This window comes from Achromobacter sp. 413638, assembly GCF_043119405.1.
In the GTDB taxonomy this organism is placed as follows: Bacteria; Pseudomonadota; Gammaproteobacteria; order Burkholderiales; family Burkholderiaceae_B; genus Achromobacter.
In genome coordinates, this window is the sequence record NZ_JBICCO010000041.1 from 1 (window position 1) to 52,280 (window position 52,280).

Here is a 52,280-nt window from a genome sequence, read left to right on the forward strand (position 1 = left end):
TTATACGGTGTGGCCCGGCCAAGTTGACGGGCCGCGGGGAAATAACCCCGCGCGGCAGCCCGAACCCGGCATCATCGACGGCCCGAAGCGCGTCCGGTCCCTGATTGCGGGATCCGGAATGTCCGCCGCAATGCAAAACGCTCCCGTCAGGGAGCGTCTTCAGCCAGCGGTTCAGTCCGCTTCGTCGATCCAGGCCATCTGGATGGCTTCAAGGATCTTCTCGCCGCTATGGGCGGGATCGTCATTGAACCCCGGCAAGGCCAGCACCCACTCGCGCAGCTGGGTGAAACGCAGCGTCTTGGGGTCCACGTCGGGATGCGCGTCGTAGAGCGCGGCGGCGATCTCGTAGGTGTCGGTCCACTTCATCAATGGCCCTCTTTGGCGTGGTTGATCGTGTACTTGGGGATCTCGACCGTCAGGTCGGCGTCGGCGACGCAGGCCTGGCACGACAGGCGAGAGGTCGGCGTCAGGCCCCAGGCCTTGTCCAGCAGGTCTTCCTCGTCATCCGTCGCGTCTTCCAGCGAGGAATAGCCCTCCTTGACCACCACATGACAGGTCGTGCAGGCGCAGGACAGTTCGCAGGCGTGCTCGATGTCGATGTGATTGTCCAACAGGATGCGGCAGATCGACACGCCCTTGGGCGCGTCTTCGATCACCGCGCCTTCGGGGCAGTATTCGGGGTGAGGCAGTACAGTCAGTTTCGGCATAGCTTGTTATCAGGCGATCTCGTCAAGTTTGCGGCCGGCCAGCGCCGCACGGATGCTGCGGTCCATGCGCCGCGCGGCGAATTCGTCGGTCGCGGCCGACAACGCCTCGACGGCGGCCTTGACCGCGTCCACGTCCAACAGTTCCTGCGCGCCGGCGGCGGCGCTCAGGCAATCGTCCACACGCTTGCGCTCGTCGGCGTCCAGCAGATCGCCATCGGCGGCCAGCGCGGCCTGCACCGACTCCACCAGTTGGCGCGCCTCGACCTGCTGCTCGCGCAGCATGCGCGCGCGCGCGTCGGAATCGGCCTGCGCCACGCTGTCGGCCAGCATCCGGGCGATCTCGTCGTCGCTCAGGCCATACGAAGGCTTGACCGAGACAGCCGCCTCGACCCCGCTGCTCTGCTCGCGCGCGGTCACGCTCAACAGGCCATCGGCATCCACCTGGAAAGTCACGCGGATGCGCGCCGCGCCCGCCACCATGGACGGAATGCCGCGCAGCTCGAAGCGGGCCAGCGAGCGGGAATCGCTCACCAGGTCGCGCTCGCCCTGCACCACGTGAATGCTCATGGCGGTCTGGCCGTCCTTGAACGTGGTGAATTCCTGGGCGCGCGCCACGGGTATCGTGCTGTTGCGCGGAATCACGCGCTCCACCAGGCCGCCCATGGTTTCGAGGCCCAGCGACAGCGGGATCACATCCAGCAGCAGCCAGTCTTCGCCCGGCGCCCGGTTGCCGGCCAGCAGGTTCGCCTGCAGCGCGGCGCCCAGCGCGACCACCTGATCGGGGTCCAGGTCGGTCAGTGGCGTCGTGCCGAACATCTCGCCCACGGCCGCGCGGATCACGGGCATGCGCGTGGCGCCGCCCACCATCACCACGCCACGCACGTCGGCGGGGCGCAACTCGGCGTCGCGCAAGGCGCGGCGCGCGCAATCCAGCGTGCGCAGCACCAAGGGCTGGGCCAGCGTTTCGAATTGCTGCCGGCTGAGCGCGAGGTCCAGCTCGCGGCCATCCGACAAGGTCAGGCGCAGACGCGCATCGTCGGCGTCGGACAGCGCTTCACGCGCCGCACGCGCCGCCACCAGCAGCGCGCGGCGGTCGGCCGGCGGCAGTTCGGCGGAACCCAGGCCGCTCGCGGCGTGGTCGGCGATCAGCGCATCGAAGTCATCGCCGCCCAGGGCCGTGTCGCCGCCGGTGGAGATCACTTCGAACACGCCTTGCGTCAGGCGCAGGATGGACACGTCGAACGTGCCGCCCCCCAGGTCGTAGACCGCATACACGCCTTCGGCGGCGTTATCCAGGCCATAGGCGATGGCCGCGGCAGTGGGTTCGTTCAGCAGGCGCAGCACGTTCAGGCCGGCCAGTTTGGCGGCGTCACGCGTCGCTTGGCGCTGCGCGTCGTCGAAATAGGCGGGCACCGTGATCACGGCGCCGACCAGGTCGTCGCCAAGGACATCCTCGGCGCGCTGGCGCAGCACGGCCAGGATCTGGGCGGACACTTCCACCGGACTCAGGTCGCCCTGCACCGTGCGGATGCGCACCATGCCGGGCGCATCCACGAATTCATACGGCGCGCGCGAGGCCCGCGCCTCTTCCAGCGTACGGCCCATGTAGCGCTTGACCGACACCACGGTGTTCAACGGGTCCAGCGCCTGCTCGGCCAGCGGCTCGCGACCGGTCGTGACCCGACCGCCGGGGAAATAGCGCACCGCCGAAGGCAGCAGCGCATGGCCTTGCTCGTCGCGCAGGACTTCGGCCACGCTGCTGCGCACGGCGGCGACCAGCGAATTGGTGGTGCCAAGGTCGATGCCCACCGCCAGCTTGCGCTGGTGCGGCGCGGGCGATTCGCCAGGCTCGGAAATCTGCAATAAAGCCATGATTGTGTTTTTCTGCTCAGTGGGCGCAGCCCGGCCGCAAGTTCGGTGGCGGCCGTCCGGCGCCCTGGACTATTCCGCCGGTTGCGCGTGGGCCAGCTCCTGCGCCAGCTTCTCCACGAACATCCATTCCCGCACTTTCTGCCCCGCTGCCGCGTAGTCCTTGTCCACGTCCAGCAGTTGCGCCAGGCGCGCGCGCATCTGTCCGCGCGCCTCCTGCAGCTCCGCTTGCAGCAATGCCAGCGCAGCGGCATCGCCGCGCGCATCGTCCAGCGCTTCGCGCCAGCTCATCTGCTGCATCAGGAACGCCGGATCCATGGACGTGTTGCTCTCGGTCTGCAGGTCCACGCCTGCCTGTTCGCACAGATAGCGCGCCCGCAGCATCGGATCCCGCAGTTGGCGATAGGCCTCGTTGGCCCGCGCCGCCCACTGCATCGCCACCCGGCGCTCGGCCGGACTGGCGGTGGCATAGCGGTCTGGGTGCACCTGCGCGGCCACGGTGCGCCACGCCGATTCCAGCATTTGCGTATCGAGGTCGAAGCGCGCCGGCAAGCCGAACAGGCTGAAGTGATCGTCTCCAGCCAAGACTTACACCGTGAACGACTCGCCGCAGCCGCAGGTCGCCTTCTCGTTGGGGTTGCGGAACTTGAAGCCTTCGTTCAGGCCTTCGCGTGCGTAGTCAAGCTCAGTGCCGTCCAGATAGGCAAGGCTCTTGGGATCGACGTAGACATTCACGCCGAAGCTCTCGAAGACCATGTCCTCGGGCGCTGCCTCGTCCACGTATTCCAGCTTGTACGCCATGCCGGAGCAGCCCGTGGTCCTAACGCCGAGCCGCAAGCCGATGCCCTTGCCGCGCTTTTGCAAGTAGCGGCCGATGTGGTTGGCTGCCTTCTGGGTCAAGGTAACGGACATATTATTCTTCCAGGGTGCCGACGCACCACCCGCCACGCATGAAACCGATATCGCTCCATCGCGATGCCACGGATCCGGCTCCGCCGGTCCGCCGGCATGCCCCCTTGAGGGGGAAGCGCGCAGCGCTTCGGGGGTGGGCCATATTCATTTTCAGTTCGTCGCCGCCTCGGCCGGAACCGAGTGCTTTTCCTTGTAGTTCTGCACCGCGGCCTTGATCGCGTCTTCGGCCAGGATGGAACAGTGGACCTTCACGGGCGGCAGCGCCAGCTCCTCGGCGATCTGCGTGTTGCGGATCGTCAGCGCTTCGTCCAGCGTCTTGCCCTTGACCCATTCGGTCACGAGCGAGCTGGAGGCGATGGCCGAGCCGCAGCCGTAGGTCTTGAAGCGCGCATCTTCGATCACGCCCGATTCGTTGACCTTGATCTGCAGCTTCATGACGTCACCACAGGCGGGAGCGCCGACCATGCCGGTGCCGACGGAGTCGTCCGACTTGTCGAACGAACCGACGTTGCGCGGGTTTTCGTAGTGGTCCAGGACTTTAGTGCTGTAAGACATATTGATTCTCCACGTATTTCAAGGCGCGGGCGCTTAGTGCGCAGCCCACTGCACGGTATTCAGGTCGATGCCTTCCTTGGCCATTTCCCAAAGCGGCGACATGTCGCGCAGCTTGCCCACGCGGCTCTTGAGCAGTTCGACCGCGTAGTCGATTTCCTGCTCGGTGGTGAAGCGGCCCAGCGTGAAACGGATCGAGCTGTGCGCCAGCTCGTCGTTGCGGCCCAGGGCGCGCAGCACGTAGGAAGGTTCCAGGCTGGCCGAGGTGCAGGCCGAGCCGCTGGAGACGGCCAGTTCCTTGATCGCCATGATCAGGGACTCGCCTTCGACATAGTTGAAGCTGACATTCAGGTTGTGCGGCACGCGCTGGTCCATGTCGCCATTCAGGTAGACCTCTTCGATCTGCGACAGGCCGGCCCACAGACGATCGCGCAACATGCGAATGCGCTCGTTTTCGGTGCCCATTTCCTCGCGCGCCAGGCGGAAGGCTTCGCCCATGCCGACGATCTGGTGCGTGGCCAGCGTGCCCGAGCGGAAACCACGCTCGTGACCGCCGCCGTGCATCTGCGCCTCGATGCGCACGCGCGGCTTGCGACGCACGTACAGCGCGCCGATGCCCTTGGGGCCGTAGGTCTTGTGAGCCGAGAACGACATCAGGTCGACCTTGAGCTTCTGCAGGTCGATTTCGACCTTGCCGGTCGCCTGCGCGGCGTCCACATGGAAGATGATGCCCTTTTCGCGGCAGATTTCGCCCAGCGTTTCCACGTCCTGGATCACGCCGATTTCGTTGTTCACCATCATGATCGAGACCAGCACGGTGTCAGGGCGCAGCGCGGCCTTGAACACGTCCAGGTCGATCAGGCCGTTTTCCTTGACGTCCAGGTAGGTCACCTCGAAGCCCTGGCGTTCCAGCTCGCGACAGGTGTCCAGCACGGCCTTGTGCTCGGTCTTGACGGTGATGATGTGCTTGCCGCGTTCGGCGTAGAAGTTGGCGGCGCCCTTGATGGCAAGGTTGTCGGACTCGGTCGCGCCGGAGGTCCAGACGATTTCGCGCGGATCGGCGTTCACCAGCTTGGCGACTTCCTCGCGGGCGCGCTCGACGGCGTCCTCGGACTCCCAGCCGAAGGCATGGCTGCGCGAGGCCGGGTTGCCGAAGTTCTCGTACAGCCAGGGAACCATCTTGTCGACGACGCGGGGATCGACCGGCGTGGTGGCCGAGTAGTCCAGATAGATCGGGCGGGTGGTCATTTCTACAAACTCCTGATGCTGCTTATGCGGTGGCGTTGGCGGCGACGGTCGTGGTCGGGGCGTTGGCGGCGTTCGCGCCACCCACCCGGTTCACACGCACGGCGCAGGCCTGTGCCTGATTATTGGCTTCCTGCAATTGGCGCACACGCTGCTGATCCACGAGATCCTGCAGGGACACCGAATCCAGGTAATCGACCATCTTGCGGTTCAACGTGGCCCAGAGTTCGTGCGTCATGCACTTGCCCGGCTTGCCGTCGTTGCCGCTGGTACAGTCGCGCTTGCCACCACAGCTGGTGGCATCCAGCGGCTCGTCCACGGCGAAGATGATGTCGGCAACGGTCACGTTGCGCGCCAGGCGGGCGAGCGAATAACCGCCGCCGGGGCCGCGCACGCTATCCACGAGTTCGTGGCGGCGCAGCTTTCCGAACAGCTGTTCCAGGTAGGAAAGCGAAATATTCTGGCGCTGGCTGATGGCCGCGAGAGTGACCGGACCGCTATGCTGCCGCATAGCCAGATCGATCATGGCAGTCACGGCGAAACGCCCTTTGGTAGTTAACCGCATGGTGGGTTCCCTGTGAATCGGCCATGGCCGCCAGAGAATCCAACGGCCAATACCCGAGTAATTGGCTCAAGTATAACAAATTCCCGACTAAATTGGTATGGCTCGTAACCAGAAAAAACCGCGCTGACGCGCGGTTGATTCACTGCCAATTCAGCCCAGGCCGGCTATCGCCGACCCGAACCAGGGGCTCAGGCCGCCTGGTATTGAGTGGCGCGCTTGCGGACCAGTTCGAGCACGCCCTGACAGGCGTCTTCCAGGTAGTCCAGCACCTTGCCGAAACCGTCGGCGCCGCCGTAGTAAGGATCAGGCACGGTGGCTTCTTCGAACTCATTGGCGAAGCGCATCAGCAGCATCAGCTTGTGCTGATAGGCCTTCGGGCACTGCTGCTGCATGGCGGACAGATTGTCCCAGTCCATGGCGAGGATGAGATCGAATTCACGGAAATCTTCCGCGGTGACCTGACGCGCCTCGCAGTGCGTGATCTCGTAGCCGCGCTTGCGCGCCGCGGCCTGCGCCCGGGCGTCAGGCGCCTCGCCGATGTGAAACGCGTGCGTGCCGGCGGAATCGATGCGAACCACGTCGCCCAAACCCGCGTCGTTCACCAAATGGCGAAACACGCCCTCTGCGCTCGGCGAGCGACAGATATTGCCCATGCAAACGAAAAGTACCTTGGTCATCATGCTGGCAAGTGTGCGGGAAAACCCGCGATAAGGCAAGCTTTTTTTGCATCCAAAAGGGGGGAGCAGGACAAAATGCCGTATCAAAAATTTACTTTTAAATCAATGAATTGGAATGAAAAATCCAGACCTTCCCCAAGCTTGTCCGGGAAAAATCTGCGCAAAATTTGAACGCCCGATTGCGCTGCGCCAGAACAACATTTTTCAGCTTTTCGTCAGCGACCCGAGAGGCAGATGGGCGGCCCGCCAAGCCGCCCTCGCCTCACACCGCGCCGTCCAGCAGGACGCGCTGCTTCAATGCCGTCAGGGCATCGCGGGCAGCGGCAGCCTGTTCGAACTCCAGATTCCGGGCGTGGTCCATCATCAGCTTTTCCAGGCGCTTGATCTCGCGCGCCAGCGCCTTTTCGTCGTTCAGGAATTCCGCGGGAACCGCCGCTTCCAGCGCATCGTGCTGGACCGGCGCCACGATGCCGTCGATCAGCTCGCGCACCGCCTTGCTGACGCCACGCGCCGTGATGCCGTGGTCCGCGTTGAACTGCAGCTGCTTGACACGCCGCCGCTCCGTTTCCTGCATGGCCCGCTGCATCGAATCCGTGATGCGGTCGGCATAAAGGATCGCGTGCCCGTTGAGGTTGCGCGCGGCGCGCCCGATGGTCTGGATCAGGCTGCGCTCCGAGCGCAGGAAGCCTTCCTTGTCGGCATCCAGGATCGCCACGAGCGAAACCTCGGGAATGTCCAGGCCCTCGCGCAGCAGGTTGATCCCGACCAGCACGTCGAACGTGCCCAACCGCAGGTCACGGATGATTTCCACGCGTTCGACGGTATCGATATCGGAATGCAGATAACGCACGCGGATGCCGTGCTCGCTCAGGAAGTCGGTCAGATCCTCGGCCATGCGCTTGGTGAGCGTGGTCACAAGCACGCGCTCCGACACCGCCACCCTGGCCTTGATCTGGCCCAGCAGGTCGTCGACCTGGGTGCGCGCCGGCAGCACCTGCACCTCCGGATCCACCAGACCCGTGGGACGCACCACCTGCTCCACCACGTTGTCCGTATGCTCGCGCTCATAGGCGGCCGGCGTGGCGGACACGAACACGCACTGGCGCATGCGCGCTTCAAATTCCTCCAGCTTCAGCGGCCTGTTATCCAGCGCCGAAGGCAGGCGGAATCCATATTGGACCAGCGTTTCCTTGCGCGACCGGTCGCCGCGATACATGGCGCTCAACTGCCCGATGGTGACGTGGCTTTCATCGATGAACATCAGCGCATCGCTGGGCAGATAGTCGATCAATGTGGGCGGCGGCTCGCCTGGCGCGGCGCCCGATAGATGCCGCGAATAGTTTTCGATGCCCTTGCAGAAGCCCAGCTCCTGCAGCATTTCCAGATCGAAGCGGGTGCGCTGCTCCAGCCGCTGCGCCTCGACCAGATGGCCGTCGTCGACATAGCGCTTGACGCGCTCACGCAGCTCTTCCTTGATCGTCTCGATGGCGCGCAGGACGGTATCGCGCGGCGTTACGTAGTGCGAACCCGGGTACACCGTGAAGCGGGGCAGCTTCTGGCGGATGCGGCCGGTCAGCGGGTCGAACAGCTCCAGGCTCTCGATCTCGTCGTCGAACAGTGTCAACCGCAGCGCCAGCTCCGCGCTTTCGGCCGGAAAGATGTCGATCGTCTCGCCACGCACGCGGAACACGCCGCGCGTGAACTCGGCGTCATTGCGGGTGTACTGCATGGCGACCAGCCGCGCCAGGATCTCGCGCCTGGAAATCCGGTCGCCCGAGCGCAGGATCAGCACCATGGCGTGGTAGTCGCCGGGATTGCCGATACCGTAGATGCAGGACACCGTGCCCACGATCACAGTGTCGCGGCGCTCCAGCAGGCTCTTGGTGGCCGACAGCCGCATCTGCTCGATGTGCTCGTTGATGGACGAGTCCTTCTCGATGAACAGATCGCGCGTCGGCACGTAGGCCTCGGGCTGGTAATAGTCATAGTACGAGACGAAGTACTCGACCGCGTTCTTCGGGAAGAATTCGCGCATTTCGGCGTACAACTGCGCAGCCAGCGTCTTGTTGGGCGCCAACACCAGGGCCGGACGGCCGAGACGGGCGATCACGTTGGCCATGGTGTAGGTCTTGCCCGACCCGGTGACACCCAGCAGCGTCTGGTACATCAGGCCGTCTTCCATGCCCTGGACCAGGCTGTCGATGGCCGTCGGCTGGTCGCCCGCCGGCGGATACGGCTGGTACAGCTGGAATGGACTGCCCGGATACTCGACAAAGCCCGGGGCAGCGCCTGGAACGGTGGCGTCCCCACCCCCGCCGCTTCCCTCGCCGGCGCGCGTGCCGGCCTGCCCGGCGGACTCGTCCGCCAGGCCAGTCGCATTCAGGCCCACATCCAGGCCGTCTCCCAGGCCGTCTCCCAGGCCCGCGCCCAGGCTTTCGTCCAGACTTTCAGCCTGCTTTTCGACCGTTTTCCGGCCCCGTCGCTCGCTCTTGGACATGCTAGACTGTTCCCGAGGTAAACCCCTCATTATCCACAGCACCAATTCCTGCGTCCACCCAGCCCAATAGACTCCCATGAGCACCCTTTTCGATTCCGTCGAACTCGCGCCGCGCGACCCCATCCTTGGCCTGAACGAACAATTCAACGCGGACACTCGTCCCGGTAAAGTCAATCTGGGCGTGGGCGTGTACTACGACGACCAGGGTCGCATCCCTCTGCTGGGCGCGGTGCGCAAGGCCGAAGCTGCCCGCATCGAGGCCGCCGCGGCCCGCGGCTACCTGCCGATCGAAGGCATCGCCGGCTACAACAAGGGCGCGCAGGCGCTGCTGCTGGGCAACGACTCCCCGCTGGCCGCCGCCGGCCGCGTGCTGACCACGCAGGCCCTGGGCGGCACCGGCGCGCTCAAGATCGGCGCCGACTTCCTGCACCAGCTGCTGCCGGGCTCCAAGGTCCTGATCAGCAACCCCAGCTGGGAAAACCACCGTGCCCTGTTCGAGCGCGCCGGCTTCGAAGTCGGCACCTACACGTACTATGACGCCGCCACCCGCGGCCTGAACTTCGAAGGCATGCTGGCCGACCTGAAGGCCGCGCCGGCCAAGACCGTCGTCGTGCTGCACGCCTGCTGCCACAACCCGACCGGCGTGGATCCCACGTTCGAGCAGTGGAAGCAGATCGCCGACGTCGTCAAGCAGAACCAGCTGGTCCCGTTCCTGGACATCGCCTACCAGGGCTTCGGCGACGGCCTGCAGGAAGACGCCGCGGTCGTGCGCATGTTCGCCGAGCAGGACCTGACGATGTTCATCAGCTCCTCGTTCTCCAAGTCCTTCTCGCTGTATGGCGAACGCGTCGGCGCCCTGACCGTGGTGGCCGGCAGCAAGGACGAGGCCGTGCGCGTGCTGAGCCAGCTCAAGCGCGTCATCCGCACCAACTACTCCAACCCGCCCACCCATGGCGGCACGGTGGTGTCGACGGTGCTGAACTCGCCCGAACTGTTCTCCCTGTGGGAAGAAGAGCTCGCCGGCATGCGCGACCGCATCCGACTGATGCGCAAGCAGCTGGTCGAGAAGATCCAGGAACACGGCGGCAAGCAGGACTTCAGCTTCGTGCTGGCCCAGCGCGGCATGTTCTCGTACTCGGGCCTGAGCGCTGCCCAGGTTGACCGCCTGCGCGAAGAGCACGGCGTTTACGCCGTCTCCAGCGGCCGCATCTGCGTCGCCGCGCTGAACAGCGGCAACATCGACAAGGTGGCCAAGGCCATCGCCGCGGTGCTCTGAGCCTGACGCCCGGCGCGGCGCCATGCCGCCACGGACAACCGGCGATGCAAGACGGGACCCATGCGGGTCCCGTTTTGTTTTGGCGCCTTGCGCTTGCATTTTTCCGTTATGTCCCCCAGAATGGCGCTGTATATATGTACAGTCCGCAAGCAACGGATCATCGCCATGGCCAGCAAACTCACGGAACGCCAGCAGCAAATCCTCGACCTCATCAGGCAAACCGTCGCGCGCACGGGCTTTCCGCCCACCCGCGCCGAAATTGCCCAGGCGCTGGGTTTCCGCTCCCCCAACGCGGCAGAGGATCACCTCAAGGCATTGGCCCGCAAGGGCGCCATTGAGCTCACCGCCGGCGCCTCGCGCGGCATTCGCCTGAAGGACGCCGCCACGGCGCCAGCGCAGGCCATGCTGCCCCATCCCGCCCTGGCCCAGCTGCTGCTGCCGCTGGTTGGCCGCGTTGCCGCTGGCAGCCCGATCCTGGCGGCCGAGCATGTAGAGCGCGAGGTCGGCGTCGACCCCGGCCTGTTCGCCCAGACACCCGATTACCTGCTGAAAGTGCGCGGCATGAGCATGCGCGACGCCGGCATTCTTGAAGGCGACCTGCTGGCGGTCAAACGCGCCACCGAAGCGCGCAACGGCCAGATCGTGGTCGCCCGCCTGGGCGACGACGTGACGGTCAAGCGCTTGCAGCGCCAGAATGGCCGCCTGGAACTGCTGCCCGAGAACCCGGATTTCGCCCCCATCGTCGTGGACGCCGAACAGGAGTTCGCGCTGGAGGGCATCGCTGTCGGGCTGATCCGCACTCAGGCCCTGCACTGAGCACGCGCCATTGCGGTCGACCTGGGCTTGACCACGCCCGGCTCCCGCAGCATCGATCGCTACACCGCGACAGGAAGCCCCGCCATGGCGGGGTTTTTGTTTGGCGATGCGTCAGGGCACGACACCAGGTTGGCCCGGCACCAACATGTCCCTCTTATCGGCGCCAGCTCGACCAAACGCTCCATGCCGACGCCATGGCATATCCATCGGAGCCGTCGTTGCCCCTAAAAGAAAAGCGCCGCGTAAGCGGCGCGTTTCTTTTCTGCTCAGGATATCAGTGCTTGAGCACCGGATCCGTGCTGCCCGGTTCCGCCGGCTTGGCCACCAGCGGTTCCTTGACGGCTTCTTCCTCGGCCAGCGGCTCCGGCAGGCGCTCCAGAGCCAGCTCCAGAACCTTGTCGATCCAGCGCACCGGCACGATTTCCAGATGATTCTTGACGTTGTCCGGAATCTCCGCCAAGTCCTTGACGTTTTCTTCCGGAATCAAGACCGTCTTGATGCCGCCGCGATGCGCGGCCAGCAGCTTTTCCTTCAGGCCGCCGATGGGCAGGACTTCGCCGCGCAGCGTGATCTCGCCGGTCATGGCGACGTCGGCGCGCACCGGGATGCGCGACAGGGCCGACACCATGGCCGTGGTGATCGCGATACCCGCGGACGGACCGTCCTTGGGCGTCGCGCCTTCCGGCACGTGCACGTGCATGTCGTGCTTCTCGAACACGCTGTCCGCGAAGCCCAGGCGCCGGGCGCGCGAGCGCACCACGGTGCGGGCGGCCTCGACCGATTCCTTCATGACGTCGCCGAGCGAGCCCGTGCGCTGGATCACGCCCTTGCCGGGCATGTCCGCCACTTCGATCGTCAGCAGGTCGCCACCGACTTCCGTCCAGGCCAGGCCGGTGACCTGGCCGATCTGGTTTTCCTTCTCGGCCATGCCAAACGTGTAGCGACGCACGCCCAGGTAGTCGGACAGATTTTCACCGGTGACGTTGACGACCTTGGCTTCCGCGGTCTTGCCCTCAGCCTTGGCCTTGTCGCTCTGTGTGAGCAGCTGCTTGATGACCTTGCGGCAGATCTTGCCCACTTCACGCTCGAGCGCGCGCACGCCGGCTTCCCGGGTGTAGTAGCGCACGATGTCGCGCAGCGCGGACTCATCGACCGTCAGCTCGTTGTCCTTGACGCCGTTGTTCTTCATCAGCTTGGGCAGCAGATGGTCGCGGGCGATGTGGATCTTTTCCTCTTCCGTGTAACCCGACAGGCGGATCACTTCCATGCGGTCCAGCAGCGCCGGCGGAATATTCAGCGTGTTGCTGGTCGCGACGAACATCACATCGGACAGGTCGAAATCGACCTCGATATAGTGGTCCTGGAACGTGTGGTTCTGTTCGGGATCCAGCACTTCCAGCAGCGCCGACGAAGGATCGCCACGGAAATCCATACCCAGCTTGTCGATCTCGTCCAGCAGGAACAGCGGGTTGCGCACGCCGACCTTGGTCATGTTCTGGACGATCTTGCCGGGCATCGAGCCGATATACGTGCGGCGATGGCCGCGGATCTCGGCTTCGTCGCGCACGCCGCCCAGGGCCATGCGCACGAACTTGCGGTTCGTGGCCTTGGCGATGGACTGGCCGAGCGAGGTCTTGCCCACGCCCGGAGGCCCGACCAGGCACAGGATCGGCGCCTTGACCTTGTCCACGCGCTGTTGCACCGCGAGGTATTCAAGGATGCGTTCCTTGACCTTCTCGAGGCCGTAGTGGTCGTTGTCCAGCACCGTCTCGGCGTTGCTGATCGAGTTGTTGATCTTGCTCTTCTTCTTCCAGGGAAGATTGATGAGCGTATCGATGTAGTTGCGCACCACCGTGGCTTCGGCGGACATGGGCGACATGAGCTTGAGCTTCTTGAGCTCGGCGTCGGCCTTCTTACGGGCCTCCTTGGGCATGTGCGCGGCGATGATCTTCTTTTCGAGTTCCTCGATGTCAGCGCCTTCCTCGCCTTCGCCCAGTTCCTTCTGGATGGCCTTGACCTGTTCGTTCAGGTAGTAGTCGCGCTGGCTCTTCTCCATCTGCTTCTTGACGCGGCCGCGGATACGCTTCTCGACCTGGAGAATGTCGATTTCGGTTTCCAGCTGCGTCAGCAGGCCTTCGAGGCGCTCGGAGGTGCCGACGATCTCGAGCATCTTCTGCTTCTGCTCGAGCTTGAGCGGCAGGTGCGCGGCGATCGTGTCGGCCAGGCGGCCGGCGTCGTCGATGCCGGCGAGCGAGGTCAGGATCTCGGGCGGAATCTTCTTGTTGAGTTTGACGTACTGCTCGAACTGCGCAACGATCGCGCGGCGCAGCGCCTCGGTCTCGGAACCCTGGATGGCATCCGGCTCGATCGGGGTGACCTGGCAGGTGAAGTGCGAATCCGCGTCTTCGATGGTGTTGATGCGGGCGCGCTGCGTGCCCTCGACCAGCACCTTCACGGTGCCGTCGGGCAGCTTCAGCATCTGCAGGATGCCGGCGACGCAGCCGATTTCGTAGACGTCTTCGGGAGTGGGATCATCCTTGCCGGCGGACTTTTGCGCCACCAGCATGATGCTCTTGCCCGCTTCCATCGCGACTTCCAGCGCGCGGATCGAGCGCGGACGGCCGACGAACAGCGGGATGACCATGTGCGGGAACACCACCACGTCGCGCAGCGGCAACAGCGGCAGGTCGATCGGGTCGGAAGGCAGGGTCTGGCTGGCAGACATAGATGGTTCCTCGGTATGACTCGGCGTATCGGGGACAGAGAAGGCCCGAAAACACGGGCGCCCTCGTCAGTTACGTCTGTTATGGGAACAATAGCCGAAAATTCAAGGTCCCGGCGTCCTGGTGGCCAACAAGGCCAAAAAAACCCGTTACATGAACGGGTTTTCTTGAAATGTCAGGCTGCGGCGTCGCGGACTTCCCCGCGCTCCGGCTTTTCCGAAGCGCCGGCCTCGTCAGCGTAGATCAGCAAGGGCTTGCCGTCGCCTTCGATGACATTCTCGTCCAGCACCACGCGCTTGACGTTGCCTTGGGAAGGCAGGTCATACATGGTGTCGAGCAACGCCTGCTCGATGATGGAGCGCAGGCCGCGCGCGCCGGTCTTGCGCTTGAGCGCCTTGCGGGCGATGGCCGTCAGGGCGGTGGGACGCACATCCAGCTCGGCGCCTTCCATCGCGAACAGCTTCTGGAACTGCTTGAGCAGCGCGTTCTTCGGTTCGGTCAGGATCTGGATGAGAGCAGCCTCGTCCAGCTCATCGAGCGTGGCGACCACTGGCAGGCGGCCGACCAGCTCGGGGATCAGGCCGAACTTGATCAGGTCTTCGGGCTCGACTTCGGAGAAGAGTTCGCCCACGCCGCGCTCGGACTTGGCCCGGACCGAGGCCGAGAAGCCGATGCCGGATTTTTCGGTGCGGTCGCGGATGACCTTTTCCAGGCCGTCGAAGGCGCCGCCGACGATGAACAGGATGTTGGTCGTGTCGACCTGGACGAAGTCCTGGTTCGGGTGCTTGCGCCCGCCTTGCGGCGGCACCGAGGCCACCGTGCCTTCGATCAGCTTCAGCAGGGCCTGCTGCACGCCCTCGCCCGATACGTCACGCGTGATGGACGGGTTGTCGGACTTGCGCGAGATCTTGTCGATTTCATCGATGTAGATGATGGCGCGCTGCGCCTTCTCGACCTCGTAGTTGCAGTTCTGCAGCAGCTTCTGGATGATGTTTTCGACGTCTTCGCCCACGTAGCCGGCTTCGGTCAGCGTGGTGGCGTCGGCCATGACGAAGGGCACGTTCAGCATGCGCGCCAGCGTCTGGGCCAGCAGGGTCTTGCCCGAGCCGGTCGGGCCGATCAGCATGATGTTGCTCTTGGAGAGCTCGACCTCGTCGCCCTTGATCTCGCCGTGGCGGATCCGCTTGTAGTGGTTGTAGACCGCCACCGCCAGCATGCGCTTGGGCAGCGACTGCCCGATCACGTACTGATCCAGGAAGGTCTTGATTTCAGCCGGAGTGGGCAGTTCGGAACGAATCGCCGCGCGCGCGGTTGCCTGGGCTTCCTCGCGGATGATGTCGTTGCACAGGTCGATGCACTCATCGCAGATGAATACCGACGGACCTGCGATCAGCTTGCGGACTTCGTGCTGGCTTTTATTGCAAAACGAGCAATGCAGCACCTTTGCGTCTGCCGATCCCTTTTTTTCAGGCATATGTATTTCGTATCTCAGGTAACGACGCGCCAGGCCCTAAGGACCCGGCGCAGCCTACGCATACTCGAACGTGATGGCAGCTGATTCGGACAAGCCGGAAAGTCAGCCTTCCGAACGGGAGGTCATCACCTTGTCGACCAGTCCATACGATACCGCATCTTCGGCGGACATGAAGTTGTCACGTTCCGTGTCCAAGGCGATGCGTTCGACGGGCTGGCCGGTGTTTTCGGCCAGGATGCGGTTCAGGCGTTCGCGCAGATCCAGGATTTCGCGGGCCTGGATCTGGATGTCGGAGGCCTGGCCCTGGGCGCCGCCCGAGGGCTGGTGAATCATGATGCGGGAGTTGGGAAGCGTGAAACGCTTGCCCTTCTTGCCCGCCGCCAGCAGGAACGCGCCCATGCTGGCCGCCAGGCCGGTGCACAGGGTGGACACGTCCGGCTTGACGAACTGCATCGTGTCATAGATGGCCATTCCCGCGTACACCGACCCGCCGGGCGAGTTGATGTACAGGGAAATGTCCTTGTCAGGATTCTCCGATTCCAGGAACAGCAACTGGGCGACCACCAGATTGGCGGTCGCGTCGTTGACCGGGCCCACCAGGAAGATGAGCCGCTCGCGGAGCAGACGCGAGTAGATGTCGTAGGCGCGTTCACCGCGCCCCGACTGCTCGATCACCATGGGAATGTAGCCCAGGCCGGTGGGGGTCACCGAAGACCCGCCATTCATTGCCGCATAGAAATCGGTGAATCTCTGCATAGTAATTACGCCATCCCCATCAACTGATCGAAAGGCACCTTCTCGTCGGTGACCTTGGCCTTTTCCAGAACGTGCGCGACGACATTGTCTTCCAGCACGATAGCCTCGATTTCAGCACGACGCTGGCGGTCAGCCAGGTAATAGCTGACAACCTGAGCGGGTTGTTCGTAGTTCTGGGCGAACTCTTCGATGCGGGCGCGGACCTGTTCCGGCTTGGCTTGCAGCTGGGCTTGCTTGACCAGCTCGGACACCAGCAGGCCCAGGCGCACGCGGCGCTCGGACTCGGTGGCGAAGGATTCGGCGGGGATCGGCACCGACTCGGCGTTGGGGATGCCGCGCTGCTTCAGTTCTTCGCGGGCGGCGGCCACGCGGCCTTGCACGTCGTTGTCGACCAGGGCCTTCGGCACGTCGAACTTGCCGGCTTCGACCAGGGCGTCCATCACGCTGGCCTTGGTGCGGCCTTGCGAGCGCGTCTTGACTTCGCGTTCGATGTTGCTGCGGATGTCGGCTTTGAGCTTTTCCACGTCGCCTTCGGCCTGGCCGAGGGACTTGGCGAATTCGCCGTTCAGCTCGGGCAGCACGCCTTCAGCCACTTCCTTGACGGTGATGGTGAACTCGGCGGTCTTGCCGGCGACTTCCTTGCCCTGGTAGTCATCGGGGAACTTGAGCGGGAAGACCTTGGTCTCGCCGGCCTTCAGGCCACGGGCGGCTTCCTCGAACTCGGGCAGCATGCGACCCTGGCCCAGCACGAAGGGGAAGCCTTCGGCCTTGCCGCCTTCGAACGGCACGCCGTCGATGGTGCCGGCGAAGTCCAGCGTGACGCGGTCGCCGTCTTGCGAGGCGCGGCCTTCACGGGCTTCGAACGTGGCGCGCTGCTTGCGCAGCACGTCCAGGGTCTGCTGCACTTCGGCGTCGGTCACGGCGGTTTCGTAGCGCGTGACGGCCAGGCCCGACAGGTCAGGCACGGCGACTTCGGGATAGACCTCGAACGTGGCGGTGAACGCCAGCGTGTCATCCGAGACGCCTTCGGTCTTGGGTTCCAGGTTCGGGGCGCCGGCGACGCGCAGCTTCGCGCCGTCCACGGCTTGTTCGAAAGCGCGGCCGACCTGGCTGTTGATCACGTCATAGCGGATGCCGGGGCCATGGCTGCGTTCGAGCATGGCGAGCGGAGCTTTGCCGGGACGGAAGCCGGGCACCTTGGCGGTGCGGGCCACGCGCTTGAGCTGCGCCTGGACTTCCTTTTCGACGTCGGCCACCGAAACGGCCAGATCAACACGGCGCTCCAGGCCGGAGAGGGTTTCAACCACAGGCTGCATTAAAAGACCTATTTTCCGAAAAATGAATGGTGACGGGCGGATAAACGCGGCATTTTACCGGAAACTTCCGGATCCCTGACGCGACGGGGCGCGGGCCCCGGATAAATCCGGATGCCCGCGCCCCGTTTTCCTCCCGGTGGAAACGGGATCGAACGCCTTACTTGGCCTTGGCGATGCGCTCTTCGATGTGCTGCGCGCGCTTGGCCGAGGACGGATGCGAACTCATCATATCGCTCTTGCCGCCGTCCAGTTCGGCCAGCTTCTGGAACGCCGTGACCAGGCCACGGGCATTGAGTTTCTTGGCCTGGATCAGGTCGAACGAGTAGTCGTCGGCAGCGCTTTCCTGCGATTGCGAGAACTGCGCGTTGATGAACTTCTCGGTCAGGTTGCCCAGCTGCGACTTGTTCAGCGCGGCGACCGTCGCGCCGCCGGCGGCGTCGGCGGCATCGCGGGCGGCCGAGACCGTGTAGGCGGTCTGCATGGCCTTCTTGCTGTGACCCAGCGCGACGTGGCCGATTTCGTGGCCCACCACGCCCAGCACTTCGTCGTCATTCATCATGTCCATCAGGCCGCTGTAGACGCGGATGCAGCCGTTGGCCATGGCCCAGGCATTGACGTCCTTGGTGATGTAGACCTTGTAGTTGGCGGGCTGGCCATTGACGCTGGCGCCAAGCGACTTGGCCAGCTTCTGCAGGCGGGCGTCGTACTTGCTGCCGGGCGCGGCGATCTTTTCCTGCGAATCGCTTTGCGCGCACGCCTTGTCCGACAGGGTCTTGATGTCCGCATCGCTCAGGGTGGCGGCCTGCACGACCTTGCTGCCGGCGCCGACCAGGCCGCCGATGTCGAGGGCATGCGAAACGGAGTACGGAGCGAGCGCGAGCGCCAGGGCTGCGGCGGTGTACCGGATCTTCATGGGAACAAACTCCTTTTTGACAAGCTCTATGCGAATTCGCCGGCAATTCTATCTATGGGAAAACCGGCGCAGACGTTTCGCCACAGAGTTTCGCAAATGCGAATTTCCCTTACATAAAAGCCATGCAAACCCCCATGGGGCATGCTAGGCACGGGATGACGCCACCCCGAATCCGCGGCAATGCGATGCCTGGAAATCGTTACGGAAACAGGTGTCCGCTGTTGCTTCGCATTGATAGAATTGCCGCCGCGCTTTTTCCCGCAAACAACAAACGGCTCGCAACCCACCCATGATGTCCACCAACACCCCTCCCCGCCTCGGCCTGCTGCCCGGCCTGATCTTCAGCTCGCGCTGGCTGCAATTGCCGCTGTATCTGGGGCTGATCGTCGCGCAAGGCGTCTATGTCATGCTGTTCCTGAAGGAACTTTGGCACCTGCTGACGCACGCCACCAGCTTCGGCGAGATGGAGATCATGCTGCTGGTGCTGGGCCTGATCGATGTGGTGATGATCTCCAACCTGCTGGTGATGGTGATCGTCGGCGGCTACGAGACCTTCGTGTCGCGCCTGCGCCTGCAAAACCACCCGGACCAGCCGGAGTGGCTCAGCCACGTGAACGCCAGCGTGCTGAAGGTCAAGCTGGCCATGGCCATCATCGGCATTTCCTCGATCCACCTGCTGCGCACCTTCATCGAGGCCGGCACGCTGGGCACGCCCAATGCACGTTTCACCGAGGCCGGCGTGATGTGGCAGACCATCATTCACGCACTCTTCATCGCCTCGGCCCTGGGCATCGCCCTGGTGGACAGGTTGTCGTCGCCTTCCCACGCGAAGCACCACTGAACAACGCCTCGGCCTGCCGCATGCAAATGCGGCGGGCGCCGGGTTGCCGACGGCGGGCGACACGCCGCGCATGCCGAAGCATGATTGCGGCGTGGAGCACGGCCGGGCCGGGCTTGCCGGAAAGCGGCGATGTTGCTACTTTTGCCACGCCCCCCATTCCCGACAGGAGCGCGTCCACCATGACCATCCTCGTTTATGCCGCCAACGCCCGCGCCCTTTGGGACACGATTCAGGCAGACATCCCGGCCATCGGCGCCAAGGGCACCTCCAGCAGCAATACCTGGCGCAAGGACGACAGCGGCCGCGCCACCAAGATCTATCGGGCCATGCCGACCGGTGAGCACGATGAGCGCGCCTATTTCGTCGGCACGGTGCGGACCGGCCAGTTGCTGTTGCTGGACCTGCTGCCGGGCAGCGAGACGCTCACCTGGCCGCTGTTCGGCGCCTTGCACGGCCATCTGTCAGGCATGCTGTTGGACACCTATTCCGATGCCGTCCTGTCGTTGAACCTGTACCCCAACCGGCCGATCGAAGGCTGAAAGCCGGCGCCCGCGAACCCCAGGCAAAAAAAATGCCAGTCAGCATCACTGACTGGCATTTTTCATGTGGAAGGCTTTGAAAGCCCGGGCCATGCAGGCATGCCGCCGCACGAACCCCAGGCGCGGCGGATCAGGCCGAAACCTTGATGTTCTTCGCGCTCGGACCCTTGGGGCCGGTGCCGACCTCAAAGCTGACGCGCTGGTTCTCCTGCAGCGTCTTGTAGCCTTCGCTGCGGATTTCGGAGTAGTGAGCGAAAAGATCCTTGCTGCCGTCGTCGGGAACGATGAAGCCATACCCTTTTTCGGCGTTGAACCACTTGACGATGCCGGTTGCCATATGCGGATGTCCTTGAATCCAGGGGAAGCGATTGCTCGCGGGGCGCCAGATCGTCAAGGATGGGAGAGGAAGCAACCGCAACAACAATGACGGCGACAAGTTAAACGCAGACCGCGTCGCTTGAAAATCTCGCTGGAATCAGTGTATTGGCGAATTTCGAAAAACGTCAATTGTGCAATTCCCGCCCCTGCCCGCCGCGCTCCTGGAGCCGGGAGAACGGGCCTGGTCATCAACGAGCCGCGTCACCATGCATTTTGTTGAAATGTATGGATATTTTCAAATTGGCGTTCGTTGACACATAAAGAAACCAGAATAAACGACACGCGATTCGTCAGCCCGAAAAACCGCCCCCATCCAGGAACGCCTGCTCGGCAGGCGTGGTCAGGCGGCCCAGCGCCGCGTTGCGGTGGGGGAAACGACCGAAACGCTTGATGATGTCGCGATGCAGGACCGCCCAGCGCAGCGTGTCGCCGCCCAGCGCCTCCATCAGCGCCACGCCGCGTTCCTGCGCCTCCAGGTCCTCGGCGTGCTCGAAAGGCAGATAGAAGAACTGGCGCAGTTGCGCATCGACCGCCAGGTCATGGCCAACGCCGATCGCGTACTCGGCGCAATAGCGCGCCAACGGATCAGTGGCGAACATGTGCGCCGTGCCACGATAGGCGTTGCGCGGAAACTGGTCCAGCAGGACCATCAGCGCCAGCGCCCCGGTGGAATCTCCCAGCCAGTCGTCCAGCTCGCGGGTCGCGGCGGCGATGTGGGCGCTCTCGAATCGCCGCCGGAATTCGGCGTCGAAGGCCGCGTTCTTGCTGAACCATTGCTGAGGGCCCGCGTCGCGCCAGAAGGCGACGACCTCGGCGGGCTGCGGAAGCGGCGTGGGCAGGGAAGATGAGGACATGCTGGACATCCAGGAAAGAAGAAATGCGGCAGCGCGGGCGCGCACTTGCAGCATACAACGCCGCCCGGCCGTTCCTGCCCGGGATGCGAGGACAACATCATCGCCGGACGCTCGATGCCGGCTTCCTTGCGGGCGTTCGGCGTGGCGCGGCAACAAAAAAGTTCCGGTGTCAAGTGTTTTGTGAAAACAGCCTGATGGCCGGAAGTCTATATGGGGCGCGGGTTTAGCTCTACTTCGGGCCGCTTTGCGGGGCTGCGGCGTTGTGGACTAGGAGCCACATAAGAGCGTCGCGGTAGAAAGCCGGAGCGTGCTGCATCGGGGACGATTGCCAGCAGACGGCGGCCGCGTCTCATCATCATAGCCCACAACGCCGCAGCCCTCCAGAACGAAGAACGCGCAGCCTTGGGCTGCGCGTTCGAGGGATGGATACCACGGGAACCGGCGTCATCAGCTTGGCTTCGACGGCGCGGCCTTGCCCGCGCCTCCCTTCCTGAATCCCCGATCCCCCGCCATGAAGGCTTCCAGCATGTGCGGAATCAGCACCGTGGCATCGACCGCTTCGCCGTAGGTCTGCGCGTGCAGCGCGGCGTAGCGGTCGAGGTCGGCTTTCAGGCTGGCCGGGCAAGCAAAGGTCAGCTTCGTGGATTCGGTTTTCGGCAGCGGCCCCAGCCGCAGCTTGCGCGTCGTCATCGTGAAGTCCCCCTGTTGAAGAAAAGCGGCTGGTACGGCCGCAGCACCAGATCGCGGTTGACGATGATGCGAACCGGCAGGCCCGGCCGTTCGGTCAGCGTCGGTTGGATGTTCATGTTGCGCCGTGTCATCTCTTGGCCGACCTGATTGATGCTGTCTTGGGCGCTGTCGCGGCCGGCGATGATGACGCGATCACCGTCCTGCCGGTTCTCCGGCGCGGCCAGCTCGGCACCGACACCCAGCAGCGTGGTCAGCGCCGCGCCGGCAAAGATGCGGCCCCAATGCCAATCCACGTCGTCTTCCAGCCCGGCATAACCGGCCGGGTCGGTGCCGGCCAGGTTGTCGAGCGTGAGCGAAGACGTGTCGGGCAGGATGATCCGGTTCCACACCACCTGCACGCGGCTCTGCCCGTAGCTGACCTGGCTGTTGTATTTGCCCAGGATGCGCGAACCCTGCGGGATCAGCAGGAACTTGCCGGTGGCCGTGTCATAGACCGGCTCCGTCACCGTGGCGATCACGTCGCCCGGCAAGTCCGACTTGATGCCCGTCACCAGCGCCCCGGCGACCACCGTTCCGGCCATGACCTGATACGGCGAAGCCGGCAGGGTCAGATTGCCGGAATTACGGGTTTCCGTGGTTCCGGCTTTCTGGAACGCCTCTTTCTGGTCTTGCCGGTTCTGTACGGCGGTCGGGTCGGCAGGCTGGGCCGCCGTCGAGGCCGGGCCAGCCGCCAGTGGGTCGAACGCCGCATTGGCGGCGAAGCCCTGCGAGGCAGCCACCTGCGTCTGCGCTACCGGCGCGGCCTTCTGCGAACCCGAGCGGAAGAACACCGACGATGCCGCAGCCGCTTCGGCTTCCTTGCGCAGCGCGTCGTTCGGGTCGTGGCCGGGGGCCGCGTAGGCGGCCGTCACCGGCTGCTGCGACTTCACGATGGCCGGGCCAAGATCGCCCGGTAGTGGCGGCCCCAGCTCGGGTGCGGCGGGCGGCAAGGCCGGCAGCTTCGAGTAATCGGTTGGCAGCGCGTCCAGCCCTTCGGACTTCGACACGCGATCGACGTTGTAAAGCTCGGTCTGCTCGCCGGCTCCGCGCCGCTGTGGCTGCAATGACCAGATCGTGGCGCCGAGCACGGCGACCGACAGGCTGCCGACGAGGATGGCCAGCGTGCGCCGGTTCAGGCGCGTGACCGGGCGCGGCTGGGCGCGCAGCGCCACCGCCTCGGGCGCGACCTTGCCCGCCTGCGGCGTGGCGAGGTCGGGGGTGTCGTCCTGGCTCATGGTCAGTTCCTCCGCGCAACGCCGTCCGTGCGCTCGATTCGCACCACGTCGCCCTTGTCGCCGCCCAGGCGCAGTTCGGCCGCGCCGAACAGCCGATCCACGATGTAGTACGGCGAGCGGAAGCGGTAGTTCACCAGTTGTCCATCGCCCTGCGCGCCGATGACGAACAGGGGCGGCAGCTCGCCTTGCGCGATGCCCGCCGGAAACTGGATATAGACCTTCTCGCCGTCATCGAAAGCGCGCAGCGGCTTCCACGGCGGATTGCTGCCGCTGATCGCGTAGCGGAAGCGCAGGTTCTCCAGCGCCAGCCCGGTATCGACCGGCGCTGCGGCGCTGGCCGCCTGCGCCTGGCGCTGCAAGGCCAGCATCCGGTCGCGCGGGTACTCCCAGGACGCCGACGCCATCCACGTCTTTTCCGTCGAGGTCAGCTCCAGCAGATAGGTGCGGCGGCTGGTCGTGATGACGAGATTGGTCTTGAGTCCCGAGCGGATCGGCTTGACCAGCACGTTCACGCGCAGGTCGGCGCCGCTGCCGCTGGACGTGTCGCCCACGATCCAGCGCACGGTATCGCCGGCGGCCACCGTCACCAGTTCCTCGCCCGGCTGGAGCGAAATCACGGTCACGCGGCCCACGGCCGCATAGACCTGATAGAGCGCGCCATCGGTGAAGGGCCACACCTGAATCGCGTTGACGTAGCCCTCGCGCGTGGGCGCGACGCGGGCCTCGGCGTTGGCGCGCGAGACACGCACCTTCTCGTCGGCCGGTTCCGGCGTAGGTTTGGCGTCTTCGGCCTCGGGCACCGGCATCAACTGCGCCGGCATCGGCAGCACCTCGGGCACGGCCACCACCTCCACCGGCGCGGGCGGTTCGGGCAGCGGCTGGGCCTGCACCGGCTCATCGAGCGAGATGGTCGGCGGCGGCTTGCCTTGCGTGGCGCAGCCCGTGAACAAGACAGTCGAAGCCAGCAGGATCACCGGCAAGGCGGATTTACGGAAAAGTGCATTCATGGTTTGGCTCCTTCGGAAGAATCCAGCTCGCGGCTCCACGACAAGCCGTTGACGTAGATGCCCAGGGGGTTCTTGCGCAGGCGTTCTTCGGTGCGCGGCGGCTGGAGCACGATGGACACCACGGCCGTCCACCGCTCCAGGCCCGCCGCGGCGCCGTTGACGTAGCGGCGCTCCGTCCAGCGCACGTTGAAAGACGTGTCGCTTGCGCGCACGACGCTGGTGATCTGCACCGTCACCGACTCGCGACCGATACGAGCGAACGGGTCACTGGTGCGGGCGTAGTCGTTGAGCACGGCCGCGCCCTTGTCGGTCGTGTAGTCGTAGGCATCGAGCCAGTTCTGCCGCACGACGATCGGGTCGATGGACAGTGAGCGCACCAGCGTCACGAAACGCGCGATGTGGTGCGCCGTCTGCGCATCGTTGGGCCGGTACGGCGTGGCCGCTTCGCCCACGGCGCGCACCTGGCCTGCGTTGTCCACCTCCACCACGTAGGGCGTCACGATGGATTGCGCCGAGCGCCACACTAGGCCGCCGGCCATCAGCAGCGCGAGCGTCAGGCAGCCGAAGGCCATGAGGCGCCAGTTCTTCGCCTGCACGCGCGGCGAGCCGATGCGCTCGTCCCACACCTGGCCGGCAGCTTGGTACGGAGTGGCAGGCTGCGGCGTGTCGGCGTAGCGCACCTGCGGTCGCTTGAATCGCATGGTCAGTTCTCCTTATGAATCGGAATCGCGCAGGCTTGGGCCTTGGCCCGAGCCGCCGCCATCGCCGCCGCGCAGCGTGTGCGCGGTGGTGGTCGCGGCATGGGTGAGTTGCTGGCGGCGATGCAGCCGCTTGGCCCAAGCGGGTTGCGCATTGGCTGCGCCGGAAGTGGCCTCGCCTGCGGCGGCCCGGCCGGATGCCCCGGCTCCACCGGCTGCCGTGCCATCGTCAGCAGCAGCGCCGCTCCAGCCGGAGCGGAAGGGAGCTGCCATGCGTTGCCCAGCAGCGGAAGCACGGGATGCGATGCCGCGCCCGGCGGACTGCGCGCCGGTCTTGGCGACATTGCCCAAGCCGGCCATCGCGCCCTTCGCGCCACCGCCTGCGGCGGCGGAACCGGCCTGGAACGCCGAGCGTGCGCTGCTGGCCGTCGAGGCGGCAGCACGCGCGCCGCTGCCGGCGAGCTTGGCGGCGGCAGGCGCCATGCGCGCCCCGGCCATGACCGCGCCGCCCACGCCCGTCGCGGCAGCGCCTACGGCAACGGCCGTGCCGGCTGCGCCTACAGCAGCGCCGGCCATAGCGCCGGCGCCGAGCTGCGGCGCACCGGACACCAGGCCCGTAGCGATGCCAGGGCCGAAGATGCCCAGCGCCAGCAAGGTGAGCGACGCAAGCATGATGACCAGCGCGTGGTCGATGGACGGGTCATCGGGATGAACCTGGAACTCGGCGAACAGGCCCGAGCCGATGCCGACGATCACGGCCAGCACCAGTACCTTGACGCCGGACGACACCACGTTGCCCAGCACCTTCTCGGCGAGGAACGCCGTCTTGTTCCACAAGGCAAACGGCACCAGCACGAAGCCCGCGAGCGTCGTCAGCTTGAACTCGATCAGCGTGATGAAAAGCTGGATTGCCAGCACGAAGAAGCACAAGACCACGACCAGCCAAGCGAGGAACATCACCGTGATGGCATCGAGGTTCACAAACACCTCGGGGAAACCGGCCATCTCGCCGACTTGCTCCAGAATCGGAGCGCCTGCGTCGATGCCGGTTTTCGCCAGTCGGCCCGGCTGCAAGAAGTTCTCCATCGTGATGGTCGAGCCGGTGGCCGTCAGGCCCAGCCCGGCGAAGGAGCGGAACACGATGCCGGCCAGCCAGTTGAAGTTGCCGATGATGTAAGCGAAGGCACCGACGTAGAGCACCTTGCGCAGCAGCTTGGCGATCACGTCCTCGCCCTGGCCGGTGGCGTGACTCATCGCCCAATACAGTCCGGCGATCGTCATGTCGATGACGATCAGCGTGGCGGTGAGGAAGGCCACTTCGCCCTGCAACAGCCCGAAACCCGAGTCGATGTAGGTGGAGAAGATGTTGAGGAAGCGGTCGATGATGGTCACGTCATTCATGGCGTGTCCTCCGGTACGGCGGTCAAGGGCGGCGCTTCGCCATCGGCCGGTTCATCGAAGCTCGGCGGGATCGGCGGCAGGTCGGCCAGCGTCTGGTATTCATCCGGCCCGGCCTGGCCGGAGAAGAAGCGCCGCCGGAAGGCTTCGGCGGCGGCACGGCAAGCGTCCTCGCCCGTGGCCTGCCGGTCGGCCGCGCATTGCGCGCGCAATGCCTTCAACCGCGCGGGATCGGCGGCCAGGGCATCGGCAAGGTGGTCGGCCGGCTGCTCGCCGCAAGCGGCAAGCAGCGCGACACACAGGACGAGGACGCATCGCATAGCGGCCTCCCGTCAGTTGCCGTAGAAGTTCACGGACTGCGGCGTGTACGGCGTGCCGTCGCCCAGGAAGCGCCGCCGCACCTCGCGGGCGCGCTCCGTGGCTGCCGCCTGCCGCGCCAGCTCCAGCGACGCCGCCCGGTCTTGCGTGATCTGGAGCCGCTGCGACTGGATCGACTGCTTGGCCTGCAAGGCCAGCAACTGGTTCATGGCCTGCATCGCCTGCAACGCACCTTCGGCCGACTGGCTCTTGCCCACAAGATCCGCCAGCACACTTTCGTCTTCGCCCAGGTTCTGCGACACCTGCGCCTGCATTTGCATGGTGGTCTGCAAGCCGTTGAGCGTGTTCCGCCAACGCTCCTGCGCGTCGCGGTACATCTGGTCGCCGCTGACGGTGGCGGCGTACTGCTCGGGATACAGGCGTGCGAACTCCCGATCCAGATTCGTCACGTCGTAGGCCAAGCCGCGCGCCTGGTCGATCAGCCGCTGCGTGGTTGCCAGATTGGCGCGCAACTGGCCGACCACGCTGGACGGCAGGCTGGCGAGGTTGCGTGCCTGGTTCATCAGCATCTGCGCTTCGTTCTGGAGCTGCTGAATCTGGTTGTTGATCTGCTGCAACGTGCGGATCGCGGTCAGCGTGTTCTGCACGAGGTTCGTGGGATCGACCACGACCCATTGCGCATGGGCGGTGGCGGTGCAAAGCATGGCCGCGATGGCGGCGGCGACAAGACGCTTCTTCATGACAGGCTCTCCTGTGGGTGGTCGGTGGTACGGAGGGAACCCGGCGCCAGGCCGGGGAACGAGGGCAGCAGGTCGGCCGCCCAATCGAGGCCGCGATGGCGCAGCCAGGCGCCCGCGAAGCCGGGTGCGCCGGCGTCCAGCAGCACGCGGTCTATGTCGCGCTGGTCTTGCGGCGTGGAAGCGCCCGCGAAGGCCAGCGTCGCCGGCCCCAGGTCGAGGTCGAACAGGCGGTTGCCGAGACGGGATTGGTAGTAGTAGTCGCGCTTGGGCTGCGCGGTGGCGACGATCTCGATCTGCCGGCTGTTGAGGCCGAAGCCCTCGTAGATCGTGCGAATCTGCGGCTCGGTGGCCTGCGGGTTCGGCAGGAAGATGCGGCTAGCGCAGCTTTCGATGATCGCCGGGGCGATGCTCGAATCCTTGATGTCGGCGAGCGACTGCGTGGCGAAGATGACGCTGACGTTCTTCTTGCGTAGCGTCTTGAGCCACTGGCGGATACGCGCGGCAAACACCGGGTCATCGAGGAACAGCCACGCTTCATCGAGGATCAGCAGCGTGGGCGCACCGTCAAAGCGTTCATCGAAACGCGCAAAGAGGTAATGCAGCACGGCCATGACGGCGGCCTTGCTGTGCATCAGTTCCTCCATCTCGAAGCACTGCACGTCGGCCATGCCCAGCCGGTCATGGTCGGCGTCCAGCAGCTTGCCGTGGATACCGCCGAGCACATAAGGCGACAGCGCCTGCCGCAGCGTGTTCGATTGCAGCAGCACGGAAAGCCCCGTCATCGTGCGCTGCTCCACCGGCGCACCGGCGAGGCTTCCCAGCGCCGACCAGATAGCCGCTTTCTCGTCGGGGCCTACCGCCACGCCTTCGTGCAGCAAGCGGCCTTCGATCCACTCGGCGGCCCAGGTGCGGTAGCCCTCACGGTCGATGCGTGCCAAGGGCTGGAAGGCGATTTCTCCGTCCGTGCCCAAGTCGTAGTGTTCGCCGCCCAGCCCAAGGATCGTGGCTCGCATGGAGCGGCCCATGTCGAAGGCGAAGATGCGTGAGCCGCGATAGCGGCGGAATTGCATCGCCAGCGTGGCGAGCAAGACCGACTTGCCCATGCCAGTCGGCCCCGCGACCAGCGTGTGGCCCACGTCGCCGATGTGCGTCACCAGCCGGAACGGCGTGGCGCCATCGGTGCGCGTGACGATCAGCGGCGGGCCGTCGAGGTGATCGTTCTTCTCCGGCCCGGCCCATACCGCCGACACCGGCATCATGTGAGCCAGGTTCAGTGTCGAGACGATGGGCTGGCGTACGTTGGCGTAGGCGTTGCCCGGAATGGACGACAGCCACGCATCCACGGCGTTGAGCGTTTCGGGGATGGTGACGAAGCCGCGTCCCTGGATGACACGCTCCACCATGCGCAGCTTTTCGTCGGCCACGGCCGGGTCGGCATCGAGCACCGTCACCGTGGCAGTGAGGTAGCCGAAGGCGACTTGATCGCTGCCCAACTCCTGCAGGGCGGCATCGGCGTCGGCCGCCTTGTTGCTGGCGTCGGTATCGACCAGCGGGCTTTCCTGCTGGAAGATCGTTTCGCGCAGCAGCGCGACGACGTTCTTGCGCTTGGCGAACCACTGGCGGCGCAGGCGGGCGAGTTCTTTTTCCGCCTCGGCCTTGTCCAGGCAGAGAAAGCGCGTACTCCAGCGATAGGCAAATCCGAGGCGGTTGAGGTCGTCCAGAATCCCCGGCCAGGTCGAGGTCGGGAAGCCCCGCACCGATACCACGCGCAGGTGCTGGTCGCCCAGCATGGGCGCCAGACCACCGACCAGCGCAGAGTCGGTCAGCAGCGCGTCGATATGGAACGGCACTTCGGGCACGCCGACGCGGTAGCGCTGCGTCGATATGGTGGCGTGCAGGTAGGTCAGCGTCTGGCTGTCATCGAGCCAAGCGATTTCCGGCATCACGCCATCGAGCAGGTCAAAGACGCGATCCGTCTCCGCGACGAAGGCTTGCAGCCGCTCGCGCCAGTCCACGCCTTCGGTGGGCCGGTTCTCGTACAGCATCCCCGCCGCGCGGGCACGCGATTCCTCGGGCGGCAGGTACACCAGCGTCAGGTGATAGCCGCTCTCGAAGTCGTTGCCCGATTCCTCGAAGGTGGCTCGGCGCTCCTCCTCCACGAGCCACGACAGCGGCTCGGGAAACTCCGAGTGCGGATAGTCGGCAGCGGGTCGGCGCTCGGCCTCAATGAACAGCGCCCAGCCCGAACCCATGCGACGCAGCGCGTTGTTCAAGCGCGCCGACGTGGCGATCAACTCGCCTTGCGTCGCACTGTCGAGGTCAGGCCCGCGAAACCGGGCCGTGCGCTGGAAACTACCGTCCTTGTTCAAGATGACGCCCGGCGCGACCAACCCGGCCCACGGTAGCCAGTCGGCGAGCAGTGCGGGCCGCTGGCGGTATTCGGCAAGGTTCAGCATGGCGGCGTCCCCTCACACGTCCAGCAGCGGGCGGTGCTTGATGTGCCGCGCGAACACGGTCATGAACTGCGGATCGACGCGCGCGCCCCATACCGCCAGCGAGTGGCCGACGATCCAGAGCACGACACCGGGAATCCACAGTTGCAGGCCCAGCCCCACTGCGGCAGCGAGCGTGCCGTTGGCGATCGCCACGGTGCGTGGCGCACCGCCCAGCAGGATCGGCTCGGTCAGCGAGCGATGCAGCGGCACTTCAAACCCGGCCGCAAAGGCATCCGGGGCACTCATACGACGGCCCCGCCGGAGAAGCTGAAGAACGACAGGAAGAAGCTCGAAGCCGCGAAGGCGATGGACAGGCCGAAGACGATCTGGATCAGCTTGCGGAATCCGCCGGACGTGTCGCCGAACGCGAGTGCGAGGCCCGTGGCGATGATGATGATGACCGCGACGATGCGCGCCACTGGCCCCTGGATGGATTCGAGGATGGATTGCAGCGGGCCTTCCCACGGCATCGAGGAACCGGCGGCCTGCGCGGTTCCGGCCATGAACAGCAGCAGCGCGGCCAGCAGCAGTCCTTGCCCCGCAGGGCGTGCCAGGCTGCGCAGCCGTGCCAAGCCGGTCAGGTGAGGAAGCGGATCTACGAAAATACGGAAAGCAGGAACGTGCATCTGCGTCATGGCAGTTCTCCAGGGTGGTTGAGGGACGGGGAAGAAAGGTCGGACTGCGATGGCAGCTCGGGAAATGGCGCATCCATCGCGTCCGCCAGTTGGTAGCCCACGCCGTCGAAGCCGACGACGCGGGCGATGCTCTCGATGCGGCGCTTGCGCCCACGCCCGGCGATGTAGATCACCACGTTGACCGCCTCAGCGATCAGCGCACGCGGCGGGTTCACGGCCACTTCGAGAATCAGTTGCTCCAAGCGCAGCAGCGCGCCGAGCGCGGAACCGGCGTGGATCGTGGCGATGCCGCCGGGGTGGCCCGTTCCCCACACCTTGATGAGATCCAGTGCTTCGGCGCCGCGCACCTCGCCGACGACGACGCGATCAGGCCGCAGGCGCATGGACGAGCGAACCAGCTCGGTCATCGACACCACGCCTGCGCGGGTGCGCAGGGGAACGTGGTCGCGGGCCGCGCATTGCAGTTCCACCGTGTCTTCGAGCACCAGCACGCGGTCGCCGGTGGCGGCGATTTCGGCGAGCAAAGCATTGGCGAGCGTGGTCTTGCCGCTGCTGGTGGCGCCGGCGATCAGCACGTTCTGCCGCTCGCGCACGGCCCGTACCAGAAAGCCCGCCTGCGCGCTGGTCATCATCCCGTCGATGACGTACCGCTCCAGCGGGATCACGCCGATGGCGCGCTTACGCAGCGCGAAGGCTGGCCCCGGCGCGGCGGGCGGCAAGATGCCCTCGAAGCGTTCGCCGGTCTCGGGCAGCTCGGCCGACAGCAGCGGCTGGCCGCGATGCACTTCCGCGCCGACGTGGGCCGCCACAAGACGGATGATTCGCTCGCCGTCCGCTTCGGACAGCTCCACGCCCATCGGCGCACGCCCCGATGAAAGCCGATCCACCCAAAGGGTGCGGTCGGGATTCAGCATGACTTCCACCACGTCCGGGTCTTCGAGCGCGGCGGCGATCAGCGGCCCCATCGCCGTGCGCAACATCTGGATGCGCCGGTCGAGCGACGTGGCGGTCATGGATTGCGGAACGGCGCTCATGACGCACGCTCCTGTGCTTGGGCGACTGCCGCCGCGTCCTCCATCCGCATCGGATCGGGGTGCAGTTCCTCCACCACGTCGCGCACCAGGCTGCGTCCGCGTAGCAGGTGGCGCCCAAGCTGCTCCACGAACTGCTCGAAGCGTGCTTTGCCCTGGGCGCGAGCCGCGTCTTGGTGCGCCTCGGGAACGGGCGTGCTCACGGTCAGGTAGTAGCGGATGAACAGCGCCAGCGTTTCGATGGCGATGTTCTGGTCGCGCTCCATGCGCTCCGCCTGCCGCGACAGGCGATCAAGCCGCTTGGCGATGGCCGCCTCGCGCTGGTCGGCGGCATCAGGCGACAACCACGATGCGAGCGCCGCCGCGACGATGGACGACTTGGACACGCCTTTCTTGGCGGCCAGCTCGTCCAGGCGCTTGGCGTGCTCCGGCTGGATGAACAGGTTGAGGCGGTAGTGGCTCATAGCTCGATTCCGTCGTTGGGGTCGAGGGAAGCCAGCCGCGCCGTGCGCTGCATGGCCGGGTCAAGCTGGCGAGGAAGGGGAAGCGGCAGGTCGTCGTCGTCATCGAGCAGCGCGAGGTCGGCAGCCGGCACGGCCAGCTCGGGGGCGTAGGCGACGGTTTCGGAGAGTTCGGGTTGACGGCGTGGGCCACCGTCATCGGCAGAGGCAGCGAAGCCCTCAGCGGTATCGGACGCAGGCGCGACGGGCATGGCGGGAATAGCCAGGCCGCTCCAATCATCCGAGCGCGACGGCGGCGCGTCCGCGTACTGCCCGTTCGCCAGTGCAGGCGGCGGCAGCACGCGGCGCTTGAAATTGGCGTCCGCGTAGTAGCGCAGCTTCTTCGCCTTGATCGGCGCCACGCTGGACACCATGACCACCGCCTCGTCGGGCGGAAGCTGCATGACTTCGCCCGGCGTCAGCAGCGGCCGGGCCGTCTCCTGGCGCGACACCATCAAGTGGCCCAGCCACGGCGCGAGCCGGTGGCCCGCGTAGTTGCGCTGCGCGCGCAGCTCGGTGGCCGTGCCCAGCGTCTCGGAAATGCGCTTCGCCGTGCGTTCGTCGTTCGTGGCGAACGTCACGCGCACATGGCAGTTATCCAGAATCGAATGGTTCTGGCCGTAGGCTTTGTCGATCTGGTTGAGCGACTGCGCGATGAGGAAGCTGCGGATGCCGTAGCCCGCCATGAAGGCCAGCGCCGTCTCGAAAAAATCGAGCCTGCCCAGCGCCGGGAACTCGTCGAGCATCAGCAGCAGCTTGTGGCGGCGCGCGATGCCGTCGGAGCCATCAAGCGATTCGGTTAGGCGCCGCCCGATCTGGTTGAGGATCAGGCGAATCAGCGGTTTCGTCCGCGAAATGTCCGAAGGCGGCACCACCAGATACAGCGACACCGGATGTTCGGCCGCGATCAGGTCGGCAATGCGCCAGTCGCAGCGCGAAGTGACTTCGGCCACCGTGGGATCGCGGTACAGGCCGAGGAACGACATGGCGGTGCTCAACACGCCGGAGCGCTCGTTATCCGACTTGTTGAGCACTTCGCGCGCCGCCGAGGCCACGACCGGATGCGGGCCATCGCCCAGGTGGGGCGTGGTCATCATCCGGTGCAAGGTCAGCTCGAAAGGGCTGGCCGGATCGGACAGGAAGTTGGCAACGCCGCGCAGCGTCTTGTCTTCGCCCGCGTAGAGCACATGCAGGATGGCCCCGACCAGCAGCGCGTGCGAAGTCTTTTCCCAATGGTTGCGCTTCTCCAGCGCGCCTTCGGGATCGACCAGAATGTCCGCGATGTTCTGAACGTCGCGCACTTCATGCGCGCCGCGCCGCACCTCCAGCAGTGGGTTGTAGGCTGCCGACTTCGCATCGGTCGGGTTGAACAGCAGGCAGTGCGAGAAACGCGAACGCCAGCCGGCGGTGATGCTCCAGTTCTCGCCCTTGATGTCATGGATGACGGCGGATGCCGGCCAACTCAAGAGTGTGGGAATGACTAGGCCCACGCCTTTACCCGAGCGCGTGGGCGCGAAGGTCAGGACGTGTTCCGGTCCTTCATGACGTAGGTACTGGTGATCGTGCTGACCGAGGAACACGCCGGCAGGCTGTGTGAGGCCGGCCTTGCGAATGTCGTGCGCATTCGCCCATCGCGCCGAGCCGTAGGTCGTGACCATGCGTGCCTGGCGCGAGCGCCAGACCGACATGGCGATGGCAACGACCACGGCGACCATGCCGCTGGCGCCGGCAATGGCACCGCCGGTGTCGAAGACCTCCGGCGCATAGGCGCCGAAGAAGAACCACCACTCAAACAGCTTCCACGGGTGGTAGATCGACGTGCCAAGAAAGTCGAACCAGGGCGAGCCAAGGCGTACTTGATAGCCAAGGGCCGCCGCTGTCCATTGTGTGGCACCCCACACACCGGCGATCACGATGCCGAATACCACGGCGATCTGACCGAACAGCACGTTCGTCCCTTGCATGACCTGGCCTCCGCTTTCTCCTGCGCTGGTTCCTCATGGAAAGCGCGGCACAGGGACGTGCCGCAAGCGTCAGGATCGGTGCCGGATCAGTGCTGGTCAAAGACCGTTTCAAGCAGAAAGGTCGAGCAAAAAGACAGAATGAATGCAGCGGCAGGCCAAAGAAAAATGCCGCAAGCGAAGGCGCATTGCGGCGTGTCGAACAGAAATATGAAGGCGAGGCGGCGAGCCGCCAACGGTCAGAACTTCGGCGATTCTTTCGGCGGCGTGTAGGGCGTCTCGCCGTCGCCATAGAATCGCTTGCGCGTGGCTTCGGCCACCCGGTTGCACAGCACGTCGCCTAGCTTGGGGCGATCCGTCTTGCATTGCTGGCGCAGTTCCTTCAACCGTTCGGGGTTGGACGCCAGTTCTTCCACCGTCGGGATATTCGCTTCCGACGTGTTGGCCTTCGGAGGCGTTTCGGACTGGCCGCAAGCAGTCAACGCGGCCGCCAGTAAGAACGGGATGATCTTTTTCATGGCTCAGGTTCCTCCAGGGAATCGGAATGACGGCCCGACTTGGGCCTTGGGGGTTCCGGTGACTCGATGGCCTGCACGCGCTCAATGAACCGCGCCAGCACATCGGACGGCTCGCCGGCGGGGTAAAGCAGGTAGGTTGTCAGCGGCGGCACGCGCAACGCCAGCGGTCGGGCCACTACGCCGGAGTCAGGGTTCGCGGCAATGCGCGCGGCACCCGTAAACCCAAGTGCGAAACCGGCCGATACCAAGGCCATCATCAAATCACACGTAGCGACCCGTTCTGCGACCAGCGGCTCCATGTCGGCCCGACGTAGCACCCGATCGACGAATTTGGCATGGCCTTCGCACACTTGTGGATCGCATAGAACCAGCGGATAGCGCAGCAGTTCCTCCAAAGGGATGCGCTTGTGTGCCAGCAGCGGATGTCGCGCTGGCACCGTCACGATGAGCGTGTCTCTCCAGACAGGCATGGTGGTGATGCCATCGCCCACTTCATCGGACTGCGCAAACCCCACGTCGTACAGATCGTCATGCAGCCCCTTGATCTGCTGTGACAGCGGCACCTCGAAGAATCGGAGTTCAACTTCCGGTTCTTCCTGTCGGCATAGCGCCAGTAAAGCCGGTAAGCGCGACGGTGTGATGCCGTCCGACAACGCCACGCGCAATTGTCCGTGGAAGCCGTGGGCCGCCGCTTTCACGCTATCGCGTGCTTGTTCCAAGACTGTGAACACGCGGCGCACGTGTTCCAAGAACAGCTTTCCAGCACGGGTCAGTCGCGTGCTGCGCGTGGTGCGGGCGAACAGCACAACGCCAAGTTCTTCTTCTAGCTCCTTGATCGCACGCGACAGTGGCGATTGTTCGATGTGCAGCTTTTCCGCCGCGCGGGCGAAGTGGAGTTCTTCGGCCACGGCCAGGAAACAGCGCAGATGCCGAAGTTCCATTTCACCCCTCCCGTATCCGGTAGGACGAATCGCCGCAGTGTTCCCGATCATGCGAGCAGACCAATTCCACAACCAACAACAGTTGATCTGTGCGCTCGGAGTACGCGCTAACGAAGCTCGTCATTTCGTCACGCCGCCTTCCGATAGTTGTGTATTGCCAATGGCCTTGTTGACCATCACGTAGCGGGTGCCCACGCGCCCTTCGCTCGCTGCCAATTCTCGGCGCGCCTGCAAATAGCTACGCTGGCTGTCGAGCACGGAGAGGAAATCGGCCATGCCGCCGTCGTAGCGTGCCTGGGCCAGTTCGTAGGCTTGGCCGGCGCTGTGCATTCGGGCTTGCAGTTCACGTTCCTGCTGCTGCTCTGCGGTGTATCCGCTGAGCGCGTCGTCGATCTCCTGCCAGGCTTTGAGCACGGTCCTCTGGTAGTTCACTGCCGCTTCTTGCTGCTCCAGCTCGCGCAACTGCACCACGCTCTTGCGGCGGCCACGGTCGAACAGCGGCAGGCTCAGAGTCGGTCCTATCGACCATGTGCGGCTGCCCCAGGCTGAGAATTCGCCGCTCAGATAGGACTCGTACCCGAACCGCGCACCCAGGCGGATGCTTGGGTACAGCTCGGCTTGCGCAACGCCGATGCTGGCCGTGGCCCGATGCAGGCGAGCCTCGGCGGCGCGAATGTCGGGCCGGCGCAGGGCAACTTCCGACGGCAGCCCCAGCGCCAAGTCCGGCAACGCCGTCCTGCCGTCGTCGGCGACGGCAGCCAGCTCGTTGCGCAAGGCACCGGGCCGCTCGCCCAGGAGCAGCGCGATCTGGTTGGCGCTGGCGCCTTCCTGCGCCAGCAGCCCCGGCAATTGCGCTTTCACCGCCGCCAATTCGGCGCGCTGGCGCTCCAGGTCCAGGTGATCGACGATGCCACCCTGCACGCGCGCTTCCAGCAGGCCCACGCGCTCCTCCAGCGCGGCGATGTCCTCGCGCGCCAGGCGGATCTGGCGCTGTGTGGTGCGCAGCTCGAAGTAGTTGCGCACCACATCGCTGATGAGGCTCAACCGGGCCAGATCCAGCAGCGCCGCCTGGCCGGACACTTCGGCGTCGGCTGCCTCGATCGAGCGGCGCACGCGGCCCCACAGGTCCAGCTCCCAGGAGGCGTCGAAGCCGATCTGGTAGAGCGTGAAAGGCTCACTCAGCACTTGTGCCAGCGTCGATCGGTCGCCGCCGATGGCGTCGATCATGCGTGTGCTGGCGCCATACTCACTCTGGCGCTGGCGGATCGCGCCGCCGTTGGCGTTGACCTGCGGCCCGCGTTGAGCCTCGACGGTGCTGCGCTGCGCACGCGCCTGGGCGAAGTGCAGCGCGGCCGTTTGCAAGTCCGGGCTTGCCTCGAAAGCCCGTTGCGCAAGGCGGTCCAGCGTCGGATCGCCGAACGCCCGCCACCAGTCCGCCGGCAACGCCTGCTCGTTGCCGACAGGGGTACGCAACGCATCGTCGGCGCTGCGCCAACTTGTCCAGTCATCCGGGGCCGACGGCGTGGGTTTGACGAAATCCGGCCCCACCGCGCAGCCAGCCATTGCGAGGGCGAGCAGGCACACCGCCAAGCGCGACGGTTGACCACGAAGAATGCGAAAGTCGGACATAGCCAATACCCCGGATCAGGAGAGGCGGTTGCGGAACAGCCAGGCCGCCAGCGGCAGCGTGACGATTGCCATCACCAGCATGGGAACGAAGTCGAAGGCGACCTCGCGCAACCCGGCGCCTTCGAGATAGACGCGGCGCACGAGGTCCATGCCAAAGCGCAGCGGATTGGCATAGGTGACGATCTGTAGGGGTTCAGGCATGTTGCTCACCGGCGTGAGCAAGCCCGACAGCAGCATCATCGGCATGATCAGCAGGAAGGTGTAGAGCATGGCCTGCTGCATGTTCAGCGACAGCGCGGAAATCGACAGGCCGAGTCCCACGGTGGCACAGGTGAAAACGACCAGCCCCAGGTAGAGCAGCCACGGGGAGCCGTTCATCGGTATCTGGAACCAGAAGCGGATGATCAGCAAAATGATGGTCGCTTGCGCCACGCCCACGAGCATCGGCGGCACGGCCTTGCCGACCAGAATCTGCATGGGCGTCAGCGGCGTCACCAGCAACTGGTCGAAGGTGCCCTGCTCGCGTTCGCGGGCGACCGACAGCGACGACAGCAGCAAAGTCTGGATCAGGCTCAACGCGGCAATCAGTGCCGGCATCAAGTTCCAGCGCGACTCCAGGTTGAGGTTGTACCAAGCACGTCGCTCCACGCTGACCGCAGGCGTGCCGGTGCGCGATCGGTTGTAAGCGGCGACGATGGCACTGACCTGGGCTGCCGCCGCCCCGGCGGTCGTGGAATTGCGGCCGTCAAGGATCATCTGCAACGGAGCTTGCTGACCACCAGCCAGCCGGGCGTCGAAGTCTGCGGGGAAGTGCAGCACCAGCAGCACATGGCCCCGATCGACGACTTGAGCGATCTGCTGCGGCGTATTCAGCGAGGCTTCGCGCTTGAACACGCCGGTGCCATCCACACGCGCCAGCAACTCGGTCGAGGCCGCGCCCCGGCTCTGGTCCAGCACCGCATAGGGTGCATAGCTGAGATCGTAGGTCGCGCCGTAGCCGTACAGCAGGGCTTGCATCAGAACGGGTACGAACAGAATTGCCCGGCTGGACCGCTCCTTGAACAGCGCCAGAAACTCCTTGCGGCAGAGGAAGCCGATCGACGCCAGTTGAGTGAGAAATGCGTGCATGGCGTCAGTCCAGCGTCTTGCGCAACGTGCGGCGCACGGCGCCGGTCAGCACGAGCGCGTAAAGGCTCAGAATCGCGCAGTCGCGCAGAATCATCGGCCAGTTGTCACCGGCCAGAAACAGCGTTTTGATCAGCCCGACGAAGTGCGTTGCCGGTAGTAGCTGGCTGACCGCCTGAACCACCACGGGCACGTTGCGCAAGTCGAAGATGAAACCCGACAGCATCAATGCCGGCATGAAGCTGACCAGCAGGGCTACCTGACTCGCCTGGAACTGGTTGCGCGTCTTGCCGGAGATGAACAGGCCCAGCAGCAGCGATACCGTCAGGTACAAGAGCGAGGCAAACACGATCACCCACAGCGACCCGCGCATCGGCACGTGGAACAGGAACTTGGCCGCGAGCAGGCACAGCGCCAGGTCAATGGCACCGACCAACAGGTAGGGCGCGAGCTTGGCCAGCACGATTTCCAGCGGCCGTACCGGCGTGACAAACAGCGATTCCAGCGTGCCGCGTTCCCACTCGCGCGCGATCAGCAGCGAAGTCAGGAAGGCGCCGATCAGCGTCATTACCAGCGCAATCAAGCCCGGCACCAGATACCAGGTGCTGGTTGAGGCTTCGTTGAACCACATGCGCTGCACCAGCTCCACGCCACCGGCACCGGATTTGCTGCCAGCGCGGTCGGCCTTCTGTTGCGCCCAGGTTGCGATGGCTCCACCGACATAGCCGTCAACGGCAGCGGCCGTGTTGGAATCGACACCGTTCAGCAGCAACTGCACCTGGGCTTGCCCCGCTGCTAGTCTGCGCGAGAAGTCCGCCGGAACCCGCACGATGGCGCGCACTTCCCCGTCGCGCATCCGGCGCTCGGCCTCCGTCATATTGGTCGTCCACACGGGCGCCAGATAGGGCGATCCCTCCAGGCCGGCAAGCACCTCGCGCGCGGACGGCGAACTGTCCTCCAGCACTACGGCCACCGGCGCGTTTTTCACGTCGAATGACAGGCCATAGCCGAACAGCAGGATCAGCACAGCCGGCAGCATCAGGCCGACCGCCAGCGTGCTCCTGTCGCGCAGCATCTGGCGCACTTCCTTGCGCAGCAGCGCGGAGAATCGCCTGATGAATCCCGAGGTATTCATGCAGCGGCTCCCACTATCGCGCGCTGGCTTTCGGTGCGACCGCGTTCAACGATGGCGATGAACGCACTGTTCATGTCAGTGCTGCCGTCGCCCCCGGCCTGTTCGCGGACCTCCTGCGGCGTGCCCAGTGCCAGCATCTTCCCGGCGTCCTGGATAGCGATGCGGTCGCAGTATTCCGCTTCCTCCATGAAGTGGGTGGTGACGATGACAGTGACGCCACTCTGCGCCAGCGCGGTGATCGTCCGCCAGAAGGCACGCCGTGCCAGCGGGTCGATGCCGCTGGTCGGTTCGTCGAGGAACAGGATTTCCGGCTGGTGCAGCAGGCCAGCGGCCATTGCCAGGCGTTGCTTGTAGCCGCCGGGGAGCAGGCCGCTGACCGCCATCGGTTCCAGCCCGAATTCCTCGATAGTGCCGTTAACGCGCTCGCGCAGCACCTGTCCGCGCAGCCCGTAGGCGCCACCGAAGAACTCCAAGTTCTCGCGCACGGTCAAGTTGCCGTACAGCGCGAATTTCTGCGCCACGTAGCCGATGCGCCCACGCGCCTGCGCGCGCGCCGTGCGCAGGTTGAGTCCAGCGACCTCCAGATGGCCGCTGGTGGCTGGCAGCAACCCGCACAACATGCGGAATGTCGTGGTCTTGCCCGCGCCATTGGGGCCGAGCAAACCGAATATCTCGCCGCGGCTCACCTCGAACGATGTGCTGGCAACGGCGGTGAAGTCGCCGAACTTGCGTACCAGATCGCGGACCACGATCACCGGCCCATCGGCATCGCCATTCATGACCTGCGCGTGCGACGCTGCTCGCAGTTCCGGCGCCTGGCCCTCGTCCTGCTGCTGCTTGCGCAGCATCATCATGAAAGCGTCTTCGAGTTCCGCCGGGCGTGGCTCGCAGCCGGCATCGCCAAGCAGCTTGTTCACCTCGTCGGTGGTGGCCTGCGGTTGGCGGATGAAGTCAACCGCGCCGCCCTGGGGAACCGCATCGACGATCAGTTCGGTGGCGTCGATCAATCGCGCCTGTAGATCGCGGGCAGGCATCCCCGCTGGAGGCGACGTGGTGAAGGTCAAGCCGCGAGCGCGCTCACTCAACGCGGCCGGCGTGCCTTCGTCCAGCAACCGGCCCGCGTTCATCACGAACACCTGCGCGCATCGCTCGGCCTCGTCCATGTACGCGGTGCTGACGATCACGCTCAGGTTCTCGTCATCGACCAATTGCTGCACGATCTTCCACAGGTCGCGCCGCGACAGCGGATCGACACCGACGCTGGGTTCGTCGAGCAGCAGCAGATCGGGTGAGCGCACCAGCGTGCAGGCCAGGCCCAGCTTCTGTTTCATGCCGCCGGACAGCTTGCCGGCCGGGCGTGCGGTGAAGCGCACGAGGTCGGTCATCTCCAGCATCCGGGCGAAGCGTCTGCTGCGCTCGGCAGGCGGCACCCCGTGCAGGTCGGCGTACAAGTCCAGGTTTTCCTGCACGCTCAGGTCTTCGTACAGCCCGAAGCGCTGTGGCATGTAGCCGATGCGGTCTTGCACCGCCTGCGGATTGGCCGCCACGTCGATGCCCAGCACCTCAAGGCGCCCGGCGTCGGGCTTAAGCAGCCCGGCCATCATGCGCAGCAAGGTTGTCTTGCCTGCGCCGTCCGGCCCGACGAGGGCGGTCAGCTCGCCCGCGCGTATCGTCATCGACACATCGTTCACCGCAAGCAACGGGCCGCCGCCCGGCGCCTCGAAGGTCTTGCGCAGGCCCTCGGCAATGACCGTTGTGTCGCTGTCGTTCATTGCGCGGTGCCGGTCGTCAGGTGAACGGTTGCCGGCTGTCCAAGGCGCAGCACGTCCTGCGGGTCATCGACCAGCACCCGTACCTCGTAAACCAGGCTGGTGCGCAGTTCCTCGGTCTGGACCGACTTGGGCGTGAACTCGGCAACCGATGAGATGTAGCCGACCTTGCCAGTGATGGACTGGCCGGGGCGGCCATCAGTGACGACGCGGGCCTCCATGCCGGGCCTGACCCGGCCCAGGTCGGGTTCGCCGACATAGACGCGAACCCACTTCGGCTGCGTCAACGCCAAGGCGAAAACCGGCCGCTGGGGCGTGGCCATGTCGCCCGGCTCAAGAAGCCGCGAACGCACGATCGCGTCGGCGGGCGCCTTGAGTTCGCCCTGGGCGATCTGGTGCTGCAACAAGGCCAGTTGCGCCTGCGCCGCCTTGAGCTGTGCCTCCGCCCCCGCCACGTCTTCCGCACGCGGTCCAAGTTCGGTCAAGCGCAATGCTTCGCGTTGCTCCGCGACCTTCGCCTGCGCGACCTGTAGATGGCTTCGGGCGCGGTCCAGATCCTGCGCGCTCACGGCGCGCCCTTGGGTATTGGCCGCAATGCCTTGCAGGCGCTTGAGGTCTTGTTCGGCTTGCGAGGCGTCAGCCTGTGCTGCGGTCACACGGCTGCGGGCTTGCGCGACCTCCTGCGGCCGTGAGCCGTTGCGCAGGCGCAGGAGCGTCTGCTGCTGGACGCCGATCTGTGCTTGCGCTTGCTCGGCCTGCAACGCCAGCGTGCGGGTATCCAGCACACCCAGCACAGTTCCCGACGTTACGCGGTCGCCTTCCTCGGCGTGCAGTTCCGCCACCCGGCCGCTGCCGTCGAACGCCAGCGAAATCTGCCGAATGTCCACGTTGCCGTACAGCACCAGCGCGCCGTCGCCATCACGGTGGCTGAAATGCCACCAGGCCCAGGCTACGAGAACCACTGCCGCGATGGCTGCAAGGAGGATGAGAGGCTTCTTCATGGACGGTGTTCCGTGGGCTTAGTGGCAACTCGGGCTGTGAGCATACTCTAAGATTAAATGCAATTTAATGTTTAGGCGCAAGCACATCCGCAGGCGCCCGCCATCCGTGGTCAGAATCGCCTGCCGATGGTCAACGTGCCGTAGACCGGGGTTTCCTTCTGGCCGTGGAATTCGCGCGTGCGGAAGTAGCGCGCGAATGCGAATCGCCAGTGGCCGCGGTAGATCGCAGCGCCATAGCCGAGGTCGGCCACGAACGGGCGCTTATCGACGCTGTGGCTGGACTTGAAGGTGTTGCCGTCGAGTGTGATGTCGTGCAGTACCCAGCGGGCGTCTGCGGCCACGAACAAGTGCCAGTTCCAGGGTTGGCCGGCGGCCACCTTCACCGGCGCGGTGTTCTCGCCAGCCGGCCGCAGCGGCGCGGTGCCGAAATCATCCGGGAGGCGCAGGCCGAAGCGCAACTCGCCGCCGGCATTGGCATAGGTCGCAAAATTTCCCAGGCTCATGCCCCAGTGGCGCGTGTAGTCCCAACCCCAGCCACTTGTGCCTACGTGCCGCGCTACGCGCTTGCGGCGCTCATGGATCAACTGCACGACTGGCTCATCACGCAACTGGTGATCCCAGCCGTTGAAGCGATCCACGCCGATGACACCATGCCACCAGTTCTGCACCTGCTCGGCCCGCGAAGCAGGCCCGACGACGCCAACGCGGATTTGCGAAGTACGCAGAGAATCGCCGCGACGGGCGTTGTAGCCAAAACTCAGCATCAACGCGCCGGCGAATGGACGATCATCCTCGATGAGGTGAGAAGGCACCTTGTCGGTCGGGGTATACATCATCTGCCCGATCCCGATCGTCATGTTCTGCTCGTCGAACCCGTCCGGCTGTAGCCAGGCCAAGCGTTGGTTCAGCCGGCGGGCGAGGAATGGCAGACACGGATCATGGGAGTAATCGACCAGGTTGGGCGATACCCAACTGACCAAAAAGCCGTTCGAGTAGCCTTGATCCTGGCCCAGCCTTCCGAACAGATCGTTGTCAATGCGCAGGTTGATCGTCCCGGACGACAACAGAGGTGTCTTCCCGTCAGGGCACGACTGCGCCTGTGCCACCCTACTGGGCACTACGCACAGCAATCCGAGCAACGCGGCGACAGCGGCCATGCGTGAGGCGAGGTGCCGACGGCCAGCACGCGCCGGAGCGCCAGGGCGACCCAAGGCCAAGTCGGCAATGGCGCTGCCGTCGGGTGGAACCAGCCGTTTCGTAAACATGGTGTCTCTCGAAAGGGGGCGTGTAAGGGCGCGCTGGCCTGCGCCCGCTTGGTATGAGCGCGAGCATACACTAAAGTTAAATTGAATTTAAAGTTCAGTTCAAGCACAATCAGCCCGCCCACCCCGGTCACAGAACTAGCTATGACCAAACCGCGCCGCAGCCCCCGTACCGATGGCGAGCTGACCCGTACCCGCATCATGGAAGCCGCAGGATCGTTGTTCGCGGCCACCGGGTACGCTGAAACCACCAGCAAAGCCATCGCTGCGAAAGCCGGCGTGGACCTCGCTTCGATCAACTATCACTTTGGCAGTCGCCGCGGCCTCTATCAGGCCGTTCTTGTCGAAGGTCACCGGCGGATCATCAGCTTCGACGATCTGCAACAAGTCGTCGAAGGCGCGCTGCCCGCGCGTGAGAAGCTGAAATGGTGCATCGACAGACTGACCGAAGCCACGATAGGAAACGACGGCTGGCACGCACGGCTCTTTGCACGCGAGTTGCTAGCGCCGTCGTCGAATCTTCAGGTTCTATACCAAGAGGATCTGGAACCGAAGTTCACCTTCATCAGGCGCGTCATCGGCGAGGTCACTGGCATTCCTGAAAGCGACCCAGCATTGCTTCGCTGCATGATCAGCATTGCGGCTCCCTGCTTGATGCTGCTGGTCGCAGGCAACGGCGGACTACCAGGCCCCCCGCAGCAGGTGCTACGGATGCCAAGGCAAGAACTGACGTCACACCTGCACAAGTTCGCTCTTGCAGGGCTGGAGGCGATTGGCCGGGAATATGCTGAGAGTACGCCGAAGGGGCGCAAATCACCCTCGAAGCGACGCAGGGCTAGCGAGACGTGAGTGTGGGCGGCGCGTGCTTCGTCTACCGCAGGGATGCGACTGTCAGCTCAAGGATTGCCCTCGTTGTCGCCCGATCTCCCATGAAACACTGCCGCCGCGCACAGTCGCTGCAATCTGCTGCCCCAGCCGTTGCTCGATCACTGGCTTCCACGGCACCAGGCTGAACCCCTTGCCGTCATCGAGCATCGCGTAGCGCCCGCTGGCGAGCATGACGTTGCGCCGGTAGATGCCGGCCACGCGCTGCCCGTCGCCTACGGGGCGATGCTCCAACCCGGTTTCCGTGGCAATGTCCTTTGCGGCCTGGGCCAGTTCCCGATTGCGCAGAGTCGCCAGCAGATTGCGCGCCAGGATCACGCGCGGGCCGCGCTTCTCGGCCAATCCCTGTTCGGCGAGGAAGTCGGCGCGCTGTTGCAGCGCCTGTCGGGCTTCGCCGCCGAAGCCCAGCTCGCCCAGGCCCTTGCCGCCGCCGATCAACTGCTGATCCAGCCAGGTCGCGCCGATCACGCGGGCCTGCCGCTCGATGGGCAGGTGCGATTTCAGCTCCACAGCCACGCCGCCGAGGCGCTGTGCGTCGTACAGGCGACCGCGCTCGGCCAGGTTGTCCGGCACTTTCCATAGCCCCTCAGCCACGCGCTCCACGATGCCGGCCCGACGCAGGGCTTCGAGCCGGCGGACGTGGGCCGCGACGACTTCCTGCGGATCTCGGCCGGGAACGGCCTGACCTTGCGCGATGGCGAGGTGGTGATCGGTGCGGTACAGGCCATCGCTCGCCAGCGCAGCGATGTTGCGGTCGGCCGCGCGCACGTCGGCCGATCCCTTCACCTCCACCACGGCGCCGGTCTGGTAGTTCGCCAGCTCGTCGCGGACGTTGAGCGCGACGTAGTGGGCCTTGCCGTCCACCCCGTCGATGACCAGATAGCCCCGATCACGCAGCTCGTCGGCCAGCCCCTTCGCGGCCACGCGGCCGATGACGGTACGGCCATCGTCGCTCGGCTCGAACACCGCCAGCTCGCGCAGCTCGCCGCGCATGGCCCGCTGCATCGTGCGGATGATGTCGCCGCGCTCGCCCAGGGCGCGCAAGGTCTTCTCTGCATCTGTATGAATGGCCCAGGTTCCGGGCTGCATTTCGTCGGCCAGGCCCATGCGCTGCAAGCGTTGCAGTCGGCCGACCAATAGCAGGCGTTGGCGTTGCAGCTTCGGTTCGTTGAAGCGTTCGATCTGCACTCGGCCGTCCTCGCCGGCCTCGCGTTGCAGGGTGCGATCCAAGCTCGTCCACCGCTCTTGCTCTACCTCGCGCTGCAAGGTCTGCTGTATCTCCAACTCGGTGCGCGGCCCCAGCCATTCGGTCGCCAGCTCGGCGGCGCGATGGCGAAAGCCGTGCGCGATGTAGTCGCCGGCGATGATGAGGTCTTTGCCGGTGTCGTCACGCCCGCGCACGATCAGGTGAGTGTGCGGGTTATCGGTGTTCCAGTGATCCACCGCCACCCAATCCAGGCGCGTGCCCAGGTCGGCCTCCATGCGGCCCATCAGGTGCCGGGTGTAGGTGCGCAGGTCTTCCAGCTCCTCGCCATCCTCGGGCGAGAGGATGAAGCGAAAATGGTGCCGATCGTCGGCGCAGCGTTCCTTGAACGCATCGAGGTCGGCTTCGTCGGTCTGCGTCCCGTAGGCTTGGCCCGGCTCGCCATCGCGGCCCACGCCATCGCGCTCGATGTAGCGCAGGTGCTTGGCGAGCGACTGCGGGCTGGCCTGGCGCTGGTTGACCAGCAGCGTCTTGATGGTCACGCGCCGCGACATGGGCGTCAGCTTCGCGCCCGCGAAGCGCGCCGCCGTGTGGCCGCGTCCCAGGCGCGAGCCGGGGCGCTGGCCAGCGCGTGCGCCGCTGCCGCTGGCTGCGGGACGGCGCACCGAGGACTTGCCGCTGCTGGCCTTGCCCGCCTGCTTGAGCACCTTGGAGATGAAGCCCTGGCCCCGGTTCTTCGGGGCGCTGGGGCGGATGCGGAAATCGTCATCGCGGCGGTCGGTCATGGCTGTGCTCCCTGCAAGCGCCAGCGTGTCCGGTCGTGCGAAGCACGCGGACATGCCTGGATTGGCGCGGGCTTCGCGCCCCACGCGGCACGGCGGCGAAGCCGCTGCGTGCCGCGCCACCCCCATGTGCAGACAGGCTTTCGACGCGGCCCGGTGCCGCGTCCTTTTGTCTTGCCTTCCGCCTTTGCCCCTCGCTGACGCTCCGGGCAGCGGCGGCCCGGCGGCGCTGCTGCGCGAGCAGCCAGCGCGCCGGCGAACGCGGCGACGGCCGCAGGCCGGCAGCGTTCGAGGCAAGACGCCTGCACATGGGAAGGCGGCGCGAAGCGCGGCGCGGATGCGCTCGCACTGCACGCGCGATGACACGCGGAACACCACGGGATCGACACGCCTGATAGCACGATGATGCGCAGCGAATCGGCGGCGATCATGGGCGCTTCTCCAGCCAGACCGGGTGCGCGACGCCGATCACGGCGGATGCGGCAACCGGCCCGAAATACCGGCTGTCGAACGACGACGGGTTGGTCACGCTCAACAGGAAAAGCTCGCCGGGTTCAAGGCGGCGGCACTGCTGCCAGGATGGCAGCGGGCGGCCCCAGCGGTCGGCGAGCAGCGCGGCGGCCAAAGGCACGCCGTCGATGCGGACGATGCCGCCAGCGATGCACACCTCCTGCGGCGCGACGGCACCCACGCGCTTGAGCAACGGCACGCGCGCCGGCAGGTAGCCGCGCTGCGCGGCCAGCGCGGCGGCGTCTGGCGGCAGCGTGGTCAGCACGATGGAGCCGACGCGCGGCGCATCGGGTGGTGCGATGCGATACCAGCCCACCGGAACGCTGTCGGACGGGTTGTAGATCAGGCGCGGCATCGGATGCACGAAGGACGCCCAGGCGAGCGCAGCGAGGCCGCAGGCGGCGAAGCCCGCGAGCACGATGCGAGCGCGCAGGCGCGAGCGAGGACGCGGTGCCTTTCCAGTGGTGTTGGCGCCAGTGGAAACGGCGGTCATGGCAGCACCCTCCCGGCTAACCAGGCGGCGTGCCGCTCGGCGGTGTACTCGGGCAGCGGCAGGCGCGCGGCGAGCCGGTTGGCGAGCGTGCGCCAGTACGCAGGCGAGACGGCGATGGGCGCGATGCCCAGCGCCTCGATGGCGTCGATGCGTTCCAGCACGGCGCGCACTTGCCCGTCGCCCTCGGCGTGCAGCAGCAGGCGCGCGCCCGGCTGTACGCCGGGGATGCGCTGCGCCGCGTCCAGCGGCGTGCAGGCTTGCATCACCATGAGCTGCCAGCGCACGGTGCCGTAGTCGTTGGCCTGCCAGCGGATGCGGCAGAACACCGCGCCCGGCAGGAACACCGCGCTGCGCCGCCAGCGGTCGAGCTGGTGCGTGCACGCGGGTTCGCCGAAGCGCAGGTAGAGCTTGAAACGGGCCTCGATGTAGGCCAGCGCCACGCGCGTCAGCGGCGCGCTGGCTGGCTGGCCGGAAGGTGCGATGAATGATGGCTGTGGCGCAGCCGTGGCCGTGGCCGCGACAGCGGCAGGCGCGGCGGCTAGTGCAGTGGATGCAGTCATGGTGTGTTCTCCCTGCGGTTCTCGGGAAACTCCCGTTCCAGCAGGCCGCGCAGCAGGTCGGCCACGGTCACGCCTTGCGTGAAGGCAGAGACCTTGATGCGCGCCCGCATGGCGGGCGTGATGTCGAGGGTGAGGCGGGCCGTGTAGAGGTCGCCCTTGCCCAGCGCGTCGGCGTCGCCCTGGCGAATCCACGCCTCGGCGTGCGGATTCGCAGGTGGACGCGCGCCGATGCCGACGCGCTTTGCTGCGCGCTTGCTGTTCGGTGGTGGCTTCGCGGTCATGTCGTCCACCGCAGCAGTTCGTCCACGAGCGCGGTGATTTCGCGCGCGGCGGCGCTGTCCGGCGCCGTCTCGCGTGCAAGCCGGCCAGCGGCCACGCTGTCGGCGAACACGATGCGCTGATGCACTTCCGCGCGCAGCGCAGGAAGCGGCTGATCGGCGAGCGCCTGGCGCGCTTCGCGCCCGATCACGGTGGTACTGACACGCCGGTTGATGACGAAGGCCGCGCGCAGCGCAGGCCGAAAGACTTGCGCCTCGCGGATCAGCGCCACCATCTCGGCGCTGGCCCACAGGTCGTAGGGGCTGGGCTGCACCGGGATCAGCACGCGCTCGGCCGCCAGCAGCGCGGAGCGCGCCAAGGCGGCGATGCGCGGCGGGCCGTCGATGACAACGTGATCGGCGCGGCGTGCCAGCTCCGGGGCTTCCTGATGCAGCGTTTCGCGTGCGAGGCCCACGGCGCTGAAAAGCCGTGGCAAGCCTTGCTGGCTTCTGCGCTGTGTCCAGTCGAGCGATGACCCCTGCGGGTCGGCGTCCAGCAGCACGACGTGCTGGCCGCGCATTGCCAGTTCGCCGGCAATGTGGGTGGCGAGCGTGGTCTTGCCCACGCCGCCTTTCTGGTTGAGCAGCGCGACGATCATGGCCTGGCCCTTCGTGTTGGAAAGCCTGGCTGTTCCTGCTGCGTTGGTGGCCGCGTGGCGGTTGTCCACCGCAGCGGCGTTTCCCTACTACAAGTTAGAGAAATTAAGTTAGGGAAGTTAGAGGGCGCGCAAACCCAGTGCTGGCGCGGGTTTGCGGCCGATTGGCACGCCTGATAGCACGATAGTCCCACGCCTGATAGCACGATACCCCGCACGCCTGATAGCACGACACTATTCACAGGCTCTCCCGGAGTTATCCCCGTGCCGTATGCGGCACGGGCCGGAAGGTCAGCAGCTCGGCGCCGCTGTCCGGCATCCGCTCGATGCCCAGGACGTAGCCGGGCAGCGACTGCCGCGCGACGAGCGCGCGCAAGTCGCAGGCGAAGTCGTAGGGCTTGGCGGTGCTGCCGGATTTCTGGTGCAGGTAGCGGAAGTCGAATTGCCAGCCGTATGCCTGCTTGCCGCCGTGCTTGCGCACCAGGCGGTACAGCCACCGCTCGATGCCGCCGGTCAGCCGGAAATACGCCGGGTCGATGGTCAGCACCAGGGCCGCATTCAGCACGCCCGTATAGAACCAGTCCGGCAAGATCAGCTCGATGCCCAACGGCGTGCCGCTGGCATCGGCCAGTTCCTTCCATTCGTTGATCCACGAGAAGCGGTGCAAACGCCGCCCGGTTGTCTCGCGGATGGACGTGGCCACCGTGGTCGATTGCAGGCGATCCAAGGCCGCTTTGAGGCGCTGGTAGTCGCGCAGCGACTTGCCGCGCCCGACGAAGCGCAGGATCTCGTAGGGCGTCGCGCGGATCAGCCGTGATGGCCGCAGGCCCGCATCCTTCGCCTCCACGATCTGCGAGGCCGCCCAAATCAGCACGTCGGCATCCCAAATCGTGGCGATGCCATGCTCCTGCGTGCCTTCCACGCGGATCGTGACGTTGCCCGCCCGGAAGTCGATGGGCTTGACCCGCTTGGACTTGGCGAGCGAGAAGAACGGATAGGCCATCAAGTCCTGGCTGTCGCGCGGTGCCATGTCGCCCGGCAAGGCGCGGAACAGGTCGAGCTGTTCGCGTTCTTGCGGGGGCCGCTGCCGGAATGGCAGCGCGGAGATGGACATGGCTGTGGCCTGGCGCGCGCCAGCGATCAGCGCGCACGGCTGTCCGCCGAGTGGTGCTCGGCGTACTCGGGATCGGAAGTCGTCTCGAAGCTGCGGTCGGCCGCCCAGGCGTCGAGGTCGGCCACGGCGTACATGACGCGCCGGCCGAACTTGCGAAAGCGCGGGCCGCCGCCGATCACGCGCTGCTTTTCCAGCGTGCGCGGCGACAAGCGCAGGTACTCGGCGGCTTCGTCGTTGGTGAGGTAACGCTGCGGCTGCGCGGCAGCGGTCGAGACAGTGGCGGCAGGCCGCAAGGGAGCTGGTCGCATGGGATGAACCTCCATCAAGCCCGGCCACACCACGCAGCCGGATGAAGGCACTTTCAAGAAAGCGAGGCTTCTTGCTAAGGGACGAATTGCAGGGGCTGCGAAACGTCCCCCCTACTGCAACGGCAGTGGCGGAAGCTGTGCCAGGCGGCGATAGCCGCCGCGCATCAGCGCATCGCCACGGCGCACCAGCCGACGCACGCGGGCGCGCAAGGCGCCGTCCTTGTGCCAGTCGCCCGCGACGGTATCGGCGCCGAACAGCCCTTCGGCCACTTCGCGCAAGGACGCGCCCGCCAGGGTCGCGTCGAGCGCCTGCAAGGTGTGCAGCTCCAGCAGTGCGGCAGGCGTGGGCCGCGAACGGGCCGCCGCCGCAGGCGCGGCAACCGTGGCGGCAGCCAGGGCGTCGAGTTCCGCCGCGAGCGTGCGATAGCGCGTGCAGGGCGTGGCGCAGGCACGAGTGGCGTAGAGGTAGGCCACACCGTCCTCCAGGCCCGGCGCGAGCGCGAGCCGCAGGCAGCAGCCGGGCCAATGCGCCACCAGCACCAGGCGCTTGCCATCGTGGATCAGTTGCTTGCGGCCAGGAACGCGCCAGAACTCGAAGGCATGGGCTTCGGGTGGCGGGTCGGCGTCGGGATAGAGCTGCACCACGGCATCGTGGTCAGGGAACCAGGCCGGATGCGCTTCGCGCGCATCCAGGGCTGGGTTTTCCAACAGGCGCAGGCTCCAAGCCTGCGCCGCGTCCGGTCGGCGGCGACGGCGCAGCCAGTCGCGGCGGTAGTCGGGATTCCTGCGCAGGTATTCCCAGGCCAGCGCGGGGCCATCGAGGTGCAGGACGTAGAGATAGGCGGCTGTCGGATACCAGTGGTCGGCGCTGCGATCAGTCATGGCGAAAGCTCCCTGTGCTTGGGATGCGTCGCCACGATTTCCGCGATGCGGGAGCTATCGAAATGCCATCAGGTCATCATCAAAAACGGTTAAGCTGTAACTGTCGGTGTCAAGACCGTTTGGCTCCGGCGTGTTGGGGAAATCGTCTGAATGCGACGGCTGCGCCACCCGGAAATGGTGCGCGGCACCGGATACCGTGCCGCAGCCCGCGCCAAAGATCAGGACTGTTTGCATCAGACTGGCATCGCTTCGGTGCATCAATGCCGATTCAGACCTACCCGGTCTTGACCAAGACTGAAATAGTCACAGTGCGCCCCGGCTGGCCGGGCCGCGCTGGCGTTCATCAGTCCGTGATCGCGTCGTTCTCCTGCGCCAGCCGGACGTACTCCGACAGCGGGCGCACCGCCTGGAAATACCGATCCCGCTGCAACGGCAGCTTGCGCGGCCCGACGATGCCGGCCAGGTCGGACAGCCTGACCGTCCCCAGCGAGGGCATGCCGATGCCGAGGTCGATCAGGCCATAGGCCGTATCGCCATCGGCGGGGTCGAGCGACACCAGCAGCCAGGTCACATGCGCGTCAGGGGTGAACAGGCGCACCACCGGCAGCGGGTCGAGGCGCTGACCAGCGGCGAGCGCCGCGCCGTGGGCCAGCAGCCGGGCGCGTTCATCAGCGGTGACAAGCGGCAAGGTCATGGGCAGAACCCCCACGGAACCGTGCATGCGTGTGGAAGCACGGATGCACAAGCCATCGCATCCGTAGAAGAACGCAAGCGCGGAAGCGCAATTGCAGGAAGCCGGAAAGACACGGATGCGATTCCCCGGTTCTGTGGAAATCCGTAAATGCGGATTTCCGTAAAAGCACGGAACAGCGATTTTTTGGCAATGAGTTAAAGATAACGTGGTTTTAATTGTCCTGCGATTTGACGCTTCTGTCCATGCAGAAGCGCTCCGTCCAACCTGGCCGCCCGGCCGGTGCCACCACCTTCGATGCCGAACTGGCGCAAGCCTTCGGCGCGGCGGTGCGCGCGCTACGGACGGAACGAGGGATCGCGCAGGAATCGCTGGCACACCTGGCCGGCATCGAGCGTTCGCACATGGGCAAGGTCGAGCGCGGCGAACACATGCCCACGCTGGCGCTTATCTTCAAGATCGCCAGCGCGCTCGAATGCAGCACGGCGGTGCTGATGAGCGAGGCTGAAAGCCAGCTCGCAGCAGCAGCGGCCCAGCCGTAGGCGCCGGCCCGGCCGATCCGGCGCAGGCCGGTTCGGCGGCGCTCAAGGGGTGCCAAGCGCAGCGCGGCGGGGATAGCCCGCAGGGCTTTCCCCTGGAGGCAAGCAAAGCGCGCAGCGCCGCAGGCGCGAAGGCGTGAGGGATTGAAGCCGAATGGCCGTGACGACAACGACGGCACGGGGCGCAGCCCGAAAGCCCGGCGGCGCATCGCGCCGACACGCCATGCCCTGACCGACGGCACCAACGCAGCTTCCGCGTATGGAAACGCAACCTGCTATGGATTGCTGCTTGCCGCTGCCAGGTTTGGGGCGAAGAAACAGCGCAGCGGGGGGGGGGGGGGGGGGGGGGGGGGGGGGGGGGG

General features: G+C 65.6%; 54 protein-coding genes and 1 pseudogene. 7 read left to right on the forward strand and 48 right to left on the reverse strand.

Annotated elements, in window-relative coordinates; all coding sequences use genetic code 11:
- Nucleotides 1-171: 171 nt before the first annotated feature.
- The 10 genes from iscX to uvrB form a co-directional block, all read right to left on the reverse strand.
- Nucleotides 172-366, reverse strand: a complete 195-nt coding sequence (gene iscX, locus ACEU5R_RS17390) for a Fe-S cluster assembly protein IscX (RefSeq protein WP_212312617.1) — start codon at nucleotides 364-366, stop codon at nucleotides 172-174.
- The gene (gene fdx / locus ACEU5R_RS17395; protein ID WP_103275058.1) at nucleotides 366-707 is read right to left on the reverse strand and encodes an ISC system 2Fe-2S type ferredoxin; all 342 of its coding nucleotides are present in this window, start codon (nucleotides 705-707) and stop codon (nucleotides 366-368) included. The genes iscX and fdx overlap by 1 nt, the downstream gene beginning before the upstream one ends.
- A gap of 9 nt (nucleotides 708-716) precedes the next feature.
- Nucleotides 717-2,579, reverse strand: coding sequence for a Fe-S protein assembly chaperone HscA (gene hscA / locus ACEU5R_RS17400; RefSeq protein WP_103275059.1), 1,863 nt, complete (start codon nucleotides 2,577-2,579; stop codon nucleotides 717-719).
- Between the two features lie 69 nt (nucleotides 2,580-2,648).
- The gene (gene hscB, locus ACEU5R_RS17405; protein WP_392411043.1) at nucleotides 2,649-3,161 is read right to left on the reverse strand and encodes a Fe-S protein assembly co-chaperone HscB; all 513 of its coding nucleotides are present in this window, start codon (nucleotides 3,159-3,161) and stop codon (nucleotides 2,649-2,651) included.
- Between the two features lie 3 nt (nucleotides 3,162-3,164).
- Nucleotides 3,165-3,488, reverse strand: coding sequence for an iron-sulfur cluster assembly protein IscA (gene iscA / locus ACEU5R_RS17410; RefSeq protein ID WP_103275061.1), 324 nt, complete (start codon nucleotides 3,486-3,488; stop codon nucleotides 3,165-3,167).
- 150 nt (nucleotides 3,489-3,638) lie between these two features.
- Nucleotides 3,639-4,043, reverse strand: coding sequence for a Fe-S cluster assembly scaffold IscU (gene iscU, locus ACEU5R_RS17415; protein ID WP_103275062.1), 405 nt, complete (start codon nucleotides 4,041-4,043; stop codon nucleotides 3,639-3,641).
- 33 nt (nucleotides 4,044-4,076) lie between these two features.
- The gene (locus ACEU5R_RS17420) at nucleotides 4,077-5,288 is read right to left on the reverse strand and encodes an IscS subfamily cysteine desulfurase (protein WP_103275063.1); all 1,212 of its coding nucleotides are present in this window, start codon (nucleotides 5,286-5,288) and stop codon (nucleotides 4,077-4,079) included.
- A gap of 22 nt (nucleotides 5,289-5,310) precedes the next feature.
- Nucleotides 5,311-5,850 carry a Fe-S cluster assembly transcriptional regulator IscR gene (gene iscR / locus ACEU5R_RS17425; RefSeq protein WP_103275064.1) on the reverse strand — a complete coding sequence of 180 codons (540 nt, stop codon included), beginning with the start codon at nucleotides 5,848-5,850 and terminating at the stop codon, nucleotides 5,311-5,313.
- A 188-nt stretch (nucleotides 5,851-6,038) separates the two neighbouring features.
- Nucleotides 6,039-6,530: a low molecular weight protein-tyrosine-phosphatase gene (locus tag ACEU5R_RS17430; protein ID WP_103275065.1), complete on the reverse strand. Its 492-nt coding sequence runs from the start codon at nucleotides 6,528-6,530 to the stop codon at nucleotides 6,039-6,041.
- Between the two features lie 259 nt (nucleotides 6,531-6,789).
- A complete protein-coding gene (gene uvrB, locus ACEU5R_RS17435; protein WP_392411045.1) occupies nucleotides 6,790-9,024 on the reverse strand; it encodes an excinuclease ABC subunit UvrB in 2,235 nt (744 codons plus the stop codon).
- Nucleotides 9,025-9,100: 76 nt separating this feature from the next.
- Between uvrB and ACEU5R_RS17440 the strand changes: the two genes are divergently transcribed.
- Together ACEU5R_RS17440 and lexA are read left to right on the forward strand one after the other, a co-directional pair.
- Entirely contained in the window at nucleotides 9,101-10,300 is a 1,200-nt protein-coding gene (locus ACEU5R_RS17440) for an amino acid aminotransferase (RefSeq protein WP_392411046.1), read from the forward strand.
- A 165-nt stretch (nucleotides 10,301-10,465) separates the two neighbouring features.
- The gene (lexA, locus tag ACEU5R_RS17445) at nucleotides 10,466-11,116 is read left to right on the forward strand and encodes a transcriptional repressor LexA (protein WP_103275067.1); all 651 of its coding nucleotides are present in this window, start codon (nucleotides 10,466-10,468) and stop codon (nucleotides 11,114-11,116) included.
- 274 nt (nucleotides 11,117-11,390) lie between these two features.
- On the opposite strand, the gene lon is transcribed toward lexA, so the two are convergent.
- From lon to ACEU5R_RS17470, 5 genes are all read right to left on the reverse strand, one after another.
- Nucleotides 11,391-13,841: an endopeptidase La gene (lon, locus tag ACEU5R_RS17450; RefSeq protein ID WP_103275068.1), complete on the reverse strand. Its 2,451-nt coding sequence runs from the start codon at nucleotides 13,839-13,841 to the stop codon at nucleotides 11,391-11,393.
- A gap of 173 nt (nucleotides 13,842-14,014) precedes the next feature.
- Nucleotides 14,015-15,313 carry an ATP-dependent Clp protease ATP-binding subunit ClpX gene (gene clpX / locus ACEU5R_RS17455; protein ID WP_103275069.1) on the reverse strand — a complete coding sequence of 433 codons (1,299 nt, stop codon included), beginning with the start codon at nucleotides 15,311-15,313 and terminating at the stop codon, nucleotides 14,015-14,017.
- Nucleotides 15,314-15,415: 102 nt separating this feature from the next.
- The gene (clpP, locus tag ACEU5R_RS17460; protein ID WP_103275070.1) at nucleotides 15,416-16,069 is read right to left on the reverse strand and encodes an ATP-dependent Clp endopeptidase proteolytic subunit ClpP; all 654 of its coding nucleotides are present in this window, start codon (nucleotides 16,067-16,069) and stop codon (nucleotides 15,416-15,418) included.
- 5 nt (nucleotides 16,070-16,074) lie between these two features.
- Nucleotides 16,075-17,385 carry a trigger factor gene (tig, locus tag ACEU5R_RS17465; RefSeq protein ID WP_392411047.1) on the reverse strand — a complete coding sequence of 437 codons (1,311 nt, stop codon included), beginning with the start codon at nucleotides 17,383-17,385 and terminating at the stop codon, nucleotides 16,075-16,077.
- A gap of 157 nt (nucleotides 17,386-17,542) precedes the next feature.
- Nucleotides 17,543-18,298: a M48 family metallopeptidase gene (locus ACEU5R_RS17470; protein WP_103275072.1), complete on the reverse strand. Its 756-nt coding sequence runs from the start codon at nucleotides 18,296-18,298 to the stop codon at nucleotides 17,543-17,545.
- A 292-nt stretch (nucleotides 18,299-18,590) separates the two neighbouring features.
- On the opposite strand from ACEU5R_RS17470, the gene ACEU5R_RS17475 reads away from it, so the two are divergent.
- Both ACEU5R_RS17475 and ACEU5R_RS17480 read left to right on the forward strand, forming a co-directional pair.
- On the forward strand, nucleotides 18,591-19,139 hold the full coding sequence (locus ACEU5R_RS17475; protein WP_392411055.1) for a TIGR00645 family protein: 549 nt from the start codon (nucleotides 18,591-18,593) through the stop codon (nucleotides 19,137-19,139).
- 179 nt (nucleotides 19,140-19,318) lie between these two features.
- Nucleotides 19,319-19,678: a hypothetical protein gene (locus ACEU5R_RS17480; RefSeq protein ID WP_103275073.1), complete on the forward strand. Its 360-nt coding sequence runs from the start codon at nucleotides 19,319-19,321 to the stop codon at nucleotides 19,676-19,678.
- A gap of 130 nt (nucleotides 19,679-19,808) precedes the next feature.
- Here ACEU5R_RS17480 and ACEU5R_RS17485 read toward each other — a convergent pair whose 3' ends face one another.
- From ACEU5R_RS17485 to ACEU5R_RS17595, 23 genes are all read right to left on the reverse strand, one after another.
- Nucleotides 19,809-20,015, reverse strand: coding sequence for a cold-shock protein (locus tag ACEU5R_RS17485; RefSeq protein WP_103275074.1), 207 nt, complete (start codon nucleotides 20,013-20,015; stop codon nucleotides 19,809-19,811).
- A 331-nt stretch (nucleotides 20,016-20,346) separates the two neighbouring features.
- Nucleotides 20,347-20,910, reverse strand: coding sequence for a DUF924 family protein (locus ACEU5R_RS17490; RefSeq protein WP_103276545.1), 564 nt, complete (start codon nucleotides 20,908-20,910; stop codon nucleotides 20,347-20,349).
- Between the two features lie 447 nt (nucleotides 20,911-21,357).
- Entirely contained in the window at nucleotides 21,358-21,600 is a 243-nt protein-coding gene (locus ACEU5R_RS17495) for a DUF2274 domain-containing protein (protein WP_033475083.1), read from the reverse strand.
- Complete coding sequence (locus tag ACEU5R_RS17500; RefSeq protein WP_033475082.1) at nucleotides 21,597-22,874, reverse strand: TrbI/VirB10 family protein; 1,278 nt, start codon at nucleotides 22,872-22,874, stop codon at nucleotides 21,597-21,599. Before ACEU5R_RS17500 ends, ACEU5R_RS17495 begins: the two co-directional genes overlap by 4 nt.
- A gap of 2 nt (nucleotides 22,875-22,876) precedes the next feature.
- Nucleotides 22,877-23,881 (reverse strand): P-type conjugative transfer protein TrbG, encoded by a 1,005-nt coding sequence (gene trbG, locus ACEU5R_RS17505; RefSeq protein WP_024889307.1) that lies wholly within the window; start codon nucleotides 23,879-23,881, stop codon nucleotides 22,877-22,879.
- Nucleotides 23,878-24,582, reverse strand: a complete 705-nt coding sequence (trbF, locus tag ACEU5R_RS17510; RefSeq protein ID WP_024889308.1) for a conjugal transfer protein TrbF — start codon at nucleotides 24,580-24,582, stop codon at nucleotides 23,878-23,880. The genes trbG and trbF overlap by 4 nt, the downstream gene beginning before the upstream one ends.
- Before the next feature lie 12 nt (nucleotides 24,583-24,594).
- On the reverse strand, nucleotides 24,595-25,980 hold the full coding sequence (gene trbL / locus ACEU5R_RS17515) for a P-type conjugative transfer protein TrbL (RefSeq protein ID WP_024889309.1): 1,386 nt from the start codon (nucleotides 25,978-25,980) through the stop codon (nucleotides 24,595-24,597).
- Nucleotides 25,977-26,297 carry an EexN family lipoprotein gene (locus ACEU5R_RS17520; protein WP_033475081.1) on the reverse strand — a complete coding sequence of 107 codons (321 nt, stop codon included), beginning with the start codon at nucleotides 26,295-26,297 and terminating at the stop codon, nucleotides 25,977-25,979. Before ACEU5R_RS17520 ends, trbL begins: the two co-directional genes overlap by 4 nt.
- Nucleotides 26,298-26,309: 12 nt before the next feature.
- Nucleotides 26,310-27,035 carry a P-type conjugative transfer protein TrbJ gene (gene trbJ / locus ACEU5R_RS17525; protein ID WP_033475080.1) on the reverse strand — a complete coding sequence of 242 codons (726 nt, stop codon included), beginning with the start codon at nucleotides 27,033-27,035 and terminating at the stop codon, nucleotides 26,310-26,312.
- Nucleotides 27,032-29,491, reverse strand: a complete 2,460-nt coding sequence (gene trbE, locus ACEU5R_RS17530) for a conjugal transfer protein TrbE (RefSeq protein ID WP_033475079.1) — start codon at nucleotides 29,489-29,491, stop codon at nucleotides 27,032-27,034. The genes trbJ and trbE overlap by 4 nt, the downstream gene beginning before the upstream one ends.
- Before the next feature lie 12 nt (nucleotides 29,492-29,503).
- Entirely contained in the window at nucleotides 29,504-29,776 is a 273-nt protein-coding gene (locus ACEU5R_RS17535) for a VirB3 family type IV secretion system protein (protein ID WP_031656903.1), read from the reverse strand.
- Complete coding sequence (locus tag ACEU5R_RS17540; protein ID WP_033475078.1) at nucleotides 29,773-30,165, reverse strand: TrbC/VirB2 family protein; 393 nt, start codon at nucleotides 30,163-30,165, stop codon at nucleotides 29,773-29,775. Before ACEU5R_RS17540 ends, ACEU5R_RS17535 begins: the two co-directional genes overlap by 4 nt.
- Nucleotides 30,162-31,199, reverse strand: a complete 1,038-nt coding sequence (trbB, locus tag ACEU5R_RS17545; protein WP_031656907.1) for a P-type conjugative transfer ATPase TrbB — start codon at nucleotides 31,197-31,199, stop codon at nucleotides 30,162-30,164. The genes ACEU5R_RS17540 and trbB overlap by 4 nt, the downstream gene beginning before the upstream one ends.
- Entirely contained in the window at nucleotides 31,196-31,660 is a 465-nt protein-coding gene (locus ACEU5R_RS17550) for a ribbon-helix-helix protein, CopG family (protein ID WP_033475077.1), read from the reverse strand. The genes trbB and ACEU5R_RS17550 overlap by 4 nt, the downstream gene beginning before the upstream one ends.
- The gene (locus tag ACEU5R_RS17555; RefSeq protein WP_033475076.1) at nucleotides 31,657-33,660 is read right to left on the reverse strand and encodes a conjugal transfer protein TraG; all 2,004 of its coding nucleotides are present in this window, start codon (nucleotides 33,658-33,660) and stop codon (nucleotides 31,657-31,659) included. The genes ACEU5R_RS17550 and ACEU5R_RS17555 overlap by 4 nt, the downstream gene beginning before the upstream one ends.
- A 236-nt stretch (nucleotides 33,661-33,896) precedes the next feature.
- Nucleotides 33,897-34,175 (reverse strand): EexN family lipoprotein, encoded by a 279-nt coding sequence (locus tag ACEU5R_RS17560; RefSeq protein ID WP_031656913.1) that lies wholly within the window; start codon nucleotides 34,173-34,175, stop codon nucleotides 33,897-33,899.
- Complete coding sequence (locus ACEU5R_RS17565) at nucleotides 34,172-35,116, reverse strand: LysR family transcriptional regulator (protein WP_033475075.1); 945 nt, start codon at nucleotides 35,114-35,116, stop codon at nucleotides 34,172-34,174. Before ACEU5R_RS17565 ends, ACEU5R_RS17560 begins: the two co-directional genes overlap by 4 nt.
- A gap of 120 nt (nucleotides 35,117-35,236) precedes the next feature.
- On the reverse strand, nucleotides 35,237-36,745 hold the full coding sequence (locus ACEU5R_RS17570) for an efflux transporter outer membrane subunit (protein WP_031656915.1): 1,509 nt from the start codon (nucleotides 36,743-36,745) through the stop codon (nucleotides 35,237-35,239).
- Nucleotides 36,746-36,760: 15 nt separating this feature from the next.
- Nucleotides 36,761-37,873: an ABC transporter permease gene (locus tag ACEU5R_RS17575; protein ID WP_031656916.1), complete on the reverse strand. Its 1,113-nt coding sequence runs from the start codon at nucleotides 37,871-37,873 to the stop codon at nucleotides 36,761-36,763.
- Between the two features lie 4 nt (nucleotides 37,874-37,877).
- Complete coding sequence (locus ACEU5R_RS17580) at nucleotides 37,878-39,005, reverse strand: ABC transporter permease (RefSeq protein WP_031656918.1); 1,128 nt, start codon at nucleotides 39,003-39,005, stop codon at nucleotides 37,878-37,880.
- Nucleotides 39,002-40,777: an ATP-binding cassette domain-containing protein gene (locus ACEU5R_RS17585; protein ID WP_128318212.1), complete on the reverse strand. Its 1,776-nt coding sequence runs from the start codon at nucleotides 40,775-40,777 to the stop codon at nucleotides 39,002-39,004. The genes ACEU5R_RS17580 and ACEU5R_RS17585 overlap by 4 nt, the downstream gene beginning before the upstream one ends.
- Nucleotides 40,774-41,775 carry an HlyD family efflux transporter periplasmic adaptor subunit gene (locus ACEU5R_RS17590; protein WP_033475074.1) on the reverse strand — a complete coding sequence of 334 codons (1,002 nt, stop codon included), beginning with the start codon at nucleotides 41,773-41,775 and terminating at the stop codon, nucleotides 40,774-40,776. Before ACEU5R_RS17590 ends, ACEU5R_RS17585 begins: the two co-directional genes overlap by 4 nt.
- A gap of 110 nt (nucleotides 41,776-41,885) precedes the next feature.
- Nucleotides 41,886-43,040 (reverse strand): lipid A deacylase LpxR family protein, encoded by a 1,155-nt coding sequence (locus tag ACEU5R_RS17595; protein ID WP_235551445.1) that lies wholly within the window; start codon nucleotides 43,038-43,040, stop codon nucleotides 41,886-41,888.
- 141 nt (nucleotides 43,041-43,181) lie between these two features.
- Between ACEU5R_RS17595 and ACEU5R_RS17600 the strand changes: the two genes are divergently transcribed.
- A complete protein-coding gene (locus ACEU5R_RS17600; RefSeq protein ID WP_031656921.1) occupies nucleotides 43,182-43,886 on the forward strand; it encodes a TetR/AcrR family transcriptional regulator in 705 nt (234 codons plus the stop codon).
- A 42-nt stretch (nucleotides 43,887-43,928) separates the two neighbouring features.
- Here the strand turns inward: ACEU5R_RS17600 and ACEU5R_RS17605 are convergent, their stop codons facing one another.
- From ACEU5R_RS17605 to ACEU5R_RS17650, 10 genes are all read right to left on the reverse strand, one after another.
- Nucleotides 43,929-45,911: a relaxase/mobilization nuclease and DUF3363 domain-containing protein gene (locus ACEU5R_RS17605; RefSeq protein ID WP_031656922.1), complete on the reverse strand. Its 1,983-nt coding sequence runs from the start codon at nucleotides 45,909-45,911 to the stop codon at nucleotides 43,929-43,931.
- Nucleotides 45,912-46,335: 424 nt separating this feature from the next.
- Entirely contained in the window at nucleotides 46,336-46,911 is a 576-nt protein-coding gene (locus ACEU5R_RS17610; RefSeq protein WP_023123540.1) for a S26 family signal peptidase, read from the reverse strand.
- Nucleotides 46,908-47,471, reverse strand: coding sequence for a DUF2840 domain-containing protein (locus ACEU5R_RS17615; protein ID WP_023123541.1), 564 nt, complete (start codon nucleotides 47,469-47,471; stop codon nucleotides 46,908-46,910). The genes ACEU5R_RS17610 and ACEU5R_RS17615 overlap by 4 nt, the downstream gene beginning before the upstream one ends.
- Nucleotides 47,468-47,752: a hypothetical protein gene (locus ACEU5R_RS17620; RefSeq protein WP_023101676.1), complete on the reverse strand. Its 285-nt coding sequence runs from the start codon at nucleotides 47,750-47,752 to the stop codon at nucleotides 47,468-47,470. Before ACEU5R_RS17620 ends, ACEU5R_RS17615 begins: the two co-directional genes overlap by 4 nt.
- Nucleotides 47,749-48,387, reverse strand: a complete 639-nt coding sequence (gene parA, locus ACEU5R_RS17625; protein WP_016452353.1) for a ParA family partition ATPase — start codon at nucleotides 48,385-48,387, stop codon at nucleotides 47,749-47,751. The genes ACEU5R_RS17620 and parA overlap by 4 nt, the downstream gene beginning before the upstream one ends.
- A gap of 253 nt (nucleotides 48,388-48,640) precedes the next feature.
- On the reverse strand, nucleotides 48,641-49,498 hold the full coding sequence (locus ACEU5R_RS17630) for a replication initiator protein A (RefSeq protein ID WP_023101678.1): 858 nt from the start codon (nucleotides 49,496-49,498) through the stop codon (nucleotides 48,641-48,643).
- A 26-nt stretch (nucleotides 49,499-49,524) separates the two neighbouring features.
- Nucleotides 49,525-49,806: an AlpA family transcriptional regulator gene (locus ACEU5R_RS17635; RefSeq protein ID WP_003107109.1), complete on the reverse strand. Its 282-nt coding sequence runs from the start codon at nucleotides 49,804-49,806 to the stop codon at nucleotides 49,525-49,527.
- 111 nt (nucleotides 49,807-49,917) lie between these two features.
- Nucleotides 49,918-50,688 (reverse strand): DUF7011 domain-containing protein, encoded by a 771-nt coding sequence (locus ACEU5R_RS17640; protein ID WP_023101679.1) that lies wholly within the window; start codon nucleotides 50,686-50,688, stop codon nucleotides 49,918-49,920.
- A 54-nt stretch (nucleotides 50,689-50,742) separates the two neighbouring features.
- Entirely contained in the window at nucleotides 50,743-50,922 is a 180-nt protein-coding gene (locus ACEU5R_RS17645) for a hypothetical protein (RefSeq protein ID WP_071560086.1), read from the reverse strand.
- A gap of 109 nt (nucleotides 50,923-51,031) precedes the next feature.
- Nucleotides 51,032-51,382, reverse strand: a complete 351-nt coding sequence (locus tag ACEU5R_RS17650; RefSeq protein WP_023101680.1) for a DUF2958 domain-containing protein — start codon at nucleotides 51,380-51,382, stop codon at nucleotides 51,032-51,034.
- Nucleotides 51,383-51,624: 242 nt separating this feature from the next.
- On the opposite strand from ACEU5R_RS17650, the gene ACEU5R_RS17655 reads away from it, so the two are divergent.
- Together ACEU5R_RS17655 and ACEU5R_RS17660 are read left to right on the forward strand one after the other, a co-directional pair.
- Complete coding sequence (locus tag ACEU5R_RS17655) at nucleotides 51,625-51,921, forward strand: helix-turn-helix domain-containing protein (protein WP_023101681.1); 297 nt, start codon at nucleotides 51,625-51,627, stop codon at nucleotides 51,919-51,921.
- Nucleotides 51,922-52,062: 141 nt separating this feature from the next.
- Nucleotides 52,063-52,280 (forward strand): annotated as a pseudogene (locus ACEU5R_RS17660) (hypothetical protein); the annotation flags it as partial.

Excerpts from the sequence above, each read along its gene's own strand:
- ACEU5R_RS17475 (WP_392411055.1), top strand. The coding sequence starts at position 18,591 with ATGTCCACCAACACCCCTCCCCGCCTCGGCCTGCTGCCCGGCCTGATC.
- ACEU5R_RS17650 (WP_023101680.1), bottom strand. The coding sequence starts at position 51,382 with ATGACCTTGCCGCTTGTCACCGCTGATGAACGCGCCCGGCTGCTGGCC.
- ACEU5R_RS17485 (WP_103275074.1), bottom strand. The coding sequence starts at position 20,015 with ATGGCAACCGGCATCGTCAAGTGGTTCAACGCCGAAAAAGGGTATGGC.
- ACEU5R_RS17575 (WP_031656916.1), bottom strand. The coding sequence starts at position 37,873 with ATGCACGCATTTCTCACTCAACTGGCGTCGATCGGCTTCCTCTGCCGC.
- ACEU5R_RS17605 (WP_031656922.1), bottom strand. The coding sequence starts at position 45,911 with ATGACCGACCGCCGCGATGACGATTTCCGCATCCGCCCCAGCGCCCCG.
- iscU (WP_103275062.1), bottom strand. The coding sequence starts at position 4,043 with ATGTCTTACAGCACTAAAGTCCTGGACCACTACGAAAACCCGCGCAAC.
- ACEU5R_RS17620 (WP_023101676.1), bottom strand. The coding sequence starts at position 47,752 with ATGACCGCGAAGCCACCACCGAACAGCAAGCGCGCAGCAAAGCGCGTC.
- ACEU5R_RS17635 (WP_003107109.1), bottom strand. The coding sequence starts at position 49,806 with ATGCGACCAGCTCCCTTGCGGCCTGCCGCCACTGTCTCGACCGCTGCC.
- lon (WP_103275068.1), bottom strand. The coding sequence starts at position 13,841 with ATGTCTGCCAGCCAGACCCTGCCTTCCGACCCGATCGACCTGCCGCTG.
- trbJ (WP_033475080.1), bottom strand. The coding sequence starts at position 27,035 with ATGAAGAAGCGTCTTGTCGCCGCCGCCATCGCGGCCATGCTTTGCACC.
- ACEU5R_RS17630 (WP_023101678.1), bottom strand. The coding sequence starts at position 49,498 with ATGTCCATCTCCGCGCTGCCATTCCGGCAGCGGCCCCCGCAAGAACGC.
- ACEU5R_RS17555 (WP_033475076.1), bottom strand. The coding sequence starts at position 33,660 with ATGCAAGGGACGAACGTGCTGTTCGGTCAGATCGCCGTGGTATTCGGC.
- ACEU5R_RS17550 (WP_033475077.1), bottom strand. The coding sequence starts at position 31,660 with ATGAGCCACTACCGCCTCAACCTGTTCATCCAGCCGGAGCACGCCAAG.
- ACEU5R_RS17480 (WP_103275073.1), top strand. The coding sequence starts at position 19,319 with ATGACCATCCTCGTTTATGCCGCCAACGCCCGCGCCCTTTGGGACACG.
- clpX (WP_103275069.1), bottom strand. The coding sequence starts at position 15,313 with ATGCCTGAAAAAAAGGGATCGGCAGACGCAAAGGTGCTGCATTGCTCG.
- iscA (WP_103275061.1), bottom strand. The coding sequence starts at position 3,488 with ATGTCCGTTACCTTGACCCAGAAGGCAGCCAACCACATCGGCCGCTAC.
- ACEU5R_RS17490 (WP_103276545.1), bottom strand. The coding sequence starts at position 20,910 with ATGTCCTCATCTTCCCTGCCCACGCCGCTTCCGCAGCCCGCCGAGGTC.
- ACEU5R_RS17600 (WP_031656921.1), top strand. The coding sequence starts at position 43,182 with ATGACCAAACCGCGCCGCAGCCCCCGTACCGATGGCGAGCTGACCCGT.
- ACEU5R_RS17565 (WP_033475075.1), bottom strand. The coding sequence starts at position 35,116 with ATGGAACTTCGGCATCTGCGCTGTTTCCTGGCCGTGGCCGAAGAACTC.
- ACEU5R_RS17585 (WP_128318212.1), bottom strand. The coding sequence starts at position 40,777 with ATGAACGACAGCGACACAACGGTCATTGCCGAGGGCCTGCGCAAGACC.
- ACEU5R_RS17420 (WP_103275063.1), bottom strand. The coding sequence starts at position 5,288 with ATGACCACCCGCCCGATCTATCTGGACTACTCGGCCACCACGCCGGTC.
- iscX (WP_212312617.1), bottom strand. The coding sequence starts at position 366 with ATGAAGTGGACCGACACCTACGAGATCGCCGCCGCGCTCTACGACGCG.
- hscA (WP_103275059.1), bottom strand. The coding sequence starts at position 2,579 with ATGGCTTTATTGCAGATTTCCGAGCCTGGCGAATCGCCCGCGCCGCAC.
- ACEU5R_RS17500 (WP_033475082.1), bottom strand. The coding sequence starts at position 22,874 with ATGAGCCAGGACGACACCCCCGACCTCGCCACGCCGCAGGCGGGCAAG.
- lexA (WP_103275067.1), top strand. The coding sequence starts at position 10,466 with ATGGCCAGCAAACTCACGGAACGCCAGCAGCAAATCCTCGACCTCATC.
- ACEU5R_RS17470 (WP_103275072.1), bottom strand. The coding sequence starts at position 18,298 with ATGAAGATCCGGTACACCGCCGCAGCCCTGGCGCTCGCGCTCGCTCCG.
- ACEU5R_RS17440 (WP_392411046.1), top strand. The coding sequence starts at position 9,101 with ATGAGCACCCTTTTCGATTCCGTCGAACTCGCGCCGCGCGACCCCATC.
- uvrB (WP_392411045.1), bottom strand. The coding sequence starts at position 9,024 with ATGTCCAAGAGCGAGCGACGGGGCCGGAAAACGGTCGAAAAGCAGGCT.
- clpP (WP_103275070.1), bottom strand. The coding sequence starts at position 16,069 with ATGCAGAGATTCACCGATTTCTATGCGGCAATGAATGGCGGGTCTTCG.
- ACEU5R_RS17645 (WP_071560086.1), bottom strand. The coding sequence starts at position 50,922 with ATGCAAACAGTCCTGATCTTTGGCGCGGGCTGCGGCACGGTATCCGGT.
- ACEU5R_RS17560 (WP_031656913.1), bottom strand. The coding sequence starts at position 34,175 with ATGAAAAAGATCATCCCGTTCTTACTGGCGGCCGCGTTGACTGCTTGC.
- parA (WP_016452353.1), bottom strand. The coding sequence starts at position 48,387 with ATGATCGTCGCGCTGCTCAACCAGAAAGGCGGCGTGGGCAAGACCACG.
- ACEU5R_RS17595 (WP_235551445.1), bottom strand. The coding sequence starts at position 43,040 with ATGTTTACGAAACGGCTGGTTCCACCCGACGGCAGCGCCATTGCCGAC.
- ACEU5R_RS17535 (WP_031656903.1), bottom strand. The coding sequence starts at position 29,776 with ATGAGTGCCCCGGATGCCTTTGCGGCCGGGTTTGAAGTGCCGCTGCAT.
- trbF (WP_024889308.1), bottom strand. The coding sequence starts at position 24,582 with ATGCGATTCAAGCGACCGCAGGTGCGCTACGCCGACACGCCGCAGCCT.
- iscR (WP_103275064.1), bottom strand. The coding sequence starts at position 5,850 with ATGCGGTTAACTACCAAAGGGCGTTTCGCCGTGACTGCCATGATCGAT.
- ACEU5R_RS17615 (WP_023123541.1), bottom strand. The coding sequence starts at position 47,471 with ATGACTGCATCCACTGCACTAGCCGCCGCGCCTGCCGCTGTCGCGGCC.
- ACEU5R_RS17520 (WP_033475081.1), bottom strand. The coding sequence starts at position 26,297 with ATGCGATGCGTCCTCGTCCTGTGTGTCGCGCTGCTTGCCGCTTGCGGC.
- trbE (WP_033475079.1), bottom strand. The coding sequence starts at position 29,491 with ATGCTGAACCTTGCCGAATACCGCCAGCGGCCCGCACTGCTCGCCGAC.
- ACEU5R_RS17640 (WP_023101679.1), bottom strand. The coding sequence starts at position 50,688 with ATGACTGATCGCAGCGCCGACCACTGGTATCCGACAGCCGCCTATCTC.
- trbG (WP_024889307.1), bottom strand. The coding sequence starts at position 23,881 with ATGAATGCACTTTTCCGTAAATCCGCCTTGCCGGTGATCCTGCTGGCT.
- ACEU5R_RS17590 (WP_033475074.1), bottom strand. The coding sequence starts at position 41,775 with ATGAAGAAGCCTCTCATCCTCCTTGCAGCCATCGCGGCAGTGGTTCTC.
- fdx (WP_103275058.1), bottom strand. The coding sequence starts at position 707 with ATGCCGAAACTGACTGTACTGCCTCACCCCGAATACTGCCCCGAAGGC.
- ACEU5R_RS17540 (WP_033475078.1), bottom strand. The coding sequence starts at position 30,165 with ATGACGCAGATGCACGTTCCTGCTTTCCGTATTTTCGTAGATCCGCTT.
- trbB (WP_031656907.1), bottom strand. The coding sequence starts at position 31,199 with ATGAGCGCCGTTCCGCAATCCATGACCGCCACGTCGCTCGACCGGCGC.
- ACEU5R_RS17570 (WP_031656915.1), bottom strand. The coding sequence starts at position 36,745 with ATGTCCGACTTTCGCATTCTTCGTGGTCAACCGTCGCGCTTGGCGGTG.
- ACEU5R_RS17495 (WP_033475083.1), bottom strand. The coding sequence starts at position 21,600 with ATGACGACGCGCAAGCTGCGGCTGGGGCCGCTGCCGAAAACCGAATCC.
- ACEU5R_RS17655 (WP_023101681.1), top strand. The coding sequence starts at position 51,625 with ATGCAGAAGCGCTCCGTCCAACCTGGCCGCCCGGCCGGTGCCACCACC.
- ACEU5R_RS17580 (WP_031656918.1), bottom strand. The coding sequence starts at position 39,005 with ATGAATACCTCGGGATTCATCAGGCGATTCTCCGCGCTGCTGCGCAAG.
- trbL (WP_024889309.1), bottom strand. The coding sequence starts at position 25,980 with ATGAATGACGTGACCATCATCGACCGCTTCCTCAACATCTTCTCCACC.
- ACEU5R_RS17610 (WP_023123540.1), bottom strand. The coding sequence starts at position 46,911 with ATGACCGCCGTTTCCACTGGCGCCAACACCACTGGAAAGGCACCGCGT.
- tig (WP_392411047.1), bottom strand. The coding sequence starts at position 17,385 with ATGCAGCCTGTGGTTGAAACCCTCTCCGGCCTGGAGCGCCGTGTTGAT.
- ACEU5R_RS17430 (WP_103275065.1), bottom strand. The coding sequence starts at position 6,530 with ATGATGACCAAGGTACTTTTCGTTTGCATGGGCAATATCTGTCGCTCG.